Below are 57,671 nucleotides of genomic sequence, written 5' to 3' on the forward strand. Positions count from 1 at the left end.
GTTGACCGGCAACACGGATCGCAAGATCCTCAACCATCTGCTCGGAGGCGACCTGGTGCTCCAGTGGAACGAAACGAGCGGGCGAGTGAATATGACAGGCGGAGCGGTCGAAGTCTTTTCGGGAGAATGGAACGCGTGAGCGACGCCGCCGCAATTGCCGACCCCGTTCACGCCATTTCGGTTTCGGAACTCAATGGACATATCAAAGCGGTGATGGAGGGAACGTTCCCATCGCTTTGGGTTGCCGGCGAAATCTCCGATCTCGTTCGTGCGCGGAGCGGGCACATCTACTTCACGCTGAAGGACGACGATGCGCAAATCCGTGGGGTGTTGTGGCGCAACACGGCGATTCGTATCAAGCACGATCTCCAAGATGGTCAAGCGGTGCTGTGCTTTGGCAATCTCGACGTCTATGCGGCGCGGGGGACGTACCAATTGGTGGTCCGCAAACTTGAGCCTCAGGGGATCGGTTCCCTGCAATTGGCCTTTCAGCAAATGCAAGCGAAGCTTGAGCGAGAAGGTTTGTTTGCGGCCGAGCGAAAACGCCCATTGCCCTCGTTGCCTCGACGCATTGGGATCGTGACAAGCCCTTCTGGAGCTGCGGTTCGCGATTTTCTGCAAGCCGCGTCCAATCGTTACCATGGTGCCGACGTGGTGGTGATCCCGGCGTTGGTTCAAGGGGAGGGGGCGGTGCGTTCGATCGTTGCCGCCATCCGGGCTGCTGAGCGCATCACTCCTAAGCTCGACGTGCTGGTTGTTTCGCGGGGTGGCGGGAGCCTCGAAGATCTTTGGTGTTTCAACGAGGAGCCTGTGGTTCGTGCGGTTGCCGCATGTTCGATTCCGACGGTTTCGGCGGTAGGGCACGAAATCGATGTAACGCTTTGCGATTTGGCCGCGGACCTGCGCGCGTTGACTCCGACCGATGCGGCAACACGGGTGCTGCCGGACGGAATGTCGCTGAAATCCAGCGCTGTCAATCTGCGTCAACGTCTCGACCGTTCGATCCGCCTTTCCATTCTCCAACGCCAAAGCGAAGTTGCCGCACTGAAGCAGCGGCCGATCCTACGCAAACCGATGGAGATCATTCAGCTGCGAGCTCGATTGCTCGATGAGTTGGATGCGCGGGCACGTCGCGCGATGACCGGCCAAATGAAGCAGGGGCGGAGTCAAGTGGGTGAACTCGCCGCTTCGCTTTCGGCGCTCTCGCCGCTCGCGGTGCTATCACGGGGCTACAGCGTGACTCTCGACGCCGACGGAAATGCGATCTCGGACGCTGGCATGCTAAAACCCGGCGATCTACTCGAGACGCGATTCCACCACGGACGCGTGCTCTCCAAGGTCCAAGCCGAATGACGTTTCGAATCCCCTGAGGTGGCCGATTCCAAGCGAGATCACCGCGCCTTCGGTACCGGGCCCATGCGAGCCCTGCGGCCGTGATCGTAACGCTACGGCAATTGCTCGAGCCGCTCGATGACACGCATTAGGTCGGCCGGCAAGGGAGCTTCGAAGGTCATCATTTGCCCGCTCTGTGGATGGCGAAACGTCAACTTGCGAGCGTGCAACGCTTGGCGTTCGAGCAACACGGTGTCTTTCGCGGCATCTCGAGTGCCCGTAAGCATCCCCAGCGAAACCTCCGCGTGCCCCGCATAGAGGCGGTCACAAAGGATCGGGGCCCCGATGTGAGACAAGTGAACTCGGATTTGGTGCGTGCGTCCCGTCTTTGGCCTGACGCGTACTTGGGTGAAACGCCCATGCCGGCTGATCACCTCATAGAACGTCGATGCGGCCTTGCTGGTAGCATGATTCTCGCGAATCGCCATTTTATCGCGTTGGTACGGATGGCGACCAATCGGCACATCGATGATGTCGCGATCGCGATCAATGCGTGCGGCCGTGATCGCAAAGTATTCTTTTTCCACTTCGCGGTTAGCGAACTGTTCCGACAAATGAACGTGAATCGAATTGGTCTTGGCGACCACGATCACACCGCTGGTGTCACGGTCGAGTCGATGCACGATCCCAGGCCGCGTGGGGCCTCCCACATCGGAAAGCGACTGAAAGCGAAACGCTAACGCACTGGTCAACGTGCCTGTCCAATTGCCGCGCGCCGGATGCACGACCATCCCAGGTGGTTTATTGACAACGACCAAGCCGTCGTCTTCATACAACACATCGAGCGAGATGTTTTCGGGGACGGTGTCGTCCGATACTGGCTCGGGGACGCGAAAGCGGATTCGTTGATTCGCTTGGATTTTCACGCTCGGACGAACCGTTCGCCCGTCCAGCGTCGCACCTTCGGCCTGAATCGCTTGCGTGATCTGTGTACGACTAAAGCCGTCGCACGCCTGCGTCAAGAAATAATCAATCCGCTGACCCGTCGCGGACTCAGGCACGACGATGTCTCGATAGACCATTTCGCCGATGCGGATTTCACACGTGTCATCCTCATTCTGCTCATCGCTTGATTCTTCGACCCCGGTTTCGCCGGAGCCAAGTACGATGTCGTCGTCGGGAGAGTCTTGGCTCACGAGGCGTCCGACTCAGTCGCCGCTTCGGCGGTTTCGGGCACTTCCGGCTTAGGATCTGCTGGCGGAGCGAGTTCAACGTCCTTCTTCTCGGCGGGCTCAGTGGCCTCTTTCTTCACCTCAGGCTTAGGCTCTTCCTTCGCGGGTTCTTCCTTCGCAGGCTCTTCCTTCGCAGGCTCTTCCTTTGCGGGTTCTTCCTTTGCAGGCTCTTCCTTCGCAGGTTCTTCTTTCGCAGGTTCTTCTTTCGCAGGTTCTTCTTTCGCAGGTTCTTCTTTCATTTCTTCGCTGGCACCTTCCTCAGGAAGATTCAACCCATCCACGGGCTCTTTGTCGCTGGCGCCGCCCAGATCGGGAAGTTGCAAGTCGGGCATTTCGGGAAGGATCGCACCACTGGGGAGCGAAGGGGGAGCCGATGGGTCGGCTGGCGAAAAGTCTTGATCCTTGAACCAAACCAAGAAGTCCTTGGTGTCTTCGTTCGAGAGGGCAGCGATCCGTTCCTCACACGCCTTGACCATCTCCTCGGATTCACCGATTTTCGCACACTCTTTGTAAGCCGCGATTGCACTGTCGAGTTCGCCCAGCGCCTCTTCGCTACGCGCGATGCCGAAATGGGCTCGCGAGAGCAATAACTCGTTTCCGCCTTCGGTGATCGCGTTGCGAAACGCCTTGCTCGCTCCCTTCAACTGGTCTTCGGCATCCATCCGGTTGGTGTAAAGGGTCCGTGTTCCCTGGGCCAACAACGTACTGCCTTGATACAGATGGGCCCATGCTGCCGCTGGGGTGCCAGGATATTTTACCGCGACGGTGGCAAGGCCTTCTGGATCCTGCGATCCAGCCTGCTGCATCATTAACTCAAACGTCGCTTGGCTACGATCTTCTTTTGCTTTGCTGGTGTAGATCGCGTAGCCAATCCCGCCGACCAAAAGTGCGGCCAATCCCACGGCAATGGGACGCGAATACGGCTCAATCGCTTGGTTGATCCGAACGAGATAGTTGGCGAGTATGTTTTCTTGCAGTTCGTGGCGGCGTTCGCTGTTCATCGCTTCGTCTTATTTGGATTGGATTGACACGCAGATTCAGGTGCCATCGGAGCTGTCGGTGTCGGAGGGGCGATTGGCGTTAGAGCGAAACCCCACCGAAGCGCTGAAGTATAGAAATCATAATGAGTTAGCGTCAATAGAGTCACACCACGTCGTCGCAGAAAGCAATTGTTCGGCCTGACGCGAACGACGCCGCTCCATTTGTCGGAAACCAGGCAAAATGCGTCCCTTGGCTAAGCTTCGCGGCACCGCGACAGCGGACTTCGCGTCGCATTCCACGCCGCAGGGATGCCCGCCCAAGGGTAAACTTGGCTGGCCGCACTCCGAAGTGCCAGATCTAGCGAGACAAGAAAACTACTTTTCTTGATGGTGACGGCTCTCGTTGCCGACTCTCGGGCATCGCATCCTGGCGGCATCGAGGCGGCGTGACTGCCCTTAGGCGGCGTTGGCGACTTGAGACCCCTGCAATGCGAGCAGCGAATCGCAAATTCCTTGGATCACTCGATCCCTTTGCGAAACGCGGCGCTTAGCCCACGCTCGGTTCAGCAACAACTCGACACCGATATACCTTTCCGCGGGAAAATAATTCCGCATGGCGGTGATTAAGCTTTCGGTCGTCCCGCGGCGAGGATAATTCCGGCGAACGCGCACCATCGGAATGACGTCGTACATCTCGTCCATCCAATCGAGGCAAAAATCGACCTCATCGTCGCGTGACGGGTCATACAACAGCCCGATGTCCGTTCGCCGCAGCATGCCGTTGCTGCGAAGCGCGAACGAGCGAACCGATACGTGAATGGCGTATCCGCTCCGCCGCGTCTGCTGTTCAATCGCATGCTGCACCCGGGTTCGGTAGGCTGTATGGACCTCATCAATGAGCCGCTGGCGAACTTCATCAGGCCACCGCCGCACTGTCGCGGACATCACGTTGCGATGGCGTGTCGAGCGGGTCACGTCAATCAATTCGGGCGAATGCACGTTTTCAATCACGGGAACACAGAGCAGCTTCGCCAGTCGGCGAGCGACGTAACGCGCCGGTTCGTCGCCGGGAAGTTGCGCGGGCAAGTGCCCCGGCATGAAAGCGGGATGCGCCAGCGTGATATTGGGTAACAAACGCTCCGCGTGCTGGCAAAGAGGGACGCCATCACCGCCAACCTCGGCCGCCGGACCCAATCGAATGGAGTCTTGGGGGAGTAGAAAGGAGGAGCCGGCGAGCCAATCGGGGACTCGATCACCTCCCGTTTCACAGCTAATCAGAATGGTCATCGCGGAAGCCCAACGTTCGTCATTGCAACGGCCTCATTGGCCATCGGCATCGAATCGGTCCTTCGGAGCGGGCTACACGATACCCACCGACTGAACATTTATTACCGAATTGTAGGGTTCGACGCCAAGGCGGGTAAACGCCGAATTCATGCGTCCGGCAAATAAAACAGCTCCGGCGACACGATCCGGAAAGATTCCTCTTGTCTCCGCTGCTGCCGAATGGCTAACAACAGGCTCCGTTCCCCGAATTTGATCCGCTTTAAGAGAAGACGTCCCAATGGGCTCGCCAAAAAATGTTAGCTGGCTAAGCGTTGTTGCACTGGCTGCGATCGTTTGTGTTGACGCGCCTAAGTCGTTGCGAGCCGATGACGGAAGTTTGGCCTCCGAGCCGTATGTCGTCTTCGTGGCCCAAGACGAGGCTTATGCGCGTTGCGGTCCATCGGACGATCACTATCGAACCGACCCGCTTCGCTATGGACAGGAGCTCGAAGTCTACGTCGAGACTGCTGACGGATGGCTCGGCGTCCGCCCACCTGACGATAGTTTTTGCTGGGTTCCGGCTGATGCGGTCGAGCTCATCGGCAACGGTGACACCGCGGCGGTGACCGAGGACCGAACCGTCGCTTGGATCGGAACCCACCTCGGACGCGCACGCCAATTCCGTTGGCAAGTACAGCTCGCCTCAGGTGAGCAGGTTAGTATTCTCGGAAGCGGCCAACGCGATGGCGCCGACGGCCCGCGCACATGGTACCGGATCGTCCCGCCCTCGGGCGAATTCCGTTGGATCCACGAAAGTCAAACCGCCGAGAGCGCTGAGCAGCTCGTGCAAGCGATCCGGCAGAAATCGAGCGAGGGGATCGAATTCTTGCCAACCGAAAAAGTCGCCAAGAATAGCAACGGCAACGATGCTTTCGCCGGGCGCGGAGAATCTCGCTTGGAGCCTCGGCGAGAAACCGAGGCCCCGCTTGCCGTGCAGGGCGAGCAAGAGGGGAACCGCTCGCAAGGCGCATCGGTGTCGCAGGTCGCGATGCCGCTCGTCGCTGCGTCCACTCCTTCATCTGCAGCCGCACTCGCCCCGGTGCCTCAAGGCGACACGCCTCAGTTGAACGAGGCTCCCCGAACGGGCGACGTCACGACGCCGGAGCCGATTGGTAGTGGGCTAAACGAAGAGTGGCGTTCGAGTTCGGCGGATCGGCAAGCGAGCAAATCGAAGCACGAGCATCCCGTTTCGGACGCAGCGTCTCAGCGAGGACTGTTGGCGTCACTCGAATTTATTGGACGCCCAAGGCTAACAGATATCAACGCAGGTATTCGTCAAATCGGCAGTGGGTTGCTTGAACCCGCAAGCCCTAACAACAGTGCCCCAGGGGAAGTCGCCGAAGCCGTCGACGCCAACTGGGTCGCAGGGGCCGTCCGCCCAGCAACCGCAACGGCAGCTGGCCCGGCGGACGCTGTCCAGCGAGCCACCCATCTGCAACCGATCACGATGGCGGCGGCCACGCCCGGGCCGTTGGCTCAGGTGCAAACTGCCTTGCCCTCTCCTGCGACTCGCTACGTTTCTTCGTCTGCGATTGCAGCAATCGAGACCGAAGCCCGCGCGGCGGACGTCGAGCGATTGAGCTTGATTTTCTCTCGTTTGATGGCGGCCAGTGCGTCGTCCGCAGAAATGGCTCCTGTCGCTCGAGCCGCGCACCAGATTTCCGTCACCAATCCCGACTCCGTTATCGCCGGGCGTGCTCGGTTGTTGGCCGAGCGTGTTGAGCAGTACCAACGCGTCGCCGAACGGCGTGATGGCGCTGCGGTGATTCAAGGGACGGGATCGCCATCGATTCCCGTTGCCCAAGCGGCTTCAGCAAGGGGCTCGGTTAGCGTGGCAAGTGCCCCTCTTGCTCACGCAGATACCGGTGCCGTCATGTCGCAGCCTATGGCATCGCCATCGGAGCACAGCCAAAGCGGTGTCGAAGAATTAACCGCTACCGGATTCTTGGTCCAAGTCTACTCCGCACGGAAGGACAGTCCCCCGTTTGCAATTACCGATAACGGAGGGCAAACGCTCGCGTACGTTACGCCATCGCCGGGGCTGAACCTACGGATGCACCTCAATAGCGAGGTGCGTGTTCAAGGAACTCGCTCCTTTTTGCGGGGGCTGAATACTCCGCATATTCGCGTTGCCCAGGCGACGCGGACTCTCGATCGCTAGCCCCCGGTCGGACTGGAACGCATCAGGTCCATCGTGCATCGGTTTCATGCGGCACGCTCCGGCAACGTCGGTCTCGCATTATCGGTCTCGCATTATCGCTCCGGTTCGCTCGTCTCGCGTCCAGTCAGCGCTGCAATGTCTCAACCGTGAGCTGGGGTAACGTCGGTTGCGGATCCCGGATTCTCGTGCTTCGTCACGATGTCATTTTGTTTGTGATGGTGCTGGTTTTTTGCGTGCAATATGAGTTGGTACGAGGCGCTGCAGTCGTTCGTTTTACGGCTTGACCCTTTGGGTTTGAATTCAGTATTCGGTGTCCCTTGTCACCGCTACTCTCGCGTCGCTTGAAACCATTGTATGCAATCCAATAAGCAACTTTTTGCGAACCATTCCGCAGCCATCGTGATGGCAATCGCGGTGGCCATGGGATCCCATGGCGTTGCGGGTCAGGGGCTAACGCTTCCCGAGCCTACAGCGGTCCAAGCGAGTTACCAAGCACATCTCGACGACGCCGTCGTTCCCGCTAGTTTTAACGAAGCGGCTGCAGCCCCAGAAACGAACGCCGCTGCGCCCGCGAAGAAGGAAACGATCCAGTCGGAACTGGCTTCCGTCGAAGCGGCCACAAACTTGTCCGATGAGGTCCGCAAAGGTTACGTCGAACGCTTGCGAAAAGCGATCGTTTGGACGGACAACGAGGAAATCGCCAGGAAGCGTTCCGCCGAAATCGAGGCGTTCCTGTTGACGCTGCCGAAAGTGCTCGCGGAGGCCCAAGCCGCGATGGCCGTTTCGGTCGATTCCGAACCGCCTGCCGTCCCGATGGGAGGCACGATTGCGCAGCTCGAGCAGCAACTGATTGCTCTGCGAACGCAAATGGAAGCCGAGGAATCAGAGTTCCACAGCAAGGAACGCGAGATCGAAAATCGCACCGTTCGTCTTGGCGAATTGGCGAAGGAGATCTTGGACATCGAGAAGCGAATCGATGATGCGAAGAAGCAAGTCGCCACACTCGGCACCGAAAATCTGTCGTCTCGGATTCAGTCGATGGAGCAACAGGCCCGCGTGGCCTGCCTTGAGCAGCAATTGCTGACGATGAAGGCCGAGCGACGGCGTTTAGAAGAGGTCGCTCCGCTGTTGCCATTGCAACGCGATATCTTAAATCGGGCGGTCAACACACGCAAGAAACACCTGGCGAGTTGGCAGGTTGCCCTTGATAAATGGCGCAAGGACGAGTCGTTGCGTCAAGCGGCTGAGGCGCGTCGGGTGGCTAACGAATCGCATCCCGCCTTGAAATCCGCTGCCGAAATCAATGCGGAGATTGCGGAGTCGCGAATCAAGACTGCGGCCGATATTGAACGCATCGGCAAGATGATCGAGCTGCTTAACACCAAGGCCAAGCATTTTAACGAGGCGTTTGAAACGCTACGGTCCAAGGTCGAACACGCCGGCGCTACCTCCTCCACAGGTTTGCTGCTACAAAAACAGCGAGGGGAACTTCCTTCGCCTTCGACGTTTGCCAAGCGTGTCGAATTAGTGGCAACGGAAATGCCTGCGACCCACTTGCAATTGACCGAATGGAAACAGATGCAACGCGACGTCGCTGATCCCGACGACGCCGCAAACCGGATGGTCGAATCGTTACCAGCATCGGTGCAGCAGTATGATCATGCCAATGTTGTCGAGGTGGTCTCGAGATTGTTGCGAGATCGACGCGATCTGTTGGACAACGCAATCGCAGACCAAGAAGCATTGCTGCGCAACTTAAACGAACTGGAATTGATCAACCAGAGCGTCGAGACTCAGGTTGCTGAGTTTCGGCAATTCCTTGACCAACGAGTGCTCTGGATTCGCAGCACCGATGCGTTTGCCGCAAAGGATCTCCGTGAAGCGTCCAAAGGGCTCGCCACGTTGATGACGCCCTCGAAGTGGGTGGAAGTGGTTCGTGTTTTTGCTGGCGACATGCTGCAACGTCCTGTGTTCGTCGTGTTTCTGGCATCCTCGTTTCTATTGCTGTTGCTTTTCCATGCACAAATGCTGGCCGCGGTGCGGCGGTTGTCGCAACCTCCTGAACCCGGATGCGAAGCAAAATTTTCGCGTTACGCCGCCGCGTTTGGAATCGCCGTCTTCCTATCGGTTCGTTGGCCCGTATTGTTACTTGCGGCCGGTTACCGATTGCGGTTAGCGAGTGGATCGACGGAATGGACTCAATCGGTCGGCGACGCCTGCATCACTACGGTGCTGTTCTTGTGGGCATGCTCGTTGGTCCGAGAGATGTGCCGTCGCGAAAGTGTCGGGGAGCGAGTCTTCAAGTGGTCCCCGACGGCGCTTGCCAAGGTGCGCAACGTCGTGGACTTAACCGTTTTCGTCGGGACCCCCGTGTTTGCCCTGCTCCAGCTTTCGCAATTTAGTGACGTTGCGGAGATGCGAAGTTTGCAACGGTTGCTGTTCATCTCGATTCTAGGTTTCGTCGGTCTTCAAATCGGATGGTTAGTTCGCCCCGGCGGGCCCTTCATGCTCTGCCTGCAACGCGAAGATTCAACGTCGATTACCTATCGGCTGCGACATCCCATTTGGTTCATCGTCACGGGAGCCCCGCTGGCATTTGCAATCCTATCCTTGGTGGGATACCACTTTTCGGCTTATCATTTGTCGGGGCGGCTAGCCGAAACCGCGATGGCGTTAGTGACCATCATCGTGATGTACTCGCTCGCGATTGGTTGGCTCGAAGTCAATGGCTACAATCGAGAGCTTGCCAGAAGTCTTGCGATTGAAGCGGAGCAAGCGGAATCGCTGGAATTGGCTAATCACATCGCCAACCATGACGAGGACGAAGAGGACAGCGAGTCGTTGGGTGAGGATGCGAGCCAAGAAACCGTGAACTCGGAGTTTTGCGATCTGCTGCGATGGGCCAGCGTGATGTTGCTGATCTGTGGCGGTTGGATTATTTGGTCGGACGTGTTGCCGGCGTTGCGCGTGCTCGACCGAGTCGTGCTGTGGACCAATATCGAATCGATTGCCGAAACCGTGGTCGACAAGCAGGGCTACCAATCGATTGTAATGAACGAACGCTCGGTTCCTACGACGCTGACGGACCTGTTTGCCGCGATGTTGGTCGTCATCGCCACGTTGTTGATCGGGCGGCGACTCCCCATCGTGCTGGAGTTGACCGTGCTGGATCGATTGCCATTAGAAGCGGGGACACAACAAGCCGTGGCAATCCTCGTGCGTTATGCGGCAACCATCGCAGGAACGCTGTTTGCCTGCAGCGTGATCCGCTTGTCATGGAGCAGTGTCCAGTGGTTGGCTGCGGCGATGACCGTGGGGCTAGGCTTTGGCTTGCAAGAGATTTTTGCAAACCTGGTTAGCGGTTTGATCATTTTATTCGAGCGTCCCATTCGAGTCGGCGACATGGTGACGGTGGGGAACTTGACGGGCAATGTGACTCGTATGCAAATGCGTGCGACCACAATCACCGATTTTGATCGTCGCGAGATGATCGTGCCTAACAAAACCTTTATCACCGACAACGTCATCAATTGGACGTTATCTGATCCCATCAGCCGGATTGTGTTGCCCGTAGGGGTGGCCTTTGGGACCGATGTCCATCATGTGCAACGGATTTTAATGAGGATTGCGGAACGAAATCCCGCCGTTATGAAGGAGCCCGCCCCGAGCACCTTGTTTAAGGGGTTTACCGAGAGTGCGCTCGACATTCGGCTGCATGTGTTCATTCCCAAACGAGATATGTACCCGATCGTTTTGAATCAGTTGAACGTGGCGATAGCAACCGAGCTGCATCGTGCGGGAATTCAAATTGCATATCCACAGCGAGATTTGCATATCAAAACGGTCGATTCGCTTGCCGCTTTGATTCCACGCGTTCGCGAACACAACCAGAATCGCGATCAACATCGGGATCAAAACGTGGCCTAACGGGGTGATTCCATCGAGTGCCATTCGCATCGTCGTTCACTTCGAATGATGCAGGACGAATGACGCAGGACGGTGGAGGCAATCGGAAGTCGAGGACAAGCGGTGACAGTCGAACAGGCGGAGGTGATGAGAGCCTCGAAGGGAGTTGGATTTTGTTGCGAACATGGACCAGGACGAAATGGCGACGAGGCGTGTGCATTGCATTCGGCCTGTTGTTGTCGCTCGTCCTGTTGCGAAATCCGATCTTACGATTTGCAGCGGTTCACATCGGATCCTACACGCTTGACGCGTCCATCGAAATCGAGTCGCTTGAATTAGGCCTGACGACGATTCAGGTGACCGGCATTGTCCTGCGTGAGCCTGCACAGACCGGACCCTCTCAAGCTAGCGAGCCGCAAGCCACCGTCGGGCGTGTCGCCGTCAAGTTGTCGCCATGGGATGGGATCCGTAAGGGCATCTGGGCCAGCAATGTGGTCGTTGACGATCCCTGTTTGCATCTGCGTTTTGATCGCGGTGGCAACTTGATTTCGCAGTTCCCGGCGAGCCAGGGGGAGTCAAGCGAATCAGCTGGCACGATTCCCATTGGCCGGCTTTGCGTCAACCAGGCAAAGCTAGTGGTGCATCAAGATGGCCGCGATCCTTTTTCAGTTAGGGATGTTGGTGTTCAGGCCGAGTTTGGCGACTCGATCCAGATTCGCACGCTGATTCCCGAGCTACTTGGTGGCACCGTTGATCTGCGTGTCCTTGTCGATGCGACCACGTTCGCAGGCACCAGCAGCCTCAGCGTCGACGACGTACAAATCAATACCGCTGCGTTACAGCACTTGCCGTTGGTGCCAGCGGAAATTAATCGCGAACCTGTTTCCGCTCGCGGGTCGTTTGCCATTTCGTGTCAACACCCCGGTTGGCTTGACGTTCGCGCTCACTCGGTAGCGATGAAGGCTACCCTTTCGCAATTCGATTCACTGAATCTCGGTACGATTGCGGAGCGTTTCGTCTTGCAGGGAGACTTCCGTAATGGCGATTTGCGAGTCGCTGCGTCTGGGAATCCGTTGGGCGGTCAAGCCGGCTTGGAAGTTAAAGCCAACGTGGTCGACAATTCGGTGAACGCGAACATTCGCACCCAGTTGAGCGAGTGCGATTGGAAACGAGTCGCAGTTGCGTTTCCGGAAATCCCTGAGTTTATGATCGCTTGTCAATCCAATACGGACCTTCAACTCCATTGGCAAGACAATTTGATTGACTTTCAAACAAACTCGAGTGCATCCGCTAGCGAATTGGAATGGGATGGCATCTCCATCGCCGATGTCAGCGCATCGTTAACATTAACAGGTTCGTTTGACCGCTCTCAAGCCGATCCGTTGATGGGGAATTTAACCGGATCGATTTCGTCCAACGGAGTGGAACTGTCATCGATAGGGGAACGCGTTAACGTTGACACGCGTGGAAACGTTGCCGGGCGTGCGTCGTTTAATGTTTCGTTAGACAATCTCGCGTCGATGGATGCTTACGCCTTGGATGCGGTAATCAATTCGTCCGGCGTAGCGGCGAAGGGCGTCTCGGTGGACGATGTCATCGTGACGATTGGCTTGGCAAACGGCGTTGCCAAGTTGGACATGTCGGACGTCATACTACGCGATCCTCGCCAACGCCCCCTGGTTCATGCGACGGCTTCGGCAACCGTGCCGATGGCTGATGGCGGGATCATCGATTCTCGCTTGCAAGTTTCGCTGACACCTACCGATTCGATTCCTGAATTGCTGGGGGGTCCCGCAACGGATTTCCGTGGTGAACTACAGACTCAACTCAATGCATCATGTGTGTTGGCCGATGCAACGCGGCCCGAAGCGTGGAGTGCGACGGCACGTCTAGACGGTCGTGAGCTTGTGCTCAGTGGCGAGCCGGTTGATGAGTTCGTCGCCCAGGGGACGCTAGCGGACGGCAGAATTACGATCCCAGCGTTTGCCATTCGGTGGCGAGAAAATATTTGCGAATGGATGGCCCACGGTGAACTCCGCGATGGTCTCTCGTTGGTTGGAGCGATCGAATCCAAGGCGGTTGCGATTGAGGATATGGCGGAGGTCGTGTCGCGGTTCTCTGGGACTTCACTTCCGGCGTCAGGGACGGCTGGGATCGGGGGACATTTCTCGCTGACGACCTCGCCGTTTCATTTCTCTGCAAACGGCGAGGCTGAGATCGATCACGCACGCTACGCCGGAACCAAAATTGGGAAAGCTCGCTTGCGGTGGAATGCAGACCCATCATCGTTCGTGTTGACCAGTTCATCTAACGATTTACTCGGCGGACAGTATCAAGCTACCGCGACGGCGCGAGAGTTGGATTGGACCAAAACGGTGATCGAAGGTCAGTTCAAAAACATCCAAGCATCCCGGCTCGTGGCCTTTGCCGGAATCTCGGTTCCGTCGGCGGGGACACTCGAGGGTGGTTTGAAAATCAGCTCCATCGCGACGGGCGACTCGCTCACCGGAAAAGCGTGGCTGAGTAGTAACAAGCTTTCGCTAAACCGATTGCCGATCGAAATCAGCAATGCAACGATCTCCGTCGCGGCCGGGGAATTGTCGGCTTCCAGTAAGGGCGTCTTGGCCGAGGGGCGTTACAACGCCTCAGCCAATGCCCAACTTTTCTCACTTGCCGATTTCTTTCAGCGCGATGCGAGACCGATAGAACAAATTCCGTTGACCTTCGAAGCCAAATTGACCGATTTGTCGGCCCAACGCGTGATGGGGACGCTCGATTTGCCCCGAGAATCCCGTTTGTTGCAAGCCAAGGTTTCCGGCGACTGTGTCCGTACCGCTGCGATGTTTGATGGCCGACGATTGTGCAGTCTCAGTGGTGCCGTGGAGAACGTTCGCTGGGACCGCAGACTGGTTTCGGACCGGATCACGACGGCAATCGCAGTACACCCGAGCCGGATCGAACTGGAGAAAGTTGACGGGCATTTTGCCGATGGCAGACTTTCTGGAAACGCAAATGTCGATTTTTCAGCGACTCCTTCGGGGCGATTTGAGTTTGCCGCAAGTCGTGTGAATCTGCGCCGCGCGTCCGCCCCCTTTTCAACGACGGATGTCTCGGGAACGGGGACGCTGCGTGTGAGCGGACGGATTGCTCCGGTGATTTCCGGGCACGCCGAAGTGGCGGTCGACCACGCCGTGTTAGCGGGTTTGAAGGTGCGTGAGGCACGCTTCCCTATCGGATGGTCCTACTCTCCCTCGTCCCAGGTCGCCCGTTGGCAATGTCGTGCCGGGGTCGTCGGTGTTGGCGGTGGACGCGTTCACATCTCTTCACAAGGTAACTACGACCGCAGTTTGTCGATGGCTACGTCGATCCGGATTGAGCGAGTTGATAGCTCCAAGCTGCTTCAAGGCTCCTCGGCCGGTGCGGGAGTGATCGATGGAAACGTAACGCTTCAAGCCAAACGGGCGCGTCACCCCAAACAATTTGTCGGTCGCTTCGACTTGGAAATGTCCAACATCAAAGCGTTAGAATTGCCGGTCTTGGACGAATTGTCGTCAATGGTCAGTCTGAGTCCATCGCGACCGGGCAACGGGCAAGACGGGGGCTACGTGTTTGGACGCATCGCCGGTGGCTTGGTGCACGTGGACGAACTTGCGATTTCGCAAAGCACCATTCAAGTCATGATGGCGGGTAGCGCTACGATGGAGGGACGATTGGACTTCGACGTCACCGCCAGCACGGAATCCAATGGGCCTGCGGATCAGTTACTGGAGATGGCGAATTCGCCAATCATGATGGCCACCGCAGCCCCGATTGCGATGGTGGCCAAAGCCAATGAGTTGTTAAAAGACCGAGTCGTCCATGTTCATGTGGGGGGCACGTCGGCGCGTCCAACGTTGCGACTGCAACCAGGAAAACAGCTGAGCCAGGACGCAGTGCGATTCTTTTTGTCGAGTAGTTTGGGCTCGAGTGTGGCTCAAGCCGTGGGCCCGCAACAACGTCCCACGCGAAGGTAATCCTCGTCGAACGCTTCCCATCACGAAACCAACCTAACCTCAGTTCAACACGGGATCGGACAATCCATTCGGTCTCTTACTGCAGCAAAACACAAACGATTACATGCGTAGGAACGAGAAACGATCGATGAATAGAACACGAATGAGCGGTGGAGTGGCGTGCACGTTTTGCATGATCACGTCGATGGCGATTGTCATCGTGGGCACGCAAACAGGTTGTCGCACCGCCGCTTCGATGGGACTGCCGGTTTCGGCCGGTTCGCATACCTTGATGTCGGACGCTGCGAAGATTCGCGAAGCGATGGGGCATCCCACGAATGCGGCAACCGAGCTTGCAAAATTGACCCTTCCGGCGCATCGTGTCGAAGCGGGCGATGTGCTCGTGATCGAACCGAACGATTTTGATTCCCCGGTTCGCTTGTCGAGCGACCAAACCGTTCAACAAGACGGTACGATCGAACTAGGGTCGTATGGGCGTTTGCAAGTCGCGGGATTATCAGCCGAAGAAATCCAGAACCAAGTTCAAGGGATGGTCGCCTATCATGAAACACAAAAGCGACAAACTCAAATCGCATTGGCGTCGCATCGCGGTGAGAGTTCCGAAAGCGAAGCCGAAGCGATCGATTACGGCGTCACCGTTCGCTTGGTCAACAAAGAAAGCGGTTTGTTCTATGTGATGGGCGAAGTCAACGCGCCTGGATCCTACCCCTTGGTCGGTCACGAAACGGTCCTCGACGCCCTGATCGCTGCCGGCGGATTGTCCGACCGATGTAACGACCACAAGATCATCTTGACGCGTCCGCAGCTTCCCGGACAACCTCGTTTGATCATGCCCGTCTGTTATCAACACATCCTACAGATGGGTGATGTCGCGACGAATTATCAATTGATGCCGGGCGATCGCATTTATGTTCCCAGTATGACGATCTGGGAAGATATCAAGCAAAGTGTCCGCTGGAATGGCGAAAAGAGCTGTCCTCATTGCCGCGAGTATGCGGCCAAACCGTAGGCGATTTTGGGTTGGCTAAGACAGGCCTAAGTTTGGGGCGGTTCGAGAAATTCGGTCACTCCCGTCGCTTCAGTCACTTGGATGTTCGTGGCCAGATGCTGGTGGGCGATGCGCTGCACCTCGTCACCAGCGACTTGTTTTTTGTGACGTCGCACGGACTTGGGGTTCGCCAATCGACCAATATGAACGACCGGTTCCCCCGGTTGGACGGCGGGCAAGGTGGTCATTCCGATCACGATTCCGGAGAACGGAGATTCGAGACGGTTTTGATCCTCGGCTAACAGGTTGCTATTTGTTGCGATTGCTTGCCCTTTCACGACGCTGTCGCCCGGAGCGACGTGCATCGACATGAACCCACCTCGCTCGGCACGCAACCACTTGGTCTCGCGAATGACCGCTTGCGTGTCGGGAACGTCCGGTTTGCCGGGCATCATGCCGAGTTCCTTCAGCACATTGAAGATGCCTCGGGTCATGCAATCGACCACCGACGATTCCACTTTCCAAACCTCTCCCCCCTCGATAATGATGGTCGGACATCCCGCCTTGGTGGCCTCGCGTCGCAGCGAACCCTTGGGGCCCTTGCCGTGCAAAATAATTCCGGCACCAAAGGCTTCCGCCATCCGCAAACAATCGGGGTGGTCCAAGTCGGCTCGTACATTTGGGAAATTGGTGCGACGGACCGCGGCGGTGTGCATATCGATGCCGTAATCACATTTTTTGATTAGCGAATCGAAAATCACTTTTGCAAGCCGCGACGCCATACTTCCCCCGAGTGTTCCAGGGAAACAGCGATTCAAATCACGACGATCCGGCAAATAACGCGAATGCCGCTCGAAACCAAGTACATTCAACACCGGGATCAGCAATAACGTCCCGCTGTGTAGCGTCCAATCACGATCGCCAAGCAGCATGCGAATGGCACCCGTTCCATTCAATTCGTCTCCATGCAACGCCGCGGTTGCAAAGACGGTGGGCCCTGGATTCAATCCCCGACGTATCTGGATTGGAATCACCACACTTCGGCTGCTGTAGCTTTCAGTCACCTCGAAGTCGGTATTGACGGCTTGCCCCGGTGCTACGTCGCAGCCGAACCACTGCATGTTTGATTTGGTCATGGGACGATTATAACCGGAAACAGCTTGATGTCGGATGGGGGATACAAAATCAGAATCAATCTGGGATGCCGACTACGAACGCGGACGGTGGGTTGACGCGTCGTCGCGTCGGCAGAGCCCAAACGCGGGTGCGGCTCAAGCGGCAGCGAAAAGGAACCGGCCAACCTCACTATTGGTAGGTCGGTGGAGCGGAAGCCTCGTCAATCATCGCCGGATCAAGGGAGCGAACCACGGGCGCACGTTTCTTGCGAGTCTTCTTCGGGACCAAGTCCTTCATCGCCTCTTGTTTACCAAAGCACAGCAAGCGATCGCCCGCTTCGAGCATACGCGAATGCTTGGGGTTGGGAATAACCGTTTTTCCGCGATACAGTGTCAATACGTTGATGTCACGATCGATAAACTCGCCGTCCGTGATCGTCATGCCCACGAAGTGCGAGCCTTCGGGCACGACCAATTCACAAACCCCGTAACCGCGGCTGACGGTCAAGCGTTGGCGGATGTCCATTTCGGGGAAGTCGACGTGGGCCGCACAATACTCGATGATGGCACCGGCAATGTCCATCTTTGTCGCACGCTCGATTCCCTCTAGCCCCGGAGAGCTGTTGACCTCCATCACCTGGGGACCGTTTTTGCCCTCGAGCATGTCCACCCCTGCGACCCGCAGCCCCATGATCTGGGACGCGCGGATCGCAGTTTCGCGATACTCGTCATCGAGTTCAACGGCTTCTACAAGCCCTCCACGGTGCACATTACTGCGAAACTCGTCTCCTTGGGCTACCCGCCGCATCGCGCCGATGACTCGGTCCCCGACGACAAAGGCGCGGACGTCGCGGCCCTTGCTTTCTGCCACAAAACTCTGAACCAAAACATTCTGTTTGGCGGTTTGCAATGTTTCGATGATCGCTTCGGCGACTTTGATCGTGTCTGCCAAAATCACTCCGACTCCCTGAGTCCCCTCCAACAGTTTAATGATCACCGGCGCCCCCCCGATCCGCTGAATCGCAGGGATCACATCGCCGCGATCACGCACAAACGTGGTCCTAGGCATTCCGATATGATGCCGACTGAGCATCTGCAGACTGCGCAGTTTGTCGCGAGAGTTCGCAATCCCCGCGGAGCTGTTCGCAACGAAAACATTCATCTGCTCAAGCTGACGGACCACCGCGGTACCGAAGTAAGTGATACTGGCTCCGATTCGGGGGATCATGGCATCAAATCCACCCAGCGGCTTACCTTTGTAATACAAATCTGGCTTGCCGGGTTGTAGATCGATCGAACACTTTAACGTGTTGACCACCGACGCCTTGTAGCCGCGTTCCTTGGCCGCAGCCATCAGTCGTCGGGTGCTGTAACAACGCGGGGCGCAAGAAATGATGCCAAGATTCATAACGGCAATAGCCTTTGCAAAAGAGAGGATCGGAACGTGACGCGGTGTCGCATTGTTCGCTTGCATTCTAACTTTTGCTGCCAAGCGATGCACAAACAACACCGCGATGAGCTCCGAATTTGCATAATCAATGCGGTGCGTTGATCAGACCCTCGTCAAGCCAATTCGCATTGAAAGCGATTCGGTAGACACGATGTCTTGCTGGCGGTTTACTGATCCGCGTCGCTACGAGCGGACGGTTTGACGCCCCGCGGGCAACCCGCGACAGGCTAAGAGCCGCGTCATACTCAACGCTCTTTGCCACCCTCGGTGTTTCGATCGAGTTGCTTGATCCGATTTCGCAACGTCGGTCGACTGATCCCCAATCGGTTACTGGCCGCGCTAACGTTTCCTTGTGTCGCGTGCAGGACCTCTGCCAAGATTTCGCGATCCACTGCGTCGTGAATGTCCGCAGCGATCGTGTGCGAGCCTTCTGCGAATAGCCACGCGACGTGAGAACGCAGCCCCGCTTGCCACGCCCCCCCGCCGATCGATCTTCCCAAGCCGTCGTCGCCATGCCCAACAAAGCCACTCGGCAAGAATGCCGGAACGATCACCGGGCCACTGGCCTTCAACAGCGTTTGCTTGATCACCCCTTGCAGTTCGCGGACGTTGCCGGGCCAGGAGTGCAGCATCATGGCCGCCATCGTCTCGGGCGCAATGGAGACAACTTCTTTGCCGAGGGATTTCGCAAACCGCGTGAAAAAGTACTCGATCATGATCCGGATGTCTTCGCCGCGTTCTCGCAGCGGTGGCAAATAGAGGGTGAACTCATTCAGACGGTAATAGAGATCGCTGCGGAAGCTGTTGTCGGAGATCGCTGCTTCGACATCCCGATTTGTCGCCGCAATGATACGAACATCGGTTTGGATCGTCTTGCTCCCTCCCACCCGTTCAAATTCTTTTTCCTGCAGCACTCGCAATAGCTTGGTTTGCATGCGTGGCGTCATGTCGCCGATTTCGTCTAAGAATAACGTCCCCCCGTTACAGACTTCGAATTTGCCAACGTGTCGCTGCTCGGCGCCCGTAAACGCCCCTCGCTCGTGTCCGAACAACTCACTCTCGAGCAAGTTTTCTGGAATCGCGGCACAATTAATCGCATGAAAGATTTGGTCGTGACGTTGGCTATGCTGATAGATCGCACGTGCCACCACCTCTTTGCCCGTCCCGGTCTCGCCCAGAATCAAGACCGCGACGTCGCGTGAGGCCACCCGTCCTATCGATCGAAACACTTCGACCATCGCCGGGCAATCCCCAAGTACCCGATCGGCTTTCGTATCGTCCTCTCCCAGACGGTCTTCCGAAGGCAACACCGCGGGCTTTCGCGCCATCCGACTGGTTTCCAACGCCGAATCGATGACTGGCAGAATATCATCCGGTTCGAACGGTTTGGTGACATACTCAAAGGCCCCGCCGCTCATCGCCCTGATTGCGGTTTCGGCGGTCCCATGCCCGGTCATCAAAATCACCGGCACGCGTCGATCACGCTCGCGAAATTCATGCAGCGCCGCCAAGCCTGATTGATCGGGCAGTTGGATGTCCAACAACACCGCGTCGGGTTTGTGTTCAGCAAACAGCTCAAGCCCCTTGGCCGCGGTTTCGGCGGTAATGACGTGATAATCCGGCTCCGGCAAGCAGAGCTTCATCACCTGCAGTATCAATGCGTCGTCATCGACAATCAACAAGGTACTCGGATCGTTTGAATTCATTCGCCCCTCAGACTTTCAATATACGAGTGTGGCAGCGCTGGCAAGATAACCGAAATTCGCGTCCCCTGGCCGACCGTCGAACGCACCTCGACCGCACCCTCGTGGCTGCGCACGATGCCGATCGTGGTACTTAACCCCAGTCCGGTTCCCTGGCCCCGTTCTTTGGTCGTAAAGAATGGATCGAACATGCGTTCGCGAAGATTTTTGGGGATCCCCGTCCCGGTATCGGACACGGTGATCGAGAGATAATCACCCGGTTGCAGGGTGGCGTAAGCGTATGAACGTTCGGTCGCCAACGTGATCGGGGAGACCGAGATTTTCAACTCGCCGCTGGCCGACATCGCATCGCGAGCATTGATGGCGAGATTCATAACCACTTGGCTAATCTCGGTTGCATCTCCGAGCACCTGGGAAAGTCCCGAACCGATTTGTGTCTCCAACTTGATGCCCGGAGGCAACGTTGCTTGCAATATCGCCGCAACTTCAGGGATGATTTCGTCGACGCGAATGGGCCGCTGCTCCCCCTCGCCTCCCCGAGCGAACGTCAACAGTTGAGCAATCAAATCGGCTCCCCGACTGGCCCCACTTCCGATCGTCTCTAGCAGGGCGTCGCGGTCGACGTTGGCATTTTTGCGTTGCAACATCCGACAACTCATCAAGATCGGCGTCAGCAAATTGTTCAAATCATGAGCGATCCCGCTTGCCAGCGTGCCCAAACTTTCGAGTCGTTGCCGGCGACGTTCGACTTGTTGTAACCGATTGCGTTCACCCAGATCCAAATCCAGCACCACTTCGCCAATCGTTTCATTGGCTTCGCGTATCCGCGTGCGTCGACGTTCGATCCGCAGCCCTTTTCCAGCCTTGGTGCGGGCCATCAATTCTCCCGACCAACGCTCCGCCTCGGCGTACTCGACCGCGTGAATGTTATTGTCGTTCCCCCGGGGCGGGACAATACGCAACAAATCATTGGCCGTTTGACCAATCACCTCGCGTGCCTCGAAACCATATAAATGTTGTGCACCGCGATTCCAATACACCACCCGACCGACGGCGTCGAGGATGTGCAGCGGCTCCAAGATTTCGCTCAACAAAGCCTCGTGCTGCTTTAGCCGCAGACGCGACGCTTCGCGTTCGGAGACGTCCCGTACCGAGATCGCCAAAAACTCTTGATCACGAATCGTTTGCGGGGTGATGGTCAATTCGGTATGTAGTCGCGAGCCATTGGGACGCATCGCTTTGACACGTCGCGATAGCGTGCTTTCGCGATCGCCGTGGTTCAAGCGATTGGCTAACCACTCGTCAATCACCGTGGTCGTCAACAGCGATCCTATCGCGGTGCCTTTGAGTGACGCTTCATCGGACTGGAACATTTGTTCGAACGCTGGGTTTGTCATCAGGATGCGACCTCGCTCGTCGGTCAAGATAATTCCATCCGACGACCCGCGTACGATCAACGCAAACCGTTCGTCCGCTTCGAGGGTTCGCAGATCCGCGAGTTGTCGCAGTCGTTGTTCGCCGCGGCGTGCCACATAGAGTAAGCCGACCAAGGCGAGCATCAGCGCGTGGCCGCCGATCAAGGCCCAAACGGCTTCGCGTCGCTCTCGCTCGGCCGCGATTCGTTTGCCAGCCAAATAGTCCTGATTTGCTAATCGGATCGCCTCGAGTCTCGCTCGCAATTGAGTCGCCCGATCGCGCAGTCGAGTCTTGTCGCTGACACTCAACGAGGTTGCATTGGAGGCGTGTGGACGAATCTCGCTGAGATAGATCTGACATTCCTTCAAGATCGGCTCGAGCGGATCGGCCAACGTGACACCGTCAAGCACCTCGAGCAACTGCTCGCAGCGAGCGATCGCTTCGACGAGCTCGCGATGGTCTTGTTCGTCACCCCCGAGTGTCAGTGCTCGCAGCCGAGAAGCAGCCGTTCCGAGCGAAAAACGTAGACTCGAAAGTCGCCCGATTTGTTCTTCGGTGTTGACAATCTCGCGGTGCGAATTCGGCAAGTCGTCGAGCGCCCGAAACGCGATCAAACATGATATCAAAATCGTCAACACGGTCACGATCACGGCGATCGCAAAACCGTTTGTGCGTAGCCAACGGGTCAAAGGCAACTCTCGAATGGAAATGGGGGAAACGAGGGAGACTTGCTACAGATCGATTCTCGGCCGAGGGGCTGAGATTCTATCACGGCGATTTAGACTTCGTCGATTCGATATTCAACAAGATTCCTCTTTCAGCGAAGTGCGAGGCCGGTAGAGGCGAGACGCCCTTCCTCCCTTCCTTCCATTGCCGACACGGCACAGCGAAATTTTAAGTATTCCGCAGACAGGCACACCGTTTGCGATGCATTTGAGAGCAATCCGATTTTTGTCGACGCTCACCCACCGGCGTCCCCCCCACGGCCGTCATTTATCAAGTTTGATTCATTTCATGAACGATCGGGAAGCATTCCAAGACGCACTTCATCATGCGAAATCGACGTGGGTTGGTTGCCAATGGTGGACGCAATTTGGCAGTGCAGGCTTGAATCTTGCGGGTTTACGTAGCCGCCAGGCCGCGTTGGCGGCAAAAGCGACGCGAGGTGAGGAGTCCCAATGCTGGTGCGAAGCGGCGATTTGGCTTATCCAAATCGAACGTGATGCCGCACTTGCCGCCGAACTAGCTCAACAGGCCTTTCGTGCCGCGGAATTGGGCAACAACGAGACCGCCCGCCAATTGTTAAATGACGCCGTGGAATTAGAACGCAAGTACCGTGAGCCGACTGTCTATCCCCACGTTCAACAAATTTATCAACTAGCGAACCCCGTTCCTGAAAGTCTATCCTTAAGGGGCAATTGATTTTCCATTGGCATGGAAAACTTCTTGCCAACGATCGCGGCGGCCGGTGGTTTCGGTATGCGTCAAAATCGGTCACACTTTTCCTAGAGATCGCTCTGGTTGCTCCCGTTCGAGCTGACGCCGCAATGCCGAAGACATTGGCATGCCAAAGGCATGGGGATGCCAAAGGCATGGGGATTCCCAAGTCACGGGCATTCGCGACTTCGAGTGAAGTGGTTGGGCAATCTCGCCGAGATTTCTCAGTGGGGGCGGGTCGAGGTTTGGCAAACGGGGTCGGTTTTCCAGTGCAGACAGGGACGAAACGGAGACAGGGGCGAAACTTCGGGCCGGAGTCCCCGTGTTATTCGTGGCGTGGATATTTTGAGTCTCGGACGTCCCGTACCCAGTGACATGTCCGTCCCCCCGGGCTGCTCGAATTTGATTTCACCTTCATTTACATTCCATCCATTCACCATCCACGAAAGAGTCGTCGATGCCTAGCTCTGATGCCCCTACTTCGAACGTCGCAATTGCAGAGGATCGTCCCTGGGAAGAATTGCTTCGTTTGGCCCAAGAGGGCACCAGCGTTGAGCTCGAAGACTATGTGTCCCAGCTTTCGACCGCGGATCAATGTTTGGCGTTGAGCCGGCTCGATGAAGCGGAAGAGACGCAGGTGCTCGAAGCCTTAAAGGCCGAGGACGCCGCCGAGCTGATCAGCCACTTGCCGGAGGTGGAGGCAGCACGAATGTTGGGGCTGCTCGATACGTCGACCGCCGCTGCCATCGTCCAAGAAATGCCGAGCGACGAGCAAGCCGACGTGCTCGGTGACCTTAGCGACGCTCAAGCCGAAGCGATCTTGGATGAGTTGCCTCGCGAGGAGGCCGCAGCGGTTCGCGAACTATCGTCCTATGACGATGACGAAGCGGGCGGAATGATGGTTCGCGAGATGCTTCGTTTCAGCGACCAGATGTCGGTTCGCGACGTGATTCAAGACCTCAGCGATCACGGCGAAGACTACAGCGATTTTGATGTTCGCTATGCCTACGTGTGCGACTCCGACGATCGGCTTGTCGGCGTGCTGCCAATGCAGAATCTGTTATTTGTCAAACGCGCTGAACGCCTCGCCGACCTGATGATCGTCAATCCGATTTCAGTGCAAGCGAAGGCCTCGTTGGATGATTTAGTCGAGTTATTTGACGCTCACAACTACCTTGCCGTCCCGGTGGTCGATGAAGAGGGGAAGCTGCAGGGGATCGTTCATCGCGAGGCGGTCGATTACGAAGAAACTCGCGCCATCGAAAGCGATTACCTGAAAAGCCAAGGGATCGTTGGCGGCGAAGAACTGCGAACGATGCCGCTCTGGTTGCGAGCGAAGCGACGTTTGAGCTGGTTGAGTATCAATGTGTTTTTGAACATCGGTGCGGCCGCGGTGATCGCCTACTTTCAAGATACCTTGCAAGCCGTGATCGCGTTGGCCGTGTTCTTGCCGATCATTAGTGACATGAGTGGTTGCAGCGGGAATCAAGCGGTCGCGGTGAGTATGCGAGAACTTTCCCTCGGTTTGGTCCGACCCACCGAAATGTTGCGTGTTTGGTGGCAGGAAGTTTCGGTTGGCTTGATCAATGGGGCGGCACTTGGCTTGCTTGTCGCGATTCTTGCCGTTCTCTTCAATGGCAATCCCTACCTTGGTATCGTGGTAGGGATCGCGCTGTTCACAAACACCATCATCGCGGTGTCGATCGGCGGCGTGGTGCCCTTGCTGTTGAAGCGGTTTGGCTTTGATCCCGCCGTGGCGAGCGGCCCGCTGCTAACGACCGTCACCGACATGTGCGGGTTCTTTCTCGTGCTGGGGCTCGCCACGATGATGCTTTCTAAACTCATTTGATTCCGACCCGCGCAGCGTGTCTTCGCTGGCGCTCATCGAAAACCTAAAGGACCGATCCGATGGAACCGCTTGATCTGGCTGAGTTTGAATGGAAAATTGTGGTTCGTCCGTTGACCCTCGATGATTATGACGCCCTCGTTGCAATGGCGCGGCGCTGCTTTCCCGACATGGAACCATGGGGCCGAGACCAAATTGAAAGCCAGTTGTCGCTTTTTCCCGAAGGACAAATCTGTGTGGAAATCGACGGGAAATTGGCCGCCTCTTCATCAAGTTTGATTTTGGAGTACGACCCTGCACTGGAGTGGCATAATTGGAAAGCGATCGCCGACGGAGGGTACATCCGCAATCATAAACCCAAAGGCGACACGCTGTATGGGATCGAGATCATGGTCGATCCCGAATTCCGCGGGATGAAGTTGTCGCGGCGACTCTACGACGCGCGGAAAGAATTGTGCCGCCAAAAGAATCTGTCGCAAATCATTATCGGCGGCCGAATCCCCGGCTACCACAAACACGCCGACAAATTGACCGCACGCCAGTACATCGATTCGGTGGTCGAAAAAGAGAACTACGATCCCGTGTTGACGGCCCAGCTTTCCAATGGGTTCATCGTGCGTGGATTGACGCCCAACTATTTGCCTTCGGATACCGAATCGTGTGGCTTCGCGACCCACGCCATTTGGAGCAACATCGAGTACGTGCCGGGGGCCAAACGTCGCTTCCACCACGTCGTCGAACCGATCCGAGTTTGTGTCGTTCAGTATCAATTGCGAGCGATCAGCGGATTTGACGAGTTTGCTCAGCAGTGCGAGTTCTTTCTCGATACCGCATCGGATTACAAGTGCGACTTTGTGCTGTTCCCCGAATTGTTCACAACCCAATTGCTCTCGTGTGTCGCATCGAGCCGACCTGGACAAGCGGCTCGTCAATTGGCCGACTTCACCCCTCAGTACCTCGATCTATTTACCGCGTTGTCCGTCAAGTACGACATCAACGTCATTGGTGGGTCCCAGTTCGTGATCGAAAATGGAACGCTCTACAACATCGCCTATCTGTTTCGGCGAGATGGTTCGATTGGCAAACAATACAAGATTCATATCACCCCTAGCGAACGAAAGTGGTGGGGCGTCAATCCTGGGAAATCGGTCGAGGTGTTTGAGACCGATTGCGGTCCGATCGCGATCCAGATCTGTTACGACATCGAATTCCCTGAGTTGACACGAATTGCGACTCAGAAAGGGGCCCAAATCATTTTTGTTCCCTACAACACCGACACGCGACATGGTTATTTGAGGGTGCGTTATTGTGCCCAAGCACGCTGTATCGAAAACCACCTCTACGTCGCTATCTCAGGCTGTACAGGAAACTTGCCGTTTGTCGAGAACTCGGACATCCATTACGCACAATCGGGGATCTTTACCCCCGCCGACGTGGAGTTCTCGCGTGATGGGATTGCGGCGGAATGCAATCCCAATGTCGAAACCGTGATCATTCACGACTTAGATTTCGAGCAACTTCGTCGCCACCGCGATGTCGGCTCCGTGCAAAATTGGCACGACCGTAAACGCGACCTCTACCGAGTCGTTTACCAAGAGGACGGCAGATCGCACGAGGTCTAAGCTCGCCCTCGGGGCGATTGTGATTACAGCGACAAAGTAAGCGACTGCGAGTTCTCCGTCGACACTTCCGTTGCCAACGCGACCACTTGGACCGGCGCAGGATCGCTGTTGAGGAGGCCCAATTCACCACGGCGAATGGCAACTTCACGGGGGGCCGTGATTCCAATTTGCACCCGCCCACCGCTCAGACGGGTGATCGTCAGCGTTACGTCCGATCCGATTTGAACGGATTCACCTACCTTGCGACTGAGTACTAACATGATTCGATCCTTGAATGGTTTTAGAGCAGAGTCTCATTTCAACTTGTTGGAATGGCCTGCGGAGCAACCGCCGGACCAACCCAGTCATGAAACTCGCAAAATTCTCTAATCTTGCCATTTTTTCTCACGCCGCTCTTGCCGCCTCTGCGCCTACGGCGGGACGTTTCGACTGCGAGGGAATCCACCTTTGCCCCCCTAAAAGAGCGTGAAATCAAGGCAGGCGGGCAAGATTGGCAGAAGGGGACTGCAAACGCCAAGGGGAACCAGATCGCCCGCGAACTAGGGTGCCACTTGCCCGTCGGATCCTCTTGCTAAATTTGGATCCGCAACCCCATCCCGTGTGTTTTCGCCGAACTCATTGCCCCGGTCCGTTCCACCGCGACCAGGTTCTTTCCAATGTGATCGTGCCATGGAAAGAAAGTTTCCAAATGGGCGAGTTGCTTTCGGAGGGGAACTGCGCTCTAAGGGCGACGACCGCAATCGTGCGATGGACGGCTTATTGGGGGCACGACCGAGCGGACGGATTACGTTTTTTCATGCCCGCTTGGGATCGCGCGAACGCCACAGCAGGCCTGGTCGGGGATCGGTGACTTGACCCCCACGGTGTCGTGGAGCAACAAGATCGCAAAAGGTCGAAGTCACCCCTGACCTGGGGCTAGGCGGTCTCGTTTATTGTCTCGTTCTCGAACTGAAGCACTCGTGCTCGTACTCAGGCGTTAGCCGGTACTCCTACTCGTACTCGTACTCGTACTCGTACTCCTACTCGAAACCGCCGCTGATGTCCAAATCCGTTTTCGACCGCGATCGACTCGACGTCTATTGCTTCTCGATCGTTTACGTCGCTTCCTCGTTCAAACTCGCCTCAGACTTTAGCGGGCCTCATCGACACGCACGTGACCAGTGGCTTCGCGCGGCGCAGTCGGTTCCATTGAACATCGCAGAGGGAAACAGAAAACGCAGATTCAATGATCGGAGTCGATGCTTGGACCTCGTACGGGGATCGGCGTTAGAATGTGCTGCGATTCAGGACGTCCTTGCCGCAAACCGACGGGGTAGACACCGAAGATTGTGGTACTGTCGAGACAATGTTGAAGCGAACCGTCTCGATGTTGACTCGCTTGATCGCTCGTTCCGAATCAATCCGCGAGTCGTCAACGACTTGCGATGCACTCGACGTGCGCGAGTACCGCGATGCTGAGTACGAGTACGGCAGGCCGCGAGAACCATGGCATGCACTGCAGGGCGGCTTGCACGGTTTCTGCAGTGGAGAGTCTTTCGTCCGTCCGCCGGCGATTTCAGACGTTCTCGAACTGAAGCACTCGTGCTCGTACTCAGGCGTTAGCCGGTACTCGTACTCGTACTCGAAACCGCCTCGCTCGTTCCGAATCAATCGCGAGTCGTCAGCGACTTGCGATGCACTCGACGTGCGCGAGTACCGCGATGCTGAGTACGACTACGGCAGGCCGCGAGAACCATGGCATGCACTGCAGGGCGGCTTGCACGGTTTCTGAATTAGAGAGTCTTTCGTCCGTCCGCCGGTGGTTTCAACCGTCGCCATGATCGGCGTCATGATCTCAACATCGGGTGAGACCAAGACGCCGGTGAAAATCACGGCGATCGATGGCGATCGCCGTGCGCCCCCGGCTAGCTCAGTCGAGAAGCTGCAACGCATCGTGGATGTCCGCGATCACGGCGTCGATCTGCGATTCCTTTGTTTCACGAAGTTCGGGTAGCGCCCCTTCGCTTTGGGGTGCCAATGCCTCGCCCTCTGCACCGGAATGGGACGGCGATTTCGTTTCCAACACAGGGATCGCCTGAGGTTCCCTAGGGGAATCCGATCCGAGGTTGATGTTGGAAAGAACGACCCCCGGCAACTCCTCTTGTGCACGGTTCGCGGCGTTTCGTGAGAGATAGTTGATGACCTGCAATGCATCGAGAGCACTGACTCGCCCATCCGCATTGACATCGTAATAGAGTCCGCCCGCGACGACACTTTCGCCATCGGCTTGGCGTGAAAGTTGGTTGACGACTCTCAAGGCATCGAGCGTGGTCGTCTCGCCGCTACCGTCGACATCGGTCGGCTCGACCAAGTTATTGATGCTAGCCCCGCTCAACGTATTCGCCCCTGCCGATGAACGAACAAAGATTGTTTGGTCCACCGGCGAAGCTTCGAAGATCAGTGCGTACGAGGCGTCCGCCGTCAACGAAGCCCTCAGCAAGCCCGCCGCCTCGCTTGCGATTTGGTTCATGTCGCCGTCATACAACCTGACCCGTGTCGTGGCCGATGCCGTTTCCACAAAGCCGACTAACAACTCGGTATTCTCGGTCGCGGAGAACAACACGGCCGTCGATCGGCTGCTGGCCACAATCACGTTCGCGCGGTCCATTGGGTTGCGCACGATCGTGTCGCCTTGATCGGCGTCGTTGTCTAAGATCGTGCCGGTGAATGTGCTGCTCGATCCGAGCTTCGCACCGGTCGGTCGATCCAGAGAAACGGTCACCGTTTCAACCCCCTCGAAAATCGTATCGTCAATCAAATTGATCGTGACGCTGGCGGTCGTTTCGCCGGGGGCAATCGTGAACGCATTCGAAGCGATGGTGAAATCGCTACCCTGTATCGCGGATCCATACACTCGAAACGGCACCAACACCACGTCCTCACTCGGCTTGGACAACTTCACGCTCACGGTGATCGCCCCGTCCCCTTCGGAAACCGTCCGGGTGACTTCGGTCAAGTTGACGGTTGGCTTGGATGGCAGCGGGGAATCGGAATCGACGATCGTGATCGTGTGAGTGATGGAGTCGCCCAGTGTTGCGCCAGTCGGAGTCTGCAGGGTGATGCTTACCGTTTCGTCGGGGTCTACGGCTTTGTCGTCAATCACATTGACCACGATCGTCCCCGAGGTTCGACCGGCGGCGATCAACAACGGACTCGCGCTGATCGTAAAGTCGTGACCATTGCGTGCGGTCCCCGTCGCGACAAAAGGAATCAACACATCGTGATCACTCGGGGATGTCAAAACGACAGCAACTGAGATTGTCCCGTCATCTTCGTTTACCGATTGTGCCGTGGTTGAGAAACCGACCGATGGCTGATTTGGCAGTGGCGAATCGTTGTCAAAAATCGAAATGGTTTGAGTTGGATTCTCCCCGAGATTCAATCCCTCAGGAGGCAAAATCGTCAACACGATGTTCTCGGTCGGTTCAATCTGATCGTCGTTGACAATCTCGATCGGCAATGCGGCTGTGCTCGATCCGCGTTCGAAGACCAACATCCGCTGGCTGAGCACATAATCGCTGCCATCGGTCGCGGTGCTGGTGACCGTGATCGGTACCTTGATCACTTCGGGTGCCAAAATGCTCAGGGTTGCGGTGACCCAGACGAGAGGATTTGACTCGGACACCATCATTTGTGAGGTGCTGAAGCTAACTTTCGGATAGTCGCCTACGAGATCATTGTCAACGATCGTGATCGTGGTCGATGTCACGTCCCCCAGTTCACCCAAATTGGGCGTGCCGAGGGTCACGATCATCGTTTCTTCCTCTTCGGCTAAGTTGTCTTCAAAAATATGGAGTTTAAAACTCCGCAAGACCTGGCCTGCCGCGAAGCCGACACGGTCCGTCAAACTGGCATAGTCTTTGAGCGTGGTGGCCGTCCCGGTGATCGTGAAAGGGACTTCGACAAAGGTCTCCGTCGGCTCCGACAAACTGACCGTCACGATCACGACTTTGTTGCCTTCTTCGACGCGGATCGCCGAGTTGACGATGTTGATTTTCGGGGGTGGTGCCTTGTCGTCATCACTGATCGTCAACGTCTTCGTGGGGATTTCTCCCAAGAGTGCTCCCGTCGGTGTGCCCAGGGTCACGATGACGGTTTCGTTGCCTTCGATGGCGGTGTCATCAATCACGTTGACAATGATGCTGGCCGAAATTTGTCCGGCGGCAAATGTGATCTGATTCGGGGAAATCGTGAAATCGGTGTTCGGCGTAGCCGTCCCGCTAACCGTCAGCGGAACCGTGATTGGCGCGTCGCTGGCCGCCGAGAGAAAAACGTCCAAGGATACCGAACCGACGCTTTCCCCCACCGTCAATGCCGCGGTGCGGAAGCTGACCGTCGGCGGAGGTGTCTGGTCATTGTCGATGATCGTTAACACTTGACGGTTGGGCGAACCGAGCTTTGCGTTGGTCGGTGGGTCAAGTCTGACGATCACCGTTTCGTTGTTCTCTAACTGAAAATCATCGGTCACCGCGATCTCTAGCGTGGCCGTGGTTTGCCCCGACGGGATCATGATCATATCTGGCGTGATCACAAAGTCGGTATCGCGCGTCGCACTCCCCGATACGGTATAGGGAATCGTGACATCGAATTCACTGGCCGAAGAAAGGGTCACCGTCATATTCACGGTGCCCGCGTTCTCTTGGACCGTTGGGGATTCTAAAGAGAGCACCGCAGTGGGAGTCCCATCGTCGTTGTCAACGATGTGCAGGGTGTGAACCACGTCGGCCCCCAGTCGAGCGCCGATCGGTGTCGAGAGGGTTACGACAATCGTCTCGGCCGACTCCGCGGCGAGGTCATCGATTAATGTGAACTCAATATCCGCGGACATGCTGCCCGCAGGTATCGTCAACGGGCTGCTCAAAACGGTGAAATCGGTCCCTTCCGTCGCGGTTCCGGACAACGTGAAGGGAACGATCACATCTTCGTTAGAAACTTGTGATAGCGACACGTTCACGCTCACCGTGCCTGCGTCTTCGAGCTGAGACTGCATCTCGGTTGTCATCGTGACCACCGTCTCGCTCGCATCGGAGACCCTCAGGATCACGTCGCCGTAATCGGTAATCGGAAGCGAATTGGCCTCGGCATCGACCACTAGCGTTCGATGATCCTGAGCCACTCCAGCCGAATTGATCGTCAAGCGGTAATCCCCAGCGACGAGCGGAACCATGACATCAAATGTGCCAAGACTGCGCGTCGGGGGAGCACTGATCGCGGTCTCGGCCGAACTAGAGACAATCGAATCACCCTGCTCGCGGTTGATCATCGCGTCAATGAATTCAGGGAACGCTTCGGACTGCAGAAATTCATCGATCACCAATGAATTGGCACTATTGGCGAAGTTCAATTGGTAACCACGGACCGCCTGCTCGGCCGACGTCAACGTCGCTTCGAATCGAACCGTCGATCCGCCGCTGGCGGTCACGATCGTGGTCCCGTTCTCTTCGGTCGCCCCGCCCAAAGCGGGCAATAAGTCGACGACCGCGAGCAATCGTCGATCTTCAAGCAATTCGGCACTCAGCTGCCGACGTTGGACGTTTCTTCGCGTGATTCGACGACTCATGGCAGATAATCTCAGATCGATTTTTGAAACTCGGAAAGCAAAACAGGTCAACTGCGAAGAATAGGCAGAAAGACGAGAGGTGATTCTAATCCACCCGTTTAGCGTTCGCCAGCAGGATCTGGGGTGAGCCCCGTTGATCGAGGTCGAGCGTCGCGTTCCTTTTGGGAGACCCTATTGGGTGATTGGCCACGTTTTACCGTCGCTTGACCCGCGCGTTGGCAATCACCGTCAAGGCAACCTAATCGAATTCACCGCCGCCGAGGTAGCGAATCGAAACACGACATCACGGTGGCTTCATACGCGTCCGTAGCTTCGCACCCCCCTTTTTCGCCGAAAATCATCACCCGCAGCGTTATCGAGAGCCCGAGTCCTGCGTGATCATCCCTTGCGGACGCGCCAGCCGTAGAAAGCCAGCGGTAGAAACACGCGTGGGCTTAAGAAAATCGCCCAACGTGAAAACAAAGGCAGCGTCCCAGGTTGAGAAAAGCGGCCCCGAAACGACGCGTGGGGCTCTAGCTCGACATCTGTCAAGCGGTACTATCGAGAACGTGCGGGAGAGTAGCGATTGGCTGCTTCTCGATTTCCAAGGTCGATGGTTCAGGTCCGATGGTTCCAGGGGCCGATGGGAAACGGGCACGATCGGAATCACGCCAGTACGGTTGCCGTGGTTCGTCGTCGCCGCCGATCCCGATCTCGTGAGAAGCAGAACTCACCCACGGCCATCCCCCGCCGAGAAAGGCGGGGAATGGATGGTTGTTGCGCGGACGAACCCTGTATTGCAATGATCGTTGTCGATCGCAATGAGCATGCGCTCTATCGCAATGAGATCGCGTCTTGCAGTGGCTTCAAGACGCTGCCGACCAAGTATTCGTCAATCAGATCGCGTCCCAGCGCGACAAGCCGATCGTACTCATGGACGTACGTTTCGTCGGGACCGAGGCTATCGTAACGGCGAACGGTCAAATAAACGCTAATCGGTTCTTCGCTAAAATCACCGGTTCGCACTTGGTAGGCATTCGTACGCGATTCAAAGCTGATCCGGCACTGGGTGCGGCACTCTTCATCGAGCGAAAATTGGATCGCCGGTTCATGCGAAAGCACCTTGCCGTACGGCATGTTCATGAATCCTTGCAAACCAGGAGCCACCCCGACCACTTCCGAGAGAATGTCGTTGTGATTGCCGCGGTAGGCGAAATCAAATCCGAACATCACGCTCAGCGATTCGCAATCGAGCGGACTGGCCGACAACTCATACGGAATCAGCTCCAAAACGGTACGATGTAAATCGTCGATCGCTTCGTTGGAGTCCGGATTGACGACACCCGAGTTGACTCGTTTCAGTTCGGTCGAAACCCAGCGATACGCCCCTGCTTCTTTTTCCTCTTCTAAGACAAATTCGTTTTTTTCACGCCCGTAGAAGTTCTGCATCTTCGGATAACGGCGGCGGACCTGCTCAAAAAAGTGGAGAATCGATTCCCGGCCTTTGGGCAGTTCCATCTCCGTCGTCAGAATCATGTTTAAGTAAAAGTCGTCGCTAAACGCAGCATATCCGTTCATTCGTCACCTTTCGTGTCGCGTAATGCTTTTCGGGGTGGCAGCCAGCACGGTGAATAGACTGGATACCACGTTAATGGGTTCACAACGGAACCACGACGACATGTCGGTTAAATCATTAAGATGATGCGCTCCTCCGCGTTGGGCGTTATGGCTCTACTCCATTAGTTTACGCGTAAATCAGTAACGGTTGAACCTCTGGATGAGCCCTTTTCTTGGTTATCACAGGGCTTCGGTGCTAAACAAGCGGGCGAACCAGTGGACCTCCGCCGTTCTCCGGCGACGGCTCTAAAAGTCTAAATGAATAGGCCAACCTTCCCCCTCTGCTGGCCCCCCACTGCTGGAACGTGCCGAAAGTGTGTCCACTACTTCGGGGGGCAACCCCTCTTTTTCGCCTTACCAACGAGGTTGCCCGACGAGCGGCCTGCGGATTCCGTCCTTCGCTGAAAATCGTGTCCTTCGTTGAGAAATGGTTCGCTAAAAGAGGGATGGGAATGACAAACCGAGCGCGTCAGCGAGAGACCACGCGTCGGCTCGACATCGCTCGCATCCCCTTCGGGGTATTTAACCGAAAGGCTCGAATCGTGCTTGCCTCGTTGCGAAATTACGTCGGTGGGCAAAGCGTCTCAAACCGATTCCAACGCGATACTGTACACTGGACCGTTGATGCTTGGCAGCCTGGGCTAGGCCACGAAGTCTAAAATTGGAATCTCGCCCCTTCTGCGGCATCGTGATCACGACTCCCGATGAAAATCACGCGCTGGTCCGTTGCCGAGCGTCCTGGTTCCCCCGTTCAGAATGGTCAAGATGTTCACTCACCCGATCACCGTTTTCGTTCTCGGCACGGCACTATGGTTGGTAAGCGTTGCCGCAGCCGCCGAGAATTCGAGTGCAGAGACGCCGGCGACGAAACAGCCGAACATCGTCTTCATCTTCGCCGATGACATGAGTTACAACACGATTGCCAGTCTAGGGAATTCGGAAATCGAGACGCCCAACCTCGACCGGTTGGCGCGGCGAGGGACGACGTTTACGCACGCCTACAACATGGGATCGTGGAGTGGTGCGGTGTGCGTGGCCAGCCGAACGATGCTGAATTCGGGACGTTACATTTGGAATGCGAACGCGATCTACAAAACGTCCGAACACGAACGGAACGCCGGTCGTTGGTGGAGCGAGTTGCTGAAGTCCGCGGGTTATCGAACCTACATGACCGGCAAATGGCACTGTACCGCCAGTGCGGAAAAGGCGTTTGACGTCGCTCGCGACATCCGCCCCGGCATGCCCAAAGATTCCGCAGCCGGATACAGCCGCCCCGCCGCTGATGGCACGGATCCCTGGTCACCGTCGGATCCGAAGCGAGGCGGCTATTGGCAAGGTGGCACTCATTGGAGTGAGGTGGTAGCTAACCATGCCGAAGACTTCCTGCGCGATGCCGCCGCTCAAGCCGATCCGTTCTTCATGTATTTGGCGTTCAACGCCCCGCACGATCCACGTCAATCGCCGCAATCGTACGTCGACCGTTATCCCAGCGAATCGATCGCAGTGCCAGCGAATTTCCTGCCCCTGTATCCGTACGCCGATGCGATCGGTTGTGGCAAAAGGTTGCGTGACGAGCGGCTCGCTCCATTCCCACGCAGCAAACACGCCGTCCAGGTGCATCGCGGCGAGTACTACGCATTGATCACCCACATGGACGAACAGATTGGCAGGATCTTGAAGGCGGTGGAGGCATCCGGCAAAGCTGATAACACTTGGATCTTCTTTACCGCCGATCATGGCTTGGCAGTGGGGCAGCATGGATTGTTCGGAAAACAAAATATGTACGACCATAGCCTCCGTGTGCCGTTCATCGCCGTGGGGCCTGGAGTGAAAGCGAACGCGAAAATTGAGCAACCGATTTACTTGCAAGACGTGATGCCAACGACGCTGGAGCTCGCCGCAACCGAGAAACCTGAATACGTTGAGTTCCATTCGTTGCTACCGATGCTCAATGGGGCGGACAGCGAGAATGCCGCAATTTACGGTTGCTACCTCGACCTGCAGCGGAGCATTCGCACCGAGAAGTATAAACTCATCGTCTATCCCAAAGCCAAGGTCGTGCGTCTATACGACGTGCAAGCGGATCCCGACGAGAAGCACGATTTAGCGGGCGACGCGTCAATGCAAGCGACCGTCGACAGGTTGTTTGCCCAACTACAAGGGTTGCAAAAATCGATGAACGACGAGCTTGTCTTGGAACGCTAAAGCTCCCGTGTTTGAAGACCTTTTTTCTGTTCCAGGGTTTTTCACTCCTCACTCGCGGTCCCTTCGCATCCTGCCAATATTGTTCGTGACAATCCGCACTGGAATTCAGCTCGCGGCGTGTCCGGCGGCGGCTTCAAGCTTTCGCTTTAAACTCTCGAGCTCCTTGCGAGCGGCATCACAGCCTTGCTCGTTCATCAACCAACCGAACAAGAAGAACATCAGCTTGAGGACCCCCTTGCCGTTCACCGTTGATTCTTGAGTCACGCGGGTGCGGCCATTGCAATCTTCGAAGCGGTACTCGGCCTCGATGTCGAATAACTTCCCCGTCAATCGGATCGCCGATAATGTCGGTGGTTCCCAACGCGTGACGACGCCTTGGAAGTCCATGCGGCGTCCCCGCTCCTCGGTGACACAGCGGAAGATCGTGCCGAGACCCTTTTGATCATCGATGACCGTGCTTTCGACGACGGTTCGGCTCCATTCGGCAACCTTGTCGTTGGTGTAATCGAAGACCTCGTCGATCGGCCGGTGGATCTCAATGCTGGCTAAACTGTGCATGGGAACCTTTGCAGGAACGGCGGTTGAGCGTCCAACACAGCGGATTGCCGAGGTCGCCGTGAAGGGAGACAAGAGATATGGCACCGGAGTGGAGTCTACCAACGGGACGCTCGTTGAATAATGGGTAGAGGCGACCCGCGATGCTCAACTTAGCGGACCGCCCGCCCAAGCGTTAACATGAGGTAGTGCTGGAAACCTCCCCGTTCTTGGTACAGCGTTAGGTGAGTAGGATTGGGGGGCACTGATTTCGCAAACTCCGCTGAAAGGGCGATCATGACATTTCCACGAACCTTTTCTCACATTGGCATTTCTGTGACGGACCTGGACCAGGCCGTCGACTTCTACACCAAAACGTTGGGGTGGTACGTCATCATGCCTGCCACCGAAGTGGTCTCCGATGACTCCGCGATTGGCGTGATGTGCAATGACGTCTTCGGCAAAGGCTGGGGGCGATTCAAGATTGCTCACTTGGCCACCGGGGATCGAATCGGCGTCGAGTTGTTCGAGTTTGAAAACGCCGAAAAGCGAGAGAACAATTTTGAATACTGGAAAACCGGCGTGTTTCACTTCTGTGTCCAGGATCCGGACGTGGAGGGACTGGCAAAACGAATCGTTGAGAACGGAGGTAAACAACGCATGCCCGTTCGCGAGTACTATCCCGGAGAAAAGCCGTACCGGATGGTTTACTGTGAAGATCCCTTCGGAAACTTGATCGAGATCTATTCGCACAGCTATGAACTGACGTATTCCGCGGGCGCCTACCAAGCTGATGCCGAGTGAAGCGTGGCTCCGTATTGCGGGATAGCATACGGAACACGGAAATAAAGGGCATCGACATTCAGGTGGATCTGGCGATCAAGCGTTTGCCAGTTTAGGAATCGCCGAAAATTCGGGGCCAGAACAAGGCTTGAAATCAGCAGGCCAGCAACCATGGAGTCGACACAGAAGGCGTTGCTGGAACGGTGCATTGGGATTGAGCCGTTGCACAAACAGATTGACTGAACCGCTGGGGCATTCCCGCAGTAATCGAGTCAGGTCATGGGCAAGATAACGAGGGGCATAGCCAATCGGAGTTTTGCCTGCATCGATCGCCACTGCCATCGGGTCGACCGGATTGGAGGGCTCACAACGGAGGTGCAAGCGGTCCCCTGCATGCAGCTGAGCTACCACTGCATTTGCCTCGTCCGTCGCTAGGTGGAAACGCATCCCATGAACGAAGAAATAGTTAAGGTAACACCCCTGGTTGTCTGGAACTGGGCAGGGAAAGACTTCAATGGCGTCGGTTTTCTTGATTCCTTCACTGCGTTGCAGCAGCAGCAATGGTTCTGGAGGATCGGCGGGATCAAAACCATTCCAGCGCAAAAAGTCGGCGTACTCAGGACGCGACTTAGGAAGTAATCGGTTGACCAACATCGGGAATAATTCGGCGGAATGGTAGACGGCCTCCAAATCGGGCATCCCGTCAAAAGGGCGAAACCCCTCGGTGGATTTGGCACCCTGTGTGTAACAAAAACGATAGGATGTTTGGCCCGACCGCTCACGAAACGCGTCCAAACGCCCCACCGGTCCCCAATGAGGCATCGGTTTTTCCGTGTGCCAAGCGACGAATAGTGACTCAGTAGGGTTCAAGGGTGCGATGATCCAGGATGAAGTAGACGATCTTGATTGATCAATAATAGTTCCAGGGTAAATTCTTTTGCCAGCGGTGTCATCCTCGATGCAGGAACTCGATCGATGATTCGCTCGAAATCTTGCCTTGAGATCCTTTCTAAATGCTCTAGCCAATGCCCCGCGGCGATTGGTCGAATTGCTTGCCAGGCATGAAAGCAGGCCAAGCTTCGCAGGGTCTTACGGTCCGAAACGGATCCGTAAAACCCCGATGCGGCACGTCTCGCAAATGCAGACATCTCAACGCGCCGGTTCGCGGATCGTAGGCGACGAGCTCGTTTCTCGTCAGGTTCGTTCCGTGCTAAACCAGCCCCATGATCAAAGGTGGGCGCCAGCCAAGTTGTCTCATGCCGCAAAGCCCCCCAATTCTGGTGATGGCGGTCTTGATTGGCAATCAACGTATCGAGCAATACGTAGCCTACAAAGACATCCACCGCAGTGTGACATTTGTGAGTCGGTTGCCAACACGAATCCGACGGAGGAGGGGCCAACTTCTCTACCACTTCAGCGACCGCGCCAACCGTATGCTCTCGGACACCATAATTTTGTTCTGTGTTCGCGGGATAGGTCGAGTCGGCCTCTAACATCAATTGGTTTCCTAAGACCAGTGTCAGCGGCTTGGCGGCAAGGTTCACGCAGATCACCCCAGGCAAATCTTTCTGTGTTTCGTGAGCTAGCTGATAGCTCACATGAGGTAGTCCAATCGCATCACAAATTTCGCCGGCGATCATCTCCGCCCAATCTTCCCCCGTACCGCGATTCTCAGCTTTGAACAAGGTTCGCTGCTCATTATGCCTGAACCAAAACTTCGGTTTCGTGCCTAATTGCTCAAGGTCTTCCGACTGGTCGGCGCTGATGTGAACGATTGAAAATTCTCCTCGCTCAGGATCTTGCATGGATTTTTCTCAATCTGTTTTTTTGTCCCACAACATTTTTCCTTATTCTTACAGCACAGCTGATATCGTATTGCCGCTAGCCACTGGCTTCCTCATATGGACTTGATCGATCTCGAACGTCTGTAGTTTTTTTGCTGGCGGAGGTGGAGGTGGAGGTGGAGTGTGCATCTTTTCTAACATCAGCGACCGGCTTTGATCGTTTGCAGCAATTGTTTCGCACTATTACTTTCGGGTTCTTGCCGCAGTGCTCGTTCGCAAGTCGCTTGCGCATCCTCTGGGTTTCCTAGTTGCCAATGTGCCTCGGCAATTACCTCAAGCATGCTGCTGTTATCGTCTTCGAGTTGCAAGGAGCGACTTGCCGCCGCCAACGCCTCTGGCCACTTCCCGCACTTTTTGTAAGCGAATGCAAGCACGATCCAACCGAAAGCAAAATCCGGATCGATCTCCACCGCTCGTTGAGCTATTGGGCAAGCGGCTTCAGGAGTATCGTCGAGCTCGGCGCAGGCTTTGGCCACCAGGGCATCGGGATGGTTGGGGGCTAATTCCATCAAGCGATCGACGGCGACTTTGGTGGCTTCCATGTGATTTCGCGTATGCAAACATTCGTCAAACAAGGCCAGGTAGTTGCCCACCGGATCGGGATCGCCGTTCATCACGTCAGCCAAAATCGCAGCCGTCGCGTCTTGCGTGACATTAAGCTCATACGTTTCTGCGGCGAGGATTTGGCGCTGCAGCGGCGTCGGCATTTTGAACAGATTCAATTTACCTTTCATTGCGATCGGCTGTTTTAGAAAACGTCCGTTGGAAACGCGCCAGCAGTAGGGCCCCGAAGCGAACGGATCGGCCTCGTGTTGCCGTCCATACGAGGTGATATCCTCGATATCAACCAAGCCAATGACCGCGCCATAGGTGAAATAGTCTTTGCTCAGTTCTCCAGGATTGAGTTCGCGGCGCAGTTCGTTCACATACTGCGGGCTGGTCGAGGCATGAATCGCGATCGTACCCCGGCGATCGGTAGTCCAGGTGCGATTTTCGATCGTTTTTAGGTTCGAGCAAATCGCCCAGGCAAAAGGTTGCCGCACCGAAAGTCCACGAAGCTCATTCATGATGTCACACCGGTTTGGGGTTCTTTTTACGTCTCGTTTTGGCTTCGTCCCCGTTGCGAGCGGCGCGGATGCGGGCGAGCAGTTCGGATGCGGGCTCGTTACTTGGATCTTTCGGTACTAACTCGCTTGGCTTGATTCTTGGGCTGAGTGATCGAGGTATTGGCATTGCGAAAGATCGCCTGGATGCGGCCCGAGGCTTCGTTACCAAGATGGACTAGCATGGCGCGATAGAAGGCCAATTGATCGATGCCTTCTTGAGATTCCAGATCGCTCCAACGGTAACCCTTGGGAAGCTGAAATTCTTGATTCGTCTCCTTCATCATCTTCAAGAACAACAGATAGGTCAGCTCGGTGACGTATTCGTGATACCATCGTCCCTCAGGACGTGGCACAGATTCCAGAGTTTAGCAACAATGTCTTGAGTCGTGGTCACCTAAGCAAAATCCTTCTCGTGATTCCTGGGGGCATTCGGGGGCGAATCAGTTCCCCGGCAATTTCGGTGTCTTACCGATATAACCTGTTGGGGTGAGTACTTCTTCGTTGAGCCATTGCGGCACTGGACCATCGTATCCCTCGAAGTCCAACATCGCACCCCGTCCACTGAATGCAAGTAGCACGTCACGCAAATCACGAGGGGAAAGTTCGATGTCGTTTAGCTTAACGGTCTGTGTTGAGGGATCGACGATGATTTGGCAGCGAGGGTACATCGAATCGCTTTCCGGTCCTCCGTTGTCGTAGATCTGCAGAATCCTTTCAATAATTAACTTTTCCGTCGCGTCCGAAACTTCCGTATCGCCGGCAATAAAGCCACAGAGCATCACGTGATAGCTGATCCCCAGTTTGGACGTCTGAACGTCGTACCCCGAATCTGTAGGCTCGATTTCCTGGTATTGAGAAAAGGCACTGAAAATCTGAATCATCTCTCGTGTTGTGTAGCCACGTTGCTTCCTAGCCCGGAACGCGATCTGCACGAGTTCTTCTGTTTTGCGTTTGATGTATTCAACTGTTGACTCTCCGGAGACACGAGTGTCTGCGTGATCAACATCCTTGGAAGGGATGAAATAGTATTTCTCGGCCCCATAGTCGTATGCAATTCCAATACTTGCAGGTTGAGTCAGGCCCGTGAATCGTTGTTCGCCCTGCATCGCCGCCATCTGTTTTTTTACGGTCGATTCTTGCTCGGTAATTTGTCTGCGAAGTTCGACAATCTCCTGTTGTTGACGAAGCATGTTTTCACGCTGTTGCTTCATTTCGGTTTGCTGCTTTTGTAAACGTTCGGACAGTTCGGCAACTTCCTCGGCGCTTAGAAACTCGACTTCGTCGACTTTGACGACCTCGACCGGTTTGACCTCTTCGATCTTGGCTAGGTCGGCGCGAACGCGTTGGCTGACTTCGATCGCCAGCATCATCACGAACAGAACGAGTACTACGAGTGCGCAGAACACCAAATCCGCAAATGTTTCGTGCGTATTGCCATGGCTCTCCGAATAGCGATCATTCAACGATTTCACCGGCTACGACCTCCTGTAGATTGTCTCTCGCGTTCTTGCGTAATCGCGGGGTGATACGGACTTCGGTGAGTGAAGCGATGTAGGAAACAAAGTGGTCAACGTTGGATGCATACACATTGTTCAGCACTCGAAGTACGATGCTGCCCAAGATCGCTCCTACCAACGTTGTATAAAACGCGGTGCCAAGTCCCGCCATCGTTTCCCGCATGCCGGACATCAAATGGGATGCGTCTCCCGATTCGCCCAATGAATCAAGCGTTCCGCTGAGCCCATTGGTCATCACGATCAAACCGACAATGGTTCCAATCAACCCGAGTGAGACGAGGACACCGGAAAGCGTATCGACGATCTTGGCTCGGGCCATCATTTTGCTGTACAGCAACGTCATCAAACTGTCTTGCGACACGTTAGGGTCATGTCTGGCAATTCGCACGAGGTCTTGGATGTGTTGATGAAAGACACCGGCCGGAGGAGCCTTGACGATCTCTCCGAATCCTCGGGGCGATTTCAGCTTTTTGACAAGGAATGCCGCACAGACAAATTCGCTGCGTAGGCCTTTCACCGCACGGAAGTTCAGCACCACTCCGAAAATAAACAATGCAAAAATGACCACGCACAATCCGCTGGTGTCCGTCACAATGGCATTGAACAAGTGGCGTCCAGCTGCGAACACGAGCAGCAGCCCGATAACAACAGAGTAAATGATCCATTCACGCAGCGGATCGCGGTCGAGTTGCAAGTCACGAGCACGTCGAGCTTCGTCCGCAAGCTTTTGGGCCAAGGCTTCGTTAGCGCCTTCTCGTTTCCGCTGCGCCGCGGCTTCTCGCTTCTTCTGTTCAATCAGTTGCTTCTGGGCCTCGACAACCTTTTCCTTTTCGCCGGGAACAACCATGGGAGTTTGACAGTCGGGACAATGGTCGTAGTTACCCGCCTCCATGAGTGAGGAGGTCAATCGAACCCCGCAATGCAAACAGTCGTATTTGACACTTGATCCGGCCACGTTAGACCGCACCTCGTATTTGGGATTGGGTTTTAAAGTTGTATCCATTTCATCCTTTCAATCGCTGGCCATGACGTAAACCAAAGCTTCTAAAACATCACGCGACCACATCCCAAATCTCCTCGGCGATCTGATGCAATAGCTCATCGAGTTCACCGTTGAATATGCTGTTTAATCGTTGATAGCCGCCCTGCGCTCCGAACTGGCCGCTGTCAACGGTTTGGTGATCGACAACGACTTCTCGCTCGAGTTGTTTGCCAATCCGCTTGAGCCATTTTCGTTGGGGATCGGTCCAGGTACGACTGGCCACGATCTTAGAGATCGCCTGTTTGACTCGTTGCTCGTAAGGAAGCTGCAGCTCGCCCAATTGGCGGATTTTCATCATCGCGGTGTTCGGATTGTCCAGCGAATACCGCTCTGCACGTGCGCCCAATTCGCCCAACAGGGGCTCGATCTTGCTCACGAAATCGAAGTTGGGGGAACGGAGCGGTATCCCGACTTTGTCGCTGTCGTTCAAAAAATACTATCTTTCGCATTTTAAAGTTGCGTTCTTATTCCTAACTCCCCGCATGAGCAAAGGTAATCGATTTTGTTTGGGGCGCTGTCTAACGTGTCGAGTTATGATTTCCTGGAGAAACGGCAATGATGCAACTTCAAGTTTTTGCATCGCGAGGAAGTCTAGATTCAAAGGCACTGGATTGAAAAAAACTCGAAAAGTGCGATCACCGAAGGGGAAGGGCAAGTGGCGGCGGGTTGCCGATTCCCCCGAGCCAACCGAGTTTAGCGGCAAACCCCCTCTGGTGCTACGGCATGACCTACTCCTTGTTGAAAAACGATTCGCCTGTGTCGGTCGATGCAAATTAAAGATTCGGATGCGGTGGCCAACGGCATTAAGGCTTGGGGATGGACAATTCGTACGCTTCGAGAGCGTGGCGCCTTGATCACGGCACCCGGCTTAGCAGACGCCATCAAGGTTCCTGATGATGTTCGAGTAGGGGGCGTTTACGCTGGTGCCGATTCGGACCAGGCTACTGAGGATGCATTCCAGGTTTTTAAGGATAAAGATATTGATGCAGAATGCGTTCCCATCGATTCGATCCAAGAGTATGACGAACCGGCATCGGCATTCGCCCGAGATGAAACGCGAATTGAGGACTGAGGGATGAAGCTTAGGCTTCGAATCTTGGATGGAGTTTTTTTTCCGTAGTCCGACAGGTTGGGATTTTCTGAAAAAAACGGCAATCACGTAACTATTAGGTAATTGATCAAAAAGCTCGAATTTCGAATCGTTGAAGTGGTGAGCCGCTGGATGTGCTGCCAACGGGGTTGGCGGTCCACGATGCGCGAGCTTGGGGGCCATGCAGTATCGTGAGCGGTAAACTTAGAGGGATCGCGATCGTGAGGTTCCGATGCCGACGATCATGCCGCTGATGGCGCCAAACAGATGGCCGTCCCAGGATACGACGGAGTTCCAACGCGGTAGGACTCCGCTCACAAGAGTGACACCGAAAAGAACGCCAACGAGCAAGGCGATGGCGAGCGAGGTGAACTGCTTTTCGCGAATGCCGACGGTGATCAAGTAGGCGATCAAGCCAAACACCAATCCGCTTGCCCCGACGTGATAGGCGCTACGTCCAAAGAGCCACAACAAGGCTCCATTTCCGATGATGATTGCGACGATCGTTGGCCAGGCCCGGTGTCGCGAAGCAACGGTTAGTCCCATCAATATTGCCAACGGGACGCTGTTGGCAATCAAGTGAGTAAAACCGGTATGCAAAAACGGCATCAAGCCGATCCCAGCTAAACCACGCAGCGTTCGTGGTAAAAGCCCGAACTGGTTCAAGTCCAAAGGAACGATGGAATCGACAATGCGGACCAGCCACATCACCATCAGCAGAACCAGAATCGGATAGGCTTGCTTTTTCAAAACGTCGTTCCAATCGAGAACGGAAAGTTATGGTGAATGCGCTGCGTCCCCAACCTTTCCCGCTCCAACGCAAGCTGCACTACTCTTTAGCGTTTGTCGCCGTCCAGGATCGTTTCCACGCAAGACGACCTTCCTTGGGCAATGTCGCGTTCGACTTGCGATGCAAATGGCAGTTTCGATCCCAGACCCTGCGATGGACGCCTTGAGAGCGATCGCAGTGCAACCGTGGTTTCAGTTAGTCCTTGCTGATACCACCGTTGGACGATCTTATCCCACGGTTGGGCGCGCCGCCGACATGCGTCGCGGGTGCCGTGCAAACTTAGCGGGCGGACGCCTCTCACCTATTAGCTGGGGAGGCTGACCTGCGAATGTCGGCCACTCGGAAACGGAGTGTATTGCCGCGACATCGCGAAGAGAAAAACAGGGTGAGTGAGGGGACTCGAACCCCCGACATTTGGAATCACAATCCAACGCTCTAACCAACTGAGCTACACCCACCGTCTGTGTTGCTGGGAATTTACTTTCCTATCGGCTGAGCGTCAACGGCTGTTGGGATCTCAGATTCATGTTTCTTTCAATTGATTCAAAAACGGACGTTTGGTGCGGTTTAGGAGATTTGTGATAGCCGGGGCTGCGGGGGCAACCCGAGCCAGATTGGGGCAAGAGCGAGGAGTTCCTATTGAGACCACCGCGCCACGGCCAGGTTCACGCGGTAGAACAGGAGTCGCTAGAAACAGGACGCGGTCGAACAAGCGGTCGAACAAGGCGTGGGCAATCGAAGCGTGTAATCGAAGCGGGGGCAATGGCGAGAATCGGCTGACGCGTCCGCTGATGCCCCCGAGTCCCATCGCCTCACTCCCCCTGTCAGTCTGCCATTCTGGATTGTTCCGAACGCACCCCAGCGGCCTGAAATAATTTAAGTTGTTTCTGGTGCACGACTTGCAATAAAAAAAATGTCGTCGGCACGCCGCTTGCACTCAGCCAGTGGCAAGTCGTGGCTCCCTGCCATTTGTGCATCCATTCGTTTTGACGCATGGCTAGGGTTTGCCTAAATAACAACTCAAATTTTTGTCCTGATAGACGAAAGGTGTCACGGAGATGGCGACTGCCACCAAGAAGAACTCGAAGATTCGCTTGCAACCTCTCGGCGAACGTATCGTGATTCAACGTGAAGAGAGCGAGCAAATGACCGCTGGCGGTATCGTGCTGCCCGATTCCGCTCAAGAAAAACCAGCTCGCGGCACCGTCGTGGCTGTCGGTAACGGCAAATTGCTCGACGATGGGTCCCGCGCCGCTTGCCAATTGAAGCCTAACGAGAAGGTCCTTTTCAGCAGCTACGCTGGCGAGAACATTGAAGTCGATGGCGTTGAATACTTGCTGATGCGTGAAGATGACGTGTTGGCAGTGATCGAGTAGTCAGCCACGTTGATGGCAGTCGAGGTGTGATTCGATCCACCTCCGCTTCCGTCTCGGTTGCCCACTCGGCGCGACGTGCTCGTTGTTTGACGCAGCGAGCACCCTAAAAACAAAACAAACCCTCGAAAACTGGAACAATATCTCCCATGCCAAAGATTATCGCTTACGACCAGGAAGCCCGCGAAGCCATCCGCCGCGGTGTCACCAAACTGGCTCGCACCGTGAAGGTCACCCTCGGCCCCAAGGGCCGCAACGTTATCTTGCAAAAGAGCTTCGGTAGCCCCACGGTCACCAAAGACGGTGTCACCGTCGCCAAGGAAATCGAACTTGAAGACGTCTATGAAAACATGGGCGCTCAAATGGTTCGCGAAGTCGCCAGCCGCACCAGTGACGTTGCTGGCGACGGTACCACCACGGCAACCGTGATGGCCGAAGCGATCTTCAACGAAGGCCTCAAGGCGGTCGTTGCAGGGGTGAACCCCGTGCAACTCAAATCGGGGATCGAGCGAGCCGTTACGGACTTGACCGAAAAACTGCACTCGATGGCCACCAAGGTCAAAGATCAAGAAGCGATGGCAAACGTTGCCACCATCGCGGCCAACAACGACCGAGAAATCGGCAACTTGCTGGCCGATGCGATGAGCAAAGTCGGTAAGGACGGAGTCATCACCGTCGACGAAGGCAAGAGCCTTCACACCGAACAAGAGTGGGTCGAAGGGATGCAGTTCGATCGCGGCTACTTGTCGCCTTACTTCGTGACCGATTCGACCACGATGGAAACCGTTCTCGAAGACGCTTACGTCTTGGTTTACGAAAAGAAGATCAGCAACATCAAGGACATGGTTCCGATGTTGGAAAAGGTCGTTCAACAAGGCAAGCCTTTGTTGATCATCGCCGAAGACGTTGACGGCGAAGCCTTGGCGACGTTGGTCATCAACCGTCTGCGTGGCACCTTCGCAGTTGCTGCTGTGAAGGCTCCTGGCTACGGCGATCGCCGCAAAGCGATGATGGAAGACATTGCAATTTTGACCGGTGGCCAAGCCATCTTCGAAGCATTGGGCGTCAAGCTCGAAAGCGTCGACTTGCCACAGCTCGGCCGTGCCAAGAAGGTCATCATCGACAAAGACAACACCACCATCATCGAAGGTGGCGGAAAGAGCTCGGACATCAAGGCTCGCATCGACCAAATCCGTCGCGAGATCGAGTTAAGCACCAGCGATTACGACAAAGAAAAGCTCGAAGAGCGTTTGGCAAAGTTGGCTGGCGGTGTTGCAAAGGTCAACGTCGGTGCTGCGACCGAAAGCGAAATGAAGGAAAAGAAGGCTCGCGTCGAAGACGCCCTTCACGCCACTCGCGCTGCGGTTGAAGAAGGAATCCTTCCCGGTGGTGGCGTCGCACTGCTTCGCGCATCGAGCAAGGTCAAGCCTGGTGACGATTTGAACGATGATCAGATCGTCGGCTACAACATCGTGCTTCGCGCTTGCCGCGCCCCCATCACCATGATCTCCGAAAACGCTGGCCAAGACGGCGGGATCGTTTGCGAGAAGGTGATCGGCATGAAGAACAACGAAGGCTATAACGCGCTTACCGACACCTACGAAGACCTCGTTAAAGCCGGCGTTATTGACCCCACTAAGGTCACTCGTACTGCACTTGGCAACGCAGCCAGCGTGGCAACGTTGCTGCTGACAAGCGACGCGTTGGTAGCCGAGAAGCCGACTGCTAAAAAGTCAGGCGGCCACGGCGGCGATCACGACATGTACTAGGTCATCCGATCGTAAGATCAACGCTTTCTAATAGAACGGCCGACGGAGCAATCCGCCGGCCGTTTTTTTTTCGCCAAATCACGGTGAAGCCATTGCCGTGATCGGGAGGCCGCCTTCGTGGGTAACGATCGAGCGACACAGGGGGGATCGCGGCGTGTTGGATCCAGCGTCGCGGCGCAACGCTTGGGGGGGGACCGCCACGCGAACCCACCGCGGTGAGACGAGCGCGGGGGTTGCAAAACTCGCTTGACCCCAGGCTTCTAACTATACTAAAGCATGAAACAGGTCGCGAAGCTTTCGCGTCCCCCCTTCCGACGCCCTATCTATCGCGGAGGATTTTATGGAGCCAGGTCCTATCGAGAGCTCATCTGCGGGACGCTCGAATCTTGAGCGTTTCTTTGCAGGTTTGAGCGAGTGTATCTTCCTGTCCAAGCTCGGCGTCGCTGACGTTCAGCTGGTGGACTATCTCAGCGAGATGTTGCTTCGATTCGTGCGGGTCGAATCCCTCCAACGGATTCGACATCCCAACGGACAACCCGCAACGGAGGTCTTCCAAATGGTGGTCGAAGCCGATCGACGCGTGGGAATCGCTCGTCGTGAGGTGCACCGGCATATCGGTGACTTCACCTTGTTCTGGTCTGGAATGTACCCCGAAAGCTTACGTAAGATCAAAGCCGAGAAATCCCCCGATGGATTTATTGACTACTGTCGACAAGGCAAGCGAGCCTACGCAATCGCCGCCGAGATCGAAGGCGGCGAGGACCGCCCGTCATGCGATTTGCTGTTTCGATTGAGCGAGCAGTTTGAATTGTGTGCCTACGGACTGCGAGAAATCCGTCGCGAGATCGAGGAAGGTGAACAGGGTGATTTACCACTGATCACGTGATCCCGTCGCGGCGGCGTTGCAGGGCATGAACCGGTTGCCCGTTCGCTTTTATGGCGACGGTCGACACGATAGCCGGAGGAGCGGGGCGGCTGCCCCACGGCAGGGGTGTTGTTGTCTATACTCAAGTGTGAGAAATCACCTTTGGGATAGGCACCTTGATCGACAACCCTCCGACATCACCGCACGGTTCGGCTTGCGCCGAGAGACGTTCAGCAGCCAGCAATGCCATGATGGGGGCGCTCGCATGCGTCCTGATTGCGATCGTGATCGGGGTTCCATGGGTGTACCCGGATTTCTTTTTTCTGGGTGCGTTCGGCTGGGTGGCGTTGGTTGTTTTCGCCTCCCGTGCTCGGCGCTGGGTTGCGACCTTCGCGTCGTTGATGATCGGGATGATCTCACTCGGGATCGCGTTCTATTGGGCGCCCAAGTCGATTTACGACACGACCCACCTCTCTGCAACGACGTCATTCCTTGTCTTCCTCGCGTTGCTTGCCTGGGAATCGATCGCTTTCGCGTTGCTCGGATTTACGGCGAGCTTGTTGTCGCGTCCGTGTGATTCGAGAGGCTGTGTTCCAGGCCAGAGCATTGTTCCAGACCAGAGTTGTACTTCATCGCGTTCAACTTGGTTATGGTTGCTGGTCCCCGTGTGGGTCGTGATTGAGTTCTTCCATCCTCAGATTTTCGGCTGGTCAATCGCACACACTGCGCTATCGTTCCGGCCAATCATCCAAGTCGCAGAATTAGCGGGTACCTCGGGGATTGCGTTCTTGGTGATGCTGGGGGTCGTGTCGATCGCACAACTGTGGATGCATCATCATACACGTCGCGATTGGATCGAGTTTCTGATCGCCACCACGATGATTGCAATCGCTTGCCTCTGGGGGCACTGGAGCGTGACCGATTGGCAGCAGCGAAGCGGATCAGCCGATTCGATGCGAATTGCCGCAGTGCAGGTCGACCCTAGCAAGATGGGCAGCGTCGAAGAGATGCAGTCGCGGTCAACGTCCGCGGCCGGGCCAATCGACTTGTACATTTGGCCCGAGTCTTCCTTGGGACACTATCACATCTCACTCGAAGATTTTCGGGACGAGTTTAAAACGGTCGTGAAGTCAGAGGCCCCGAATCCCGCTCTCGATCCCTACCCCGGCGTGCCAACGGAATTACTGGCCGGGGGTAAAACGTATGACGAGGGCGGCCGAGACGTCGGCCCTTATCGGAACACCGCATTTTTGATTGATTCGAGCAAGTCGATTCGTTCGCGCTACGTTAAACGCAGCCTGTTGCCGATTGGCGAGTACGTTCCGGGGGAGAAGTGGTTTCCGTTTTTGCGTGACTGGGCCGCGCTCGATTCCACCCTGCTTCGCGGATCCAACGACGCCCCGCTGACGTTGCGAGGCGATCAGAAGGTGGGCGTGTTAGTTTGTTACGAGGACATGGTTGCCGAGAATTCGGCCGCCACCACTCGAGCGGGAGCGGAGTGTTTGGTCGCTTTGATCAATGGATCTCGCTTTACGGACACGACAACCCTCAAGCAACATATGTGGTTGGCACAGCTGCGTGCGGTCGAGAACCGTCGAGCCTTGGTGCGATGTGCGGCCACCGGAATCTCCTGCATCATCCAGCCCGACGGCTCGATCACAGAGCGATTGCCTCCGCAAACCAACGGAGTGATCGTCGCGTCGATTCCGCTGGTCCACGAAATCACCGTCTATACACAGTACGGAGAATGGTTCGCCCATTTGATGACGATCATCGTCTTAGTCGGGTTAATCTCGTTCCGACGGCGACGCAGTGGTGCATCGGCTGCGCCGCCTCAGTGATGAACGCGCCCGCGTGCCCCATGGTCACGCGAAAGAAAATGCGGGGCATGAAATCCCGCCTTCATCCCAATGCATTTTAGCGGATCGTGGGCAATCGGCTTGGCCGACGGTCTTCGCTTGTTGGATGATTTTGTTTGCCCAGACTCAATGTAGCGGAATCGCTCCCTTGCGAGTCTGCCGGAATGGCATCGGTCACCTCGACACGTTTGGGCAACGTTGATGTGTGGTTGCCCTGTGCGATCCGCACCGGATGTCGGTTTGCTCGCTGTGCTTGGGGCGGCCCCAGTTCGGTCACTGCAATCCGCGGCTCCGACGCCAATGTCGGTACCGGGTCTCGGAGGCTTGATGGTGTTTGCTTCTGAAGGGGCAGTGTTTGATTCATCGCGGAGTCCGCCGGAATCTCCACGGCCGCCGCAGGTGAGGTAGGAGGCTGCGGAATATTTTGCATCGGTCGCGACAAACTTGGGGCGGGGTAGCCGCCGCCGTGGGGGCTCTGGTGTGACAACGTGGGGTTCACATCACACGTGGCGTCGCAATGGAGTGGCGTCGCGAGCTGGGGGACGATGGGACGTTGAACCGGAGGAAGATCACAAGGGGTGGGCATTGCAAAGGGCACGCCAGGAGCTTTGATCGCCAGACCGGTTTCGCAGACGTCCGTGAACATGCCTAGCCGGAAACGTGTCCCCAGCGACGGTCCCTTGGGGCGGCATTGCTGGGAAGCGTTGGCTCGCAGTGTCAAACCGGTTTCGCAGACCTGGCCACAAGCTCCGATTCCGCCCGTTTGGCAATCGCTGCACTGGCCTGCGGTGGCGTGACTGCAGGGGGCGCCACAATCTCCGTAGCAGTAGGGGCGCGGGGGCAGGTCGGCGAGCGGACGGAATCCTGAACATTTGCAGGCATGGTACCCGTCTCCCCAACCTGCACCGACCATCCGGCCAAACTGTTGTAACGGGTTCGGGACATCGGCTTCCGCTGTGCCGGCTCCCCCCAAGACGCAAACCGCGAACATGGCCGCAAAAATCGTCACCGAAGAGGCGTGAACGCTTCGTGTTGGCAAAGCGGTCACGAAAGTCACCGCTCGATTATCGGGATTCATTGTTTTCATGAGTTTCAGGGATGTTGCAAAGGGTTTGACCGGTCAGAACAGAGGGATCCGAGCCGTCTAAATCCTTCTCGACTCCAGATCTTTGCTAGCGGATTTGCGGGCTTCCCAACGTGGACTGTCGATCCGCCTAGGCGGGGCAGCGCATGAGGAACGAGGGGATCGCCACAGCTATTTTCAGATTGATTGCACAATCGCGAACGACCGCTGCTGTTGGGTTAATCGGGTCATTCGTAATGAACGTGTGCTGCCGAACCGTCCGGGGGCCTTGATTCCCGACATTGAGGGAGAGTCTTAACGATCGCGCGGACCTTGCGGGGGCCGTTACGCAGCCCGCCGGTTTAGGGGTGGGCTAACGGCCTGATGAAGGTGGTCGAGTGGTTTTTCGTGCTAGAGTGAAAATGAGATTCCCGAGGGGGTTACGTATGCCTCACACGCAGGTTCGCTCCCTTCCGAACGGTATCCTTCCTTAATACCCCCCAGAAAATGATGTCAAAACGCAATAAAATCCTCGTTGACCCTACTGTGCAATGGTCCATCGCCGCCCGCGTGCTGTCGCATTGGACGATCTTCCTGCTTTGTTTGGTGCTGATTAATGTCTCGGTGCGATTCTTTACCGTGGTGGTCGATCAACCGCTGGGGGCAGCATTGCGAGCGGCCGTTTTTGCCCAAGGCCCGGTGGTGTTGGTAATGTTGTTGCTGCTCCCCGTTTTTTTGCGAGACACGTTGGTGATGAGTAACCGTTTTGCGGGCCCGATGTATCGGTTGCGAACGGGATTGGCAGCGATGGCCAGTGGTGCGGCGATTTCGCCGATTAAGTTTCGCACGGATGACTTCTGGATGGCGGCCGCAGACGATTTCAATATCGTTTTGGAGCAGTTCAACACATTGAAGGCGGAAAAGACGCAACTACAAGCCGAGTTGAACCAGCTTCGCGAGGAGTTGGCGCTGGTCGATTAGACGATGGAGTTCGGCGTCGTTTGCGTGGGCCTGATTATTGCGGGCCCAATCCACTGCGAGCCCGATCCACTGCGAGCCCGATTCACTGCGGGCTCAAGTGTCGCGGGCTCAAGCTTCGCAGTGCGGATTGCCCACGATGCCGTACTTTGCCACCGAGTCGCGGTTTCTCCGAACCGAAACGATGGTGATCGTATGAAATGGGGGACATCCGGCTGTTAGGATGCATTGAGGGTCCAGCGGATCCCGCAATTCTGCATATTTCTTCGGCTGCAGGCGGAGTCTGTCTTCGCGGGGCGAGCGAATCACGTCATAATGGCCGCGGGTGAAGAGCTTTTCTTCACTTTTGATGTGCCTCAGATCATGGATTTGCGACAGATGTTTTTTCAGCAACGAGTTTGGATTGCGGTCCTTGCTATTCTCGTCAGCTCCAATTTTACGGTGAGTTTTTGCGACCAACCCGTCGCGGTGTCCGATGACATTAGCCAGCAAGACCAAGCCAGCGCGGGGGGAGGCAAGCCAAAGTCGGAAACCAAAAAAGCAGCCAGTGATGCGGGGCAAGCGGATTTTGATGATGCAGTGATCAAACGGATTGAAGCCGAATCTCCGGAACAACTCGCTGCGGTTTCAACCCTGTTGGAATCGGCGCTCACCAAAGGGCTGAATGAAGAGAACGAATCGTTCGCTGAAAAGATGTTAGCGAGCGTTTTGGTTCAACGCAGTCAACAAGTCGTTGCACTCATGCAACGAGTGCGTGGCCGACGGATGTTGCAACTTCGCGACGAGGCACTCGAGTTCCTCCGCAAAGCGACCCAAAGCGACCCGACGTTGGTCGAAGCGTATTTGATGATCGCTCAGTTGAATATCTTGCCCGAGGGCAATCGCGACGAGATGACAACGGCAACATCCAAAGCGATCGAATTGCTCGTGGACGAACCGATCCAACAAAGTCGCGCCTATGTGCTGCGTGCGGTCGCCCAAGAGGATGCCGAAAAGAAGATGGCCGATTTGGATTCCGCAATCCAAGCCGATCCTAGCAATATCGAAGCGTTGCAGGCGCGTGCTGGTTTGCGGATGCAAAGTGACGATGTCGACGGTGCAATGGCCGATTTGAAGTTGATCCTGGCTGAAGATCCCGGCAACCAAGTCGTCGCCCAGGCGGCCGTGCAACAATTGCTCGATGCCGAACGCGTCGACGATGCCGTCGAACTGATCACCAAGACGCTCGCTGCCAAGCCGAGCGAAGGGATGTATCGGATGCGAGCCATTTTGTATCGCTTGCAAGGCAAAGAAGACGAAGCCTTGGCCGATTTGAACAAAGCGTTGGCGATGCAACCCAAAGACCCGATCTCGCTTTTGCAACGGTCGGAGATCGCACTTTCACGAGGCGATATTCAAGCGGCGAAACGTGATTTGAAGACTGCGATGGGAATCGCACCTCAGGTCGCCGATGCGGAACAAGCGATCGTCGTTCGTTGTTTGATCGCAGTGGAAGAAGGCCGGATGGCGGATGCCATCAATGATATGAAAACGTTGGTTGATCGCGACCCGACCAGCATCGTCCGCCAACTGCAATTGGCGAACCTGTATCTACGCGATGAACGTCCGCGTCAGGCCATCGAGATCCTTTCGGCCGTTTTGGATCGAGATCCCAAAAACGCTTCGGTCCTGCGATCGCGTGCCGACGCACTGTTAAGTGTCGGCGAACATGCCGATGCCGTCGCGGATTACGAACGAGCCGCCAAGGTTACCCAAGACGATAGTGTGGAATTGCCCGGTATCCTCAATAACTTGGCTTGGGTGCTGGCAACGTCTCCCAATGACACCTTGCGCGACGGCAATCGGGCGGTCGAGCATGGCAAACGTGCAGCCGAATTGACCCAGTTCAAGGAAGCTCACATTCTCAGCACCCTCGCGGCGGGGTACGCCGAGATCGGTGATTTTGAAAAGGCAATCGAGTGGAGCAGAAAGGCGGTCGAGTTAGGCGAATCCGACGAGAACGAGCAAATCGAACAACTCAAGGAAGAACTCGAAAGTTATCGCCAGAACAAGCCTTGGCGCGAGAAACAGGAACTCGAAGAGAACAAGGTTCCGATTCTGTCGCCCGAAGACTTGATCGACACCTGAGCCTCTCGGTTGTGAAAGAGCCATTGTTGCCGTCTGCTCAATGGCATCTACTTTGGCCCCATGAGGGTGGTTTTTACGCAAGTTCCGACGGGCCGGTGAGAAGCCGCTGGATTGCTTGCCACGGATCTTGCGACGCCAATGTCGATGGCATGGGACGTTGGCCCTCGGTTTCCTACACATCTCACGACGAATGCTCTTCGATCCTATCCCGATAGGGATTGAGGAGATTAGCCGTAGGTAAGCGAAACGCCACCTACGGAAAGTGAGAGAGCGAAATCGCTTTCGACCCTGAAGGGGGCGTAGCCCAGTTGTCTGTGCCCCCTTTAGGGTCAATTCTGAGGTTGTTTTAGGTTTTCCGGTGGTGTTCGCTACGCTCAAACCACCGGCTAATTTCTAAAATCCCTCTCGGGATTGGGGTAAAAAAGATGTGTTAGATAAAGAGGGCTTACGCCCTTGGGCCGATCGGGATGACGGCGAATCATCCCCGTCCAGTGCTTCGGTTTTAGAACGATTTTCTTGCCGCCGGTCCGCTCCTCACGTTTTCATCGGGCGTCGAGGTTGTGACCCCGCCTCGTCAAAAACTCTGGGAGCGTCTATTCTACGGCTATCGGAATTTGGTTCCTTCTCCATCTAACACTTAACATCTGATATGCCGAAAACCGCGAAACTTGCACTCGAAGATGGCACCGTTTACGAAGGATACGCGATTGGTGCGGAGGGGGAGGTGACGGGAGAAGCCGTCTTCAATACCGCGATGACGGGTTACCAAGAAATTTTGACCGACCCCAGTTATCGGGGGCAGATTGTCACGATGACGTACCCCGAGATTGGAAATTACGGGATCAACGCGATCGACGTCGAGCACGAAGCTCCGTCCTTGTCGGGCTTCATTGTTCGCGCCGATAGCCGCATCTTCAGCAACTATCGAGCTGATGGCGACCTACAATCGTACCTACAGAAACACAACATCATCGGACTTTCGGGAATCGATACGCGGGCACTCGTGCGGCGAATCCGCACCGCCGGAGCGATGCGAGCGGTATTGTCGACCACCGACCTGAGCGACGAAAGCCTGGTCAACAAGGCGAAAGAATCGCTCAGCATGGTCGGACGCGACTTGGTGCGCGAAGTGATGCCAACCAAGGCGATCGCTTGGAATCAAAAGCTTGACGATTGGACCGAAGCCGAAGTCGGACGTCACAGCCGAACCAACAGTGCCGCTCATGTGGTTTGCATGGACTTTGGCATGAAGTGGAACATTCCTCGCCACTTCGCCTCGCGCGGCAACCAAGTCACGATCGTGCCCGGTGATATGTCGGCCGAGGAGATCATGAAGCAAAATCCGGATGGAGTTTTCTTGTCCAACGGCCCCGGCGACCCTGAACCGTTGGAGTATGCTCAGAACACGATTCGCGAACTGCTCGGACAGGTTCCTGTGTTTGGCATCTGCTTAGGGCACCAACTTTTATCGCTGGCGTGTGGCGCGAAGACCTTCAAATTGAAGTTCGGGCATCGCGGAGTCAACCAACCCGTCTTCGATATCGAAACCGGCAAGGTCGAAATCACGACTCAGAACCACGGCTTTGCGGTCGACGAAAAATCGCTGCCGGATTGCTTGGAAGTCACACACCGAAACTTGAACGACGACACGGTCGCCGGTGTACGCCATCGCGAACACGTCGCGTTCGGAGTGCAGTATCACCCCGAAGCGGCCTCCGGACCTCACGACAGCCACTATTTGTTCGAGCGATTTGCCCAAAAGATCGCCAAGTAGTCGAAGCCCCGTCCCTCCCTTCCGCTAGAGCATCTTTAATTTCGATCTAGCCGGTGTGTCGTCCGACGACGGACCGCGTTGTTGCGAACGCAGCAACGGTTGGAATCCGACGTCGTTTGTCAAATTGCTCTCGATGACGATACCTCGTACCTCGTGATCGAAACGATCGCGTGGCTTCGCCTCCTTTTGATTCTTAATCGTAATCTTACTCTTAATCCTAATCTTCTCCGGTTGGTTACGGTCCAACGGGGCTCACGCAGACGTGATTAAGATTAAGCGTTTCTCGTTTAAGCACTCGAGCTGGACTGAGAATGCGCATGAAATCATTCACCGCGAACAGAAAAGCCGCATTTCGGCTGTCCGGTTCGATGTCTTCATCGTCGTTCTTCTCCGGGGTTATCTCGCTTGTTCTTCGAGGAGCTGACGACATCGGATCGGCGTAACAACTCTACGTTGATGATTGAATCGTTGCCGTTCGCGGCAGCGTCGACCACGTTTTCAAACAGCCGTTCCGAACGAGGCCCCTGCTGACTGCGAAACTGGCCTGGCCGAAAACGAGATCACTCAGATACCCGAGCGTGGGAAGGGGCGAGCCTAGGACGCGAGATTTGGGGCGCGAGATTAGGGGCACAGCACTTGGTCGGGGCCGTGCCAACGCCCCATTCGAACGGGAGCCCAAACGGAGACTCGGTCGAGGCGAAGGTTGATCTCGACGAAGGACCGCGTTCTTGCGAACGCAGCTACGACTGGAATCCGACGTCAATTCTCAGATTGCACTAGGCCAACAGATCTTTGACGACGTGGGCAGGGTCGACGCCGGTGAGCCGGAAATCGAGCCCTTGAAATCGCACGGAAAGTCGCTGGTGGTCGAGTCCCAACAAGTGCAGCAACGTCGCGTGCAAATCGTGAACATGGACCGGATTTTCGATCGGCCCGAAACCAAATTCATCGGTTTCACCATAGACGAGCCCTGGCTTGAATCCGCCCCCGGCAAACCACATCGTGAACGCGTCGATGTGATGGTTGCGGCCGGTGTTCTCGCGGACTTCGCCCATCGGAGTGCGGCCAAATTCGCCTCCCCAAATCACGATCGTGTCCTCCAGTAAACCGCGACGCTTCAAATCCATCACCAGCGCGGCGGAGGCTTGGTCGACCTCTTTACAGATCTCCGGCAGATGTTGTTGCAGATTCTCCGTCGGGCCGCCGTGATGGTCCCAATTGGTATGGTAC

43 protein-coding genes and 1 tRNA gene (2 of these 44 cut by a window edge) are annotated in these 57,671 nt (G+C 55.9%); 22 read left to right on the forward strand and 22 right to left on the reverse strand.

Annotated elements, in window-relative coordinates:
• A protein-coding gene (gene dapF, locus Pla52o_RS06260; protein WP_146593751.1) for a diaminopimelate epimerase crosses the window boundary here: on the forward strand, positions 1 to 139 show its 3' end. It extends 707 nt beyond the left edge of the window; the window shows 139 of its 846 coding nt (coding positions 708-846); its start codon lies beyond the left edge, outside the window; its stop codon occupies positions 137 to 139.
• On the forward strand, positions 127 to 1,353 hold the full coding sequence (xseA, locus tag Pla52o_RS06265) for an exodeoxyribonuclease VII large subunit (RefSeq protein ID WP_146593752.1): 1,227 nt from the start codon (positions 127 to 129) through the stop codon (positions 1,351 to 1,353). Before dapF ends, xseA begins: the two co-directional genes overlap by 13 nt.
• Before the next feature lie 92 nt (positions 1,354 to 1,445).
• Here the strand turns inward: xseA and Pla52o_RS06270 are convergent, their stop codons facing one another.
• Entirely contained in the window at positions 1,446 to 2,414 is a 969-nt protein-coding gene (locus tag Pla52o_RS06270; protein ID WP_146594109.1) for an RluA family pseudouridine synthase, read from the reverse strand.
• 213 nt (positions 2,415 to 2,627) lie between these two features.
• Between Pla52o_RS06270 and Pla52o_RS27830 the strand changes: the two genes are divergently transcribed.
• A complete protein-coding gene (locus Pla52o_RS27830) occupies positions 2,628 to 2,963 on the forward strand; it encodes a pentapeptide repeat-containing protein (RefSeq protein ID WP_390620841.1) in 336 nt (111 codons plus the stop codon).
• A gap of 1,037 nt (positions 2,964 to 4,000) precedes the next feature.
• Here the strand turns inward: Pla52o_RS27830 and Pla52o_RS06280 are convergent.
• Positions 4,001 to 4,831 (reverse strand): hypothetical protein, encoded by an 831-nt coding sequence (locus Pla52o_RS06280; protein WP_146593753.1) that lies wholly within the window; start codon positions 4,829 to 4,831, stop codon positions 4,001 to 4,003.
• A gap of 277 nt (positions 4,832 to 5,108) precedes the next feature.
• Here Pla52o_RS06280 and Pla52o_RS06285 point away from each other — a divergent pair, with 277 nt between their 5' ends.
• The 4 genes from Pla52o_RS06285 to Pla52o_RS06300 all read left to right on the forward strand — a co-directional run bounded on the left by Pla52o_RS06285 (position 5,109) and on the right by Pla52o_RS06300 (position 15,959).
• Positions 5,109 to 7,031 (forward strand): hypothetical protein, encoded by a 1,923-nt coding sequence (locus Pla52o_RS06285; protein WP_146593754.1) that lies wholly within the window; start codon positions 5,109 to 5,111, stop codon positions 7,029 to 7,031.
• A gap of 354 nt (positions 7,032 to 7,385) precedes the next feature.
• Positions 7,386 to 10,958 (forward strand): mechanosensitive ion channel domain-containing protein, encoded by a 3,573-nt coding sequence (locus tag Pla52o_RS06290; RefSeq protein ID WP_146593755.1) that lies wholly within the window; start codon positions 7,386 to 7,388, stop codon positions 10,956 to 10,958.
• A gap of 191 nt (positions 10,959 to 11,149) precedes the next feature.
• Positions 11,150 to 14,950, forward strand: a complete 3,801-nt coding sequence (locus Pla52o_RS06295; protein ID WP_197169041.1) for an AsmA-like C-terminal region-containing protein — start codon at positions 11,150 to 11,152, stop codon at positions 14,948 to 14,950.
• Between the two features lie 127 nt (positions 14,951 to 15,077).
• The gene (locus tag Pla52o_RS06300) at positions 15,078 to 15,959 is read left to right on the forward strand and encodes a polysaccharide biosynthesis/export family protein (protein ID WP_197169042.1); all 882 of its coding nucleotides are present in this window, start codon (positions 15,078 to 15,080) and stop codon (positions 15,957 to 15,959) included.
• Positions 15,960 to 15,985: 26 nt separating this feature from the next.
• Here the strand turns inward: Pla52o_RS06300 and Pla52o_RS06305 are convergent, their stop codons facing one another.
• From Pla52o_RS06305 to Pla52o_RS06320, 4 genes are all read right to left on the reverse strand, one after another.
• Positions 15,986 to 17,074 (reverse strand): succinylglutamate desuccinylase/aspartoacylase family protein, encoded by a 1,089-nt coding sequence (locus Pla52o_RS06305; RefSeq protein ID WP_197169043.1) that lies wholly within the window; start codon positions 17,072 to 17,074, stop codon positions 15,986 to 15,988.
• 169 nt (positions 17,075 to 17,243) lie between these two features.
• Entirely contained in the window at positions 17,244 to 18,461 is a 1,218-nt protein-coding gene (locus Pla52o_RS06310; RefSeq protein WP_146593758.1) for a RimK family alpha-L-glutamate ligase, read from the reverse strand.
• A gap of 287 nt (positions 18,462 to 18,748) precedes the next feature.
• Complete coding sequence (locus Pla52o_RS06315) at positions 18,749 to 20,209, reverse strand: sigma-54-dependent transcriptional regulator (protein WP_146593759.1); 1,461 nt, start codon at positions 20,207 to 20,209, stop codon at positions 18,749 to 18,751.
• Complete coding sequence (locus Pla52o_RS06320) at positions 20,206 to 22,311, reverse strand: PAS domain-containing sensor histidine kinase (RefSeq protein ID WP_146593760.1); 2,106 nt, start codon at positions 22,309 to 22,311, stop codon at positions 20,206 to 20,208. The genes Pla52o_RS06315 and Pla52o_RS06320 overlap by 4 nt, the downstream gene beginning before the upstream one ends.
• A 325-nt stretch (positions 22,312 to 22,636) precedes the next feature.
• On the opposite strand from Pla52o_RS06320, the gene Pla52o_RS06325 reads away from it, so the two are divergent.
• The 3 genes from Pla52o_RS06325 (at position 22,637) to Pla52o_RS06335 (ending at position 26,527) form a co-directional block, all read left to right on the forward strand.
• Complete coding sequence (locus tag Pla52o_RS06325; RefSeq protein WP_146593761.1) at positions 22,637 to 23,044, forward strand: hypothetical protein; 408 nt, start codon at positions 22,637 to 22,639, stop codon at positions 23,042 to 23,044.
• Between the two features lie 472 nt (positions 23,045 to 23,516).
• The gene (mgtE, locus tag Pla52o_RS06330; protein ID WP_146593762.1) at positions 23,517 to 24,908 is read left to right on the forward strand and encodes a magnesium transporter; all 1,392 of its coding nucleotides are present in this window, start codon (positions 23,517 to 23,519) and stop codon (positions 24,906 to 24,908) included.
• Positions 24,909 to 24,967: 59 nt separating this feature from the next.
• Complete coding sequence (locus Pla52o_RS06335; RefSeq protein WP_146593763.1) at positions 24,968 to 26,527, forward strand: bifunctional GNAT family N-acetyltransferase/carbon-nitrogen hydrolase family protein; 1,560 nt, start codon at positions 24,968 to 24,970, stop codon at positions 26,525 to 26,527.
• Positions 26,528 to 26,550: 23 nt separating this feature from the next.
• Here the strand turns inward: Pla52o_RS06335 and Pla52o_RS06340 are convergent, their stop codons facing one another.
• Complete coding sequence (locus tag Pla52o_RS06340) at positions 26,551 to 26,787, reverse strand: carbon storage regulator (protein ID WP_146593764.1); 237 nt, start codon at positions 26,785 to 26,787, stop codon at positions 26,551 to 26,553.
• Positions 26,788 to 27,565: 778 nt separating this feature from the next.
• Here Pla52o_RS06340 and Pla52o_RS27325 point away from each other — a divergent pair.
• Together Pla52o_RS27325 and Pla52o_RS27330 are read left to right on the forward strand one after the other, a co-directional pair.
• A complete protein-coding gene (locus Pla52o_RS27325) occupies positions 27,566 to 27,985 on the forward strand; it encodes a four helix bundle protein (protein WP_231612138.1) in 420 nt (139 codons plus the stop codon).
• Positions 27,873 to 28,298, forward strand: a complete 426-nt coding sequence (locus Pla52o_RS27330; RefSeq protein ID WP_231612183.1) for a hypothetical protein — start codon at positions 27,873 to 27,875, stop codon at positions 28,296 to 28,298. Before Pla52o_RS27325 ends, Pla52o_RS27330 begins: the two co-directional genes overlap by 113 nt.
• Positions 28,299 to 28,436: 138 nt before the next feature.
• Here the strand turns inward: Pla52o_RS27330 and Pla52o_RS06350 are convergent, their stop codons facing one another.
• Together Pla52o_RS06350 and Pla52o_RS06355 are read right to left on the reverse strand one after the other, a co-directional pair.
• Positions 28,437 to 32,126, reverse strand: a complete 3,690-nt coding sequence (locus tag Pla52o_RS06350; protein WP_146593765.1) for a Calx-beta domain-containing protein — start codon at positions 32,124 to 32,126, stop codon at positions 28,437 to 28,439.
• Between the two features lie 813 nt (positions 32,127 to 32,939).
• Complete coding sequence (locus Pla52o_RS06355; protein WP_146593766.1) at positions 32,940 to 33,683, reverse strand: hypothetical protein; 744 nt, start codon at positions 33,681 to 33,683, stop codon at positions 32,940 to 32,942.
• 804 nt (positions 33,684 to 34,487) lie between these two features.
• Here Pla52o_RS06355 and Pla52o_RS06360 point away from each other — a divergent pair.
• Positions 34,488 to 35,927 carry a sulfatase-like hydrolase/transferase gene (locus tag Pla52o_RS06360; RefSeq protein ID WP_146593767.1) on the forward strand — a complete coding sequence of 480 codons (1,440 nt, stop codon included), beginning with the start codon at positions 34,488 to 34,490 and terminating at the stop codon, positions 35,925 to 35,927.
• A 105-nt stretch (positions 35,928 to 36,032) separates the two neighbouring features.
• Here the strand turns inward: Pla52o_RS06360 and Pla52o_RS06365 are convergent, their stop codons facing one another.
• Complete coding sequence (locus Pla52o_RS06365) at positions 36,033 to 36,587, reverse strand: SRPBCC family protein (protein ID WP_146593768.1); 555 nt, start codon at positions 36,585 to 36,587, stop codon at positions 36,033 to 36,035.
• A gap of 171 nt (positions 36,588 to 36,758) precedes the next feature.
• On the opposite strand from Pla52o_RS06365, the gene Pla52o_RS06370 reads away from it, so the two are divergent.
• On the forward strand, positions 36,759 to 37,265 hold the full coding sequence (locus Pla52o_RS06370) for a lactoylglutathione lyase family protein (RefSeq protein ID WP_146593769.1): 507 nt from the start codon (positions 36,759 to 36,761) through the stop codon (positions 37,263 to 37,265).
• Between the two features lie 75 nt (positions 37,266 to 37,340).
• On the opposite strand, the gene Pla52o_RS06375 is transcribed toward Pla52o_RS06370, so the two are convergent.
• The 7 genes from Pla52o_RS06375 to Pla52o_RS06405 all read right to left on the reverse strand — a co-directional run bounded on the left by Pla52o_RS06375 (position 37,341) and on the right by Pla52o_RS06405 (position 43,129).
• Positions 37,341 to 38,066 (reverse strand): HIRAN domain-containing protein, encoded by a 726-nt coding sequence (locus Pla52o_RS06375; RefSeq protein ID WP_146593770.1) that lies wholly within the window; start codon positions 38,064 to 38,066, stop codon positions 37,341 to 37,343.
• Between the two features lie 44 nt (positions 38,067 to 38,110).
• Positions 38,111 to 39,049, reverse strand: a complete 939-nt coding sequence (locus Pla52o_RS06380; protein ID WP_146593771.1) for a phosphatidylinositol kinase — start codon at positions 39,047 to 39,049, stop codon at positions 38,111 to 38,113.
• Positions 39,050 to 39,228: 179 nt separating this feature from the next.
• Positions 39,229 to 40,155, reverse strand: coding sequence for a tetratricopeptide repeat protein (locus tag Pla52o_RS06385; RefSeq protein ID WP_146593772.1), 927 nt, complete (start codon positions 40,153 to 40,155; stop codon positions 39,229 to 39,231).
• Between the two features lie 98 nt (positions 40,156 to 40,253).
• The gene (locus tag Pla52o_RS06390) at positions 40,254 to 40,547 is read right to left on the reverse strand and encodes a hypothetical protein (RefSeq protein WP_197169045.1); all 294 of its coding nucleotides are present in this window, start codon (positions 40,545 to 40,547) and stop codon (positions 40,254 to 40,256) included.
• A gap of 87 nt (positions 40,548 to 40,634) precedes the next feature.
• On the reverse strand, positions 40,635 to 41,666 hold the full coding sequence (locus Pla52o_RS06395; RefSeq protein WP_146593773.1) for a hypothetical protein: 1,032 nt from the start codon (positions 41,664 to 41,666) through the stop codon (positions 40,635 to 40,637).
• The gene (locus Pla52o_RS06400; RefSeq protein WP_146593774.1) at positions 41,650 to 42,714 is read right to left on the reverse strand and encodes a MotA/TolQ/ExbB proton channel family protein; all 1,065 of its coding nucleotides are present in this window, start codon (positions 42,712 to 42,714) and stop codon (positions 41,650 to 41,652) included. The genes Pla52o_RS06395 and Pla52o_RS06400 overlap by 17 nt, the downstream gene beginning before the upstream one ends.
• A gap of 49 nt (positions 42,715 to 42,763) precedes the next feature.
• Complete coding sequence (locus Pla52o_RS06405; RefSeq protein WP_146593775.1) at positions 42,764 to 43,129, reverse strand: type I restriction-modification enzyme R subunit C-terminal domain-containing protein; 366 nt, start codon at positions 43,127 to 43,129, stop codon at positions 42,764 to 42,766.
• Positions 43,130 to 43,519: 390 nt separating this feature from the next.
• Here Pla52o_RS06405 and Pla52o_RS06410 point away from each other — a divergent pair, with 390 nt between their 5' ends.
• Positions 43,520 to 43,825: a hypothetical protein gene (locus Pla52o_RS06410; protein WP_146593776.1), complete on the forward strand. Its 306-nt coding sequence runs from the start codon at positions 43,520 to 43,522 to the stop codon at positions 43,823 to 43,825.
• A 222-nt stretch (positions 43,826 to 44,047) separates the two neighbouring features.
• On the opposite strand, the gene Pla52o_RS06415 is transcribed toward Pla52o_RS06410, so the two are convergent.
• Positions 44,048 to 44,593 carry a rhomboid family intramembrane serine protease gene (locus Pla52o_RS06415; RefSeq protein WP_231612139.1) on the reverse strand — a complete coding sequence of 182 codons (546 nt, stop codon included), beginning with the start codon at positions 44,591 to 44,593 and terminating at the stop codon, positions 44,048 to 44,050.
• Positions 44,594 to 45,017: 424 nt separating this feature from the next.
• Positions 45,018 to 45,091 (reverse strand) — tRNA-His (locus Pla52o_RS06420).
• Between the two features lie 600 nt (positions 45,092 to 45,691).
• Between Pla52o_RS06420 and Pla52o_RS06425 the strand changes: the two genes are divergently transcribed.
• The 4 genes from Pla52o_RS06425 (at position 45,692) to lnt (ending at position 50,481) form a co-directional block, all read left to right on the forward strand.
• Positions 45,692 to 46,009, forward strand: coding sequence for a co-chaperone GroES (locus tag Pla52o_RS06425; RefSeq protein WP_197169046.1), 318 nt, complete (start codon positions 45,692 to 45,694; stop codon positions 46,007 to 46,009).
• A 146-nt stretch (positions 46,010 to 46,155) separates the two neighbouring features.
• The gene (gene groL, locus Pla52o_RS06430; protein WP_146593777.1) at positions 46,156 to 47,775 is read left to right on the forward strand and encodes a chaperonin GroEL; all 1,620 of its coding nucleotides are present in this window, start codon (positions 46,156 to 46,158) and stop codon (positions 47,773 to 47,775) included.
• Between the two features lie 340 nt (positions 47,776 to 48,115).
• The gene (locus tag Pla52o_RS06435) at positions 48,116 to 48,661 is read left to right on the forward strand and encodes a hypothetical protein (protein WP_146593778.1); all 546 of its coding nucleotides are present in this window, start codon (positions 48,116 to 48,118) and stop codon (positions 48,659 to 48,661) included.
• Between the two features lie 155 nt (positions 48,662 to 48,816).
• Positions 48,817 to 50,481 carry an apolipoprotein N-acyltransferase gene (gene lnt, locus Pla52o_RS06440; RefSeq protein WP_146593779.1) on the forward strand — a complete coding sequence of 555 codons (1,665 nt, stop codon included), beginning with the start codon at positions 48,817 to 48,819 and terminating at the stop codon, positions 50,479 to 50,481.
• Positions 50,482 to 50,557: 76 nt separating this feature from the next.
• Here the strand turns inward: lnt and Pla52o_RS06445 are convergent, their stop codons facing one another.
• The gene (locus tag Pla52o_RS06445) at positions 50,558 to 51,577 is read right to left on the reverse strand and encodes a hypothetical protein (RefSeq protein WP_197169047.1); all 1,020 of its coding nucleotides are present in this window, start codon (positions 51,575 to 51,577) and stop codon (positions 50,558 to 50,560) included.
• A 492-nt stretch (positions 51,578 to 52,069) separates the two neighbouring features.
• Between Pla52o_RS06445 and Pla52o_RS06450 the strand changes: the two genes are divergently transcribed.
• Positions 52,070 to 52,543 carry a hypothetical protein gene (locus tag Pla52o_RS06450; RefSeq protein ID WP_146593781.1) on the forward strand — a complete coding sequence of 158 codons (474 nt, stop codon included), beginning with the start codon at positions 52,070 to 52,072 and terminating at the stop codon, positions 52,541 to 52,543.
• Positions 52,544 to 52,651: 108 nt separating this feature from the next.
• Here Pla52o_RS06450 and Pla52o_RS06455 read toward each other — a convergent pair whose 3' ends face one another.
• Entirely contained in the window at positions 52,652 to 52,933 is a 282-nt protein-coding gene (locus tag Pla52o_RS06455) for a hypothetical protein (protein ID WP_146593782.1), read from the reverse strand.
• Here Pla52o_RS06455 and Pla52o_RS06460 point away from each other — a divergent pair.
• Positions 52,919 to 54,667 carry a tetratricopeptide repeat protein gene (locus tag Pla52o_RS06460; RefSeq protein ID WP_146593783.1) on the forward strand — a complete coding sequence of 583 codons (1,749 nt, stop codon included), beginning with the start codon at positions 52,919 to 52,921 and terminating at the stop codon, positions 54,665 to 54,667. The two genes, Pla52o_RS06455 and Pla52o_RS06460, sit on opposite strands and share 15 nt — an antisense overlap.
• A 649-nt stretch (positions 54,668 to 55,316) precedes the next feature.
• Positions 55,317 to 56,441 carry a glutamine-hydrolyzing carbamoyl-phosphate synthase small subunit gene (gene carA, locus Pla52o_RS06465; protein WP_146593784.1) on the forward strand — a complete coding sequence of 375 codons (1,125 nt, stop codon included), beginning with the start codon at positions 55,317 to 55,319 and terminating at the stop codon, positions 56,439 to 56,441.
• A 776-nt stretch (positions 56,442 to 57,217) separates the two neighbouring features.
• On the opposite strand, the gene Pla52o_RS06470 is transcribed toward carA, so the two are convergent.
• Positions 57,218 to 57,671, reverse strand: the 3' portion of a protein-coding gene (locus tag Pla52o_RS06470) for a DUF1501 domain-containing protein (RefSeq protein WP_197169048.1). The gene runs 1,013 nt beyond the window's last position; 454 of the gene's 1,467 nt are visible here — the last part of the coding sequence; the start codon falls outside the window, past its right edge — the gene reads right to left on this strand; it ends in the stop codon at positions 57,218 to 57,220.

The sequence above is a fragment of the Novipirellula galeiformis genome (assembly GCF_007860095.1).
Classification (GTDB): domain Bacteria; phylum Planctomycetota; class Planctomycetia; order Pirellulales; family Pirellulaceae; genus Novipirellula; species Novipirellula galeiformis.

Excerpts from the sequence above, each read along its gene's own strand:
- Pla52o_RS27330 (WP_231612183.1), top strand. The coding sequence starts at position 27,873 with ATGTTGAAGCGAACCGTCTCGATGTTGACTCGCTTGATCGCTCGTTCC.
- Pla52o_RS06340 (WP_146593764.1), bottom strand. The coding sequence starts at position 26,787 with ATGTTAGTACTCAGTCGCAAGGTAGGTGAATCCGTTCAAATCGGATCG.
- Pla52o_RS06335 (WP_146593763.1), top strand. The coding sequence starts at position 24,968 with ATGGAACCGCTTGATCTGGCTGAGTTTGAATGGAAAATTGTGGTTCGT.
- carA (WP_146593784.1), top strand. The coding sequence starts at position 55,317 with ATGCCGAAAACCGCGAAACTTGCACTCGAAGATGGCACCGTTTACGAA.
- Pla52o_RS06315 (WP_146593759.1), bottom strand. The coding sequence starts at position 20,209 with ATGAATTCAAACGATCCGAGTACCTTGTTGATTGTCGATGACGACGCA.
- Pla52o_RS06280 (WP_146593753.1), bottom strand. The coding sequence starts at position 4,831 with ATGACCATTCTGATTAGCTGTGAAACGGGAGGTGATCGAGTCCCCGAT.
- Pla52o_RS06310 (WP_146593758.1), bottom strand. The coding sequence starts at position 18,461 with ATGAATCTTGGCATCATTTCTTGCGCCCCGCGTTGTTACAGCACCCGA.
- Pla52o_RS06385 (WP_146593772.1), bottom strand. The coding sequence starts at position 40,155 with ATGAATGAGCTTCGTGGACTTTCGGTGCGGCAACCTTTTGCCTGGGCG.
- Pla52o_RS06425 (WP_197169046.1), top strand. The coding sequence starts at position 45,692 with ATGGCGACTGCCACCAAGAAGAACTCGAAGATTCGCTTGCAACCTCTC.
- mgtE (WP_146593762.1), top strand. The coding sequence starts at position 23,517 with ATGCCTAGCTCTGATGCCCCTACTTCGAACGTCGCAATTGCAGAGGAT.
- Pla52o_RS06300 (WP_197169042.1), top strand. The coding sequence starts at position 15,078 with ATGAATAGAACACGAATGAGCGGTGGAGTGGCGTGCACGTTTTGCATG.
- Pla52o_RS06285 (WP_146593754.1), top strand. The coding sequence starts at position 5,109 with ATGGGCTCGCCAAAAAATGTTAGCTGGCTAAGCGTTGTTGCACTGGCT.
- Pla52o_RS06435 (WP_146593778.1), top strand. The coding sequence starts at position 48,116 with ATGGAGCCAGGTCCTATCGAGAGCTCATCTGCGGGACGCTCGAATCTT.
- Pla52o_RS27325 (WP_231612138.1), top strand. The coding sequence starts at position 27,566 with ATGTCCAAATCCGTTTTCGACCGCGATCGACTCGACGTCTATTGCTTC.
- Pla52o_RS06290 (WP_146593755.1), top strand. The coding sequence starts at position 7,386 with ATGCAATCCAATAAGCAACTTTTTGCGAACCATTCCGCAGCCATCGTG.
- Pla52o_RS06355 (WP_146593766.1), bottom strand. The coding sequence starts at position 33,683 with ATGAACGGATATGCTGCGTTTAGCGACGACTTTTACTTAAACATGATT.
- Pla52o_RS06325 (WP_146593761.1), top strand. The coding sequence starts at position 22,637 with ATGAACGATCGGGAAGCATTCCAAGACGCACTTCATCATGCGAAATCG.
- Pla52o_RS06380 (WP_146593771.1), bottom strand. The coding sequence starts at position 39,049 with ATGCAAGATCCTGAGCGAGGAGAATTTTCAATCGTTCACATCAGCGCC.
- Pla52o_RS06410 (WP_146593776.1), top strand. The coding sequence starts at position 43,520 with ATGCAAATTAAAGATTCGGATGCGGTGGCCAACGGCATTAAGGCTTGG.
- Pla52o_RS06350 (WP_146593765.1), bottom strand. The coding sequence starts at position 32,126 with ATGAGTCGTCGAATCACGCGAAGAAACGTCCAACGTCGGCAGCTGAGT.
- Pla52o_RS06460 (WP_146593783.1), top strand. The coding sequence starts at position 52,919 with ATGTTTTTTCAGCAACGAGTTTGGATTGCGGTCCTTGCTATTCTCGTC.
- Pla52o_RS06400 (WP_146593774.1), bottom strand. The coding sequence starts at position 42,714 with ATGGATACAACTTTAAAACCCAATCCCAAATACGAGGTGCGGTCTAAC.
- Pla52o_RS06360 (WP_146593767.1), top strand. The coding sequence starts at position 34,488 with ATGTTCACTCACCCGATCACCGTTTTCGTTCTCGGCACGGCACTATGG.
- Pla52o_RS06305 (WP_197169043.1), bottom strand. The coding sequence starts at position 17,074 with ATGACCAAATCAAACATGCAGTGGTTCGGCTGCGACGTAGCACCGGGG.
- groL (WP_146593777.1), top strand. The coding sequence starts at position 46,156 with ATGCCAAAGATTATCGCTTACGACCAGGAAGCCCGCGAAGCCATCCGC.
- Pla52o_RS06370 (WP_146593769.1), top strand. The coding sequence starts at position 36,759 with ATGACATTTCCACGAACCTTTTCTCACATTGGCATTTCTGTGACGGAC.
- Pla52o_RS06270 (WP_146594109.1), bottom strand. The coding sequence starts at position 2,414 with ATGGTCTATCGAGACATCGTCGTGCCTGAGTCCGCGACGGGTCAGCGG.
- Pla52o_RS06375 (WP_146593770.1), bottom strand. The coding sequence starts at position 38,066 with ATGCCTCATTGGGGACCGGTGGGGCGTTTGGACGCGTTTCGTGAGCGG.
- xseA (WP_146593752.1), top strand. The coding sequence starts at position 127 with ATGGAACGCGTGAGCGACGCCGCCGCAATTGCCGACCCCGTTCACGCC.
- Pla52o_RS06450 (WP_146593781.1), top strand. The coding sequence starts at position 52,070 with ATGATGTCAAAACGCAATAAAATCCTCGTTGACCCTACTGTGCAATGG.
- Pla52o_RS06445 (WP_197169047.1), bottom strand. The coding sequence starts at position 51,577 with ATGAATCCCGATAATCGAGCGGTGACTTTCGTGACCGCTTTGCCAACA.